The sequence below is a fragment of the Streptomyces sp. MCA2 genome, assembly GCF_023544705.1.
Classification (GTDB): Bacteria; Actinomycetota; Actinomycetes; order Streptomycetales; family Streptomycetaceae; genus Streptomyces; species Streptomyces decoyicus.
Map to the genome: position 1 here is coordinate 172,564 of NZ_JAMJFM010000006.1, position 55,485 is coordinate 228,048.

The 55,485-nt window shown below is 71.3% G+C and carries 39 protein-coding genes (1 of these 39 only partly in view); 25 read left to right on the forward strand and 14 right to left on the reverse strand.

From position 1 onward, the window contains the following. Positions 1-807 carry the 3' portion of a transcriptional regulator gene (locus tag M8I34_RS07235; protein WP_250048440.1) on the forward strand. It extends 531 nt beyond the left edge of the window, so 807 of the gene's 1,338 nt are visible here — the last part of the coding sequence; its start codon lies beyond the left edge, outside the window; it ends in the stop codon at positions 805-807. Positions 808-855: 48 nt separating this feature from the next. Continuing rightward, positions 856-1,386: an NUDIX domain-containing protein gene (locus M8I34_RS07240; RefSeq protein ID WP_250048441.1), complete on the forward strand. Its 531-nt coding sequence runs from the start codon at positions 856-858 to the stop codon at positions 1,384-1,386. A gap of 30 nt (positions 1,387-1,416) precedes the next feature. Here the strand turns inward: M8I34_RS07240 and M8I34_RS07245 are convergent, their stop codons facing one another. Beyond that, a complete protein-coding gene (locus tag M8I34_RS07245) occupies positions 1,417-1,674 on the reverse strand; it encodes a hypothetical protein (protein WP_030083123.1) in 258 nt (85 codons plus the stop codon). 514 nt (positions 1,675-2,188) lie between these two features. Between M8I34_RS07245 and M8I34_RS07250 the strand changes: the two genes are divergently transcribed. Continuing rightward, complete coding sequence (locus M8I34_RS07250; protein ID WP_250048442.1) at positions 2,189-2,695, forward strand: DinB family protein; 507 nt, start codon at positions 2,189-2,191, stop codon at positions 2,693-2,695. Positions 2,696-2,823: 128 nt separating this feature from the next. On the opposite strand, the gene M8I34_RS07255 is transcribed toward M8I34_RS07250, so the two are convergent. The 4 genes from M8I34_RS07255 to M8I34_RS07270 all read right to left on the reverse strand — a co-directional run bounded on the left by M8I34_RS07255 (position 2,824) and on the right by M8I34_RS07270 (position 9,223). Further along, a complete protein-coding gene (locus tag M8I34_RS07255) occupies positions 2,824-4,305 on the reverse strand; it encodes a condensation domain-containing protein (protein ID WP_250048443.1) in 1,482 nt (493 codons plus the stop codon). Further along, positions 4,302-7,541 (reverse strand): amino acid adenylation domain-containing protein, encoded by a 3,240-nt coding sequence (locus M8I34_RS07260; protein WP_250048444.1) that lies wholly within the window; start codon positions 7,539-7,541, stop codon positions 4,302-4,304. Before M8I34_RS07260 ends, M8I34_RS07255 begins: the two co-directional genes overlap by 4 nt. A gap of 107 nt (positions 7,542-7,648) precedes the next feature. Beyond that, a complete protein-coding gene (gntD, locus tag M8I34_RS07265; RefSeq protein WP_250048445.1) occupies positions 7,649-8,734 on the reverse strand; it encodes a guanitoxin biosynthesis L-enduracididine beta-hydroxylase GntD in 1,086 nt (361 codons plus the stop codon). Positions 8,735-8,803: 69 nt separating this feature from the next. After that, a complete protein-coding gene (locus M8I34_RS07270; protein WP_250048446.1) occupies positions 8,804-9,223 on the reverse strand; it encodes an ACT domain-containing protein in 420 nt (139 codons plus the stop codon). A gap of 221 nt (positions 9,224-9,444) precedes the next feature. On the opposite strand from M8I34_RS07270, the gene M8I34_RS07275 reads away from it, so the two are divergent. From M8I34_RS07275 to M8I34_RS07285, 3 genes are all read left to right on the forward strand, one after another. Then, the gene (locus M8I34_RS07275) at positions 9,445-10,758 is read left to right on the forward strand and encodes an MFS transporter (protein ID WP_250048447.1); all 1,314 of its coding nucleotides are present in this window, start codon (positions 9,445-9,447) and stop codon (positions 10,756-10,758) included. After that, on the forward strand, positions 10,755-13,121 hold the full coding sequence (locus M8I34_RS07280; RefSeq protein ID WP_250048448.1) for a M20/M25/M40 family metallo-hydrolase: 2,367 nt from the start codon (positions 10,755-10,757) through the stop codon (positions 13,119-13,121). The genes M8I34_RS07275 and M8I34_RS07280 overlap by 4 nt, the downstream gene beginning before the upstream one ends. Positions 13,122-13,238: 117 nt before the next feature. Continuing rightward, positions 13,239-13,418 (forward strand): MbtH family NRPS accessory protein, encoded by a 180-nt coding sequence (locus tag M8I34_RS07285; RefSeq protein ID WP_250048449.1) that lies wholly within the window; start codon positions 13,239-13,241, stop codon positions 13,416-13,418. Positions 13,419-13,497: 79 nt separating this feature from the next. Here M8I34_RS07285 and M8I34_RS07290 read toward each other — a convergent pair whose 3' ends face one another. Beyond that, positions 13,498-14,226: a hypothetical protein gene (locus M8I34_RS07290; RefSeq protein WP_250048450.1), complete on the reverse strand. Its 729-nt coding sequence runs from the start codon at positions 14,224-14,226 to the stop codon at positions 13,498-13,500. A gap of 354 nt (positions 14,227-14,580) precedes the next feature. Here M8I34_RS07290 and M8I34_RS07295 point away from each other — a divergent pair, with 354 nt between their 5' ends. The 6 genes from M8I34_RS07295 (at position 14,581) to M8I34_RS07320 (ending at position 25,250) form a co-directional block, all read left to right on the forward strand. Beyond that, positions 14,581-15,300, forward strand: coding sequence for a 4'-phosphopantetheinyl transferase superfamily protein (locus tag M8I34_RS07295; protein ID WP_250048451.1), 720 nt, complete (start codon positions 14,581-14,583; stop codon positions 15,298-15,300). A gap of 128 nt (positions 15,301-15,428) precedes the next feature. Next, positions 15,429-16,223 (forward strand): thioesterase II family protein, encoded by a 795-nt coding sequence (locus M8I34_RS07300; protein WP_250048452.1) that lies wholly within the window; start codon positions 15,429-15,431, stop codon positions 16,221-16,223. A 98-nt stretch (positions 16,224-16,321) separates the two neighbouring features. Beyond that, complete coding sequence (locus M8I34_RS07305; protein WP_250048453.1) at positions 16,322-20,917, forward strand: condensation domain-containing protein; 4,596 nt, start codon at positions 16,322-16,324, stop codon at positions 20,915-20,917. A 5-nt stretch (positions 20,918-20,922) separates the two neighbouring features. Then, positions 20,923-23,229, forward strand: a complete 2,307-nt coding sequence (locus tag M8I34_RS07310; RefSeq protein WP_250048480.1) for a non-ribosomal peptide synthetase — start codon at positions 20,923-20,925, stop codon at positions 23,227-23,229. A gap of 876 nt (positions 23,230-24,105) precedes the next feature. After that, complete coding sequence (locus M8I34_RS41845; RefSeq protein ID WP_374210868.1) at positions 24,106-24,531, forward strand: cytochrome P450; 426 nt, start codon at positions 24,106-24,108, stop codon at positions 24,529-24,531. Next, positions 24,528-25,250, forward strand: coding sequence for a thioesterase domain-containing protein (locus M8I34_RS07320; protein WP_250048455.1), 723 nt, complete (start codon positions 24,528-24,530; stop codon positions 25,248-25,250). The genes M8I34_RS41845 and M8I34_RS07320 overlap by 4 nt, the downstream gene beginning before the upstream one ends. Positions 25,251-25,544: 294 nt before the next feature. Here the strand turns inward: M8I34_RS07320 and M8I34_RS07325 are convergent, their stop codons facing one another. From M8I34_RS07325 to M8I34_RS07335, 3 genes are all read right to left on the reverse strand, one after another. Then, positions 25,545-30,692 (reverse strand): non-ribosomal peptide synthetase, encoded by a 5,148-nt coding sequence (locus M8I34_RS07325; RefSeq protein ID WP_250048456.1) that lies wholly within the window; start codon positions 30,690-30,692, stop codon positions 25,545-25,547. Positions 30,693-30,985: 293 nt separating this feature from the next. Next, the gene (locus M8I34_RS07330; RefSeq protein ID WP_250048457.1) at positions 30,986-34,441 is read right to left on the reverse strand and encodes an amino acid adenylation domain-containing protein; all 3,456 of its coding nucleotides are present in this window, start codon (positions 34,439-34,441) and stop codon (positions 30,986-30,988) included. Between the two features lie 50 nt (positions 34,442-34,491). Beyond that, on the reverse strand, positions 34,492-35,256 hold the full coding sequence (locus M8I34_RS07335) for a thioesterase II family protein (protein WP_250048458.1): 765 nt from the start codon (positions 35,254-35,256) through the stop codon (positions 34,492-34,494). A 651-nt stretch (positions 35,257-35,907) separates the two neighbouring features. Between M8I34_RS07335 and M8I34_RS07340 the strand changes: the two genes are divergently transcribed. From M8I34_RS07340 to M8I34_RS07370, 7 genes are all read left to right on the forward strand, one after another. Next, positions 35,908-36,855 carry a chlorinating enzyme gene (locus tag M8I34_RS07340; RefSeq protein ID WP_250048459.1) on the forward strand — a complete coding sequence of 316 codons (948 nt, stop codon included), beginning with the start codon at positions 35,908-35,910 and terminating at the stop codon, positions 36,853-36,855. Between the two features lie 107 nt (positions 36,856-36,962). After that, positions 36,963-37,232: an acyl carrier protein gene (locus tag M8I34_RS07345; RefSeq protein ID WP_250048460.1), complete on the forward strand. Its 270-nt coding sequence runs from the start codon at positions 36,963-36,965 to the stop codon at positions 37,230-37,232. A gap of 5 nt (positions 37,233-37,237) precedes the next feature. Continuing rightward, complete coding sequence (locus M8I34_RS07350; protein ID WP_250048461.1) at positions 37,238-38,017, forward strand: thioesterase II family protein; 780 nt, start codon at positions 37,238-37,240, stop codon at positions 38,015-38,017. Further along, the gene (locus M8I34_RS07355; protein WP_250048462.1) at positions 37,992-39,578 is read left to right on the forward strand and encodes an amino acid adenylation domain-containing protein; all 1,587 of its coding nucleotides are present in this window, start codon (positions 37,992-37,994) and stop codon (positions 39,576-39,578) included. Before M8I34_RS07350 ends, M8I34_RS07355 begins: the two co-directional genes overlap by 26 nt. Beyond that, positions 39,575-40,048 (forward strand): YbaK/EbsC family protein, encoded by a 474-nt coding sequence (locus tag M8I34_RS07360; RefSeq protein ID WP_250048463.1) that lies wholly within the window; start codon positions 39,575-39,577, stop codon positions 40,046-40,048. The genes M8I34_RS07355 and M8I34_RS07360 overlap by 4 nt, the downstream gene beginning before the upstream one ends. After that, positions 40,045-41,214, forward strand: a complete 1,170-nt coding sequence (locus M8I34_RS07365) for an acyl-CoA dehydrogenase family protein (RefSeq protein WP_250048464.1) — start codon at positions 40,045-40,047, stop codon at positions 41,212-41,214. The genes M8I34_RS07360 and M8I34_RS07365 overlap by 4 nt, the downstream gene beginning before the upstream one ends. Positions 41,215-41,277: 63 nt before the next feature. Next, positions 41,278-42,738 carry a cation:proton antiporter gene (locus M8I34_RS07370; RefSeq protein WP_250048465.1) on the forward strand — a complete coding sequence of 487 codons (1,461 nt, stop codon included), beginning with the start codon at positions 41,278-41,280 and terminating at the stop codon, positions 42,736-42,738. Positions 42,739-42,843: 105 nt separating this feature from the next. On the opposite strand, the gene M8I34_RS07375 is transcribed toward M8I34_RS07370, so the two are convergent. The 3 genes from M8I34_RS07375 to M8I34_RS07385 all read right to left on the reverse strand — a co-directional run bounded on the left by M8I34_RS07375 (position 42,844) and on the right by M8I34_RS07385 (position 48,491). After that, positions 42,844-45,621 (reverse strand): LuxR family transcriptional regulator, encoded by a 2,778-nt coding sequence (locus M8I34_RS07375; RefSeq protein WP_250048466.1) that lies wholly within the window; start codon positions 45,619-45,621, stop codon positions 42,844-42,846. 46 nt (positions 45,622-45,667) lie between these two features. Next, positions 45,668-45,931 (reverse strand): MbtH family NRPS accessory protein, encoded by a 264-nt coding sequence (locus tag M8I34_RS07380; RefSeq protein WP_250048467.1) that lies wholly within the window; start codon positions 45,929-45,931, stop codon positions 45,668-45,670. 1,702 nt (positions 45,932-47,633) lie between these two features. Beyond that, positions 47,634-48,491: a 3-hydroxybutyryl-CoA dehydrogenase gene (locus M8I34_RS07385; RefSeq protein ID WP_244415890.1), complete on the reverse strand. Its 858-nt coding sequence runs from the start codon at positions 48,489-48,491 to the stop codon at positions 47,634-47,636. A 159-nt stretch (positions 48,492-48,650) separates the two neighbouring features. On the opposite strand from M8I34_RS07385, the gene M8I34_RS07390 reads away from it, so the two are divergent. Next, positions 48,651-49,877 carry a glycoside hydrolase family 10 protein gene (locus M8I34_RS07390; RefSeq protein WP_250048468.1) on the forward strand — a complete coding sequence of 409 codons (1,227 nt, stop codon included), beginning with the start codon at positions 48,651-48,653 and terminating at the stop codon, positions 49,875-49,877. 115 nt (positions 49,878-49,992) lie between these two features. Here the strand turns inward: M8I34_RS07390 and M8I34_RS07395 are convergent, their stop codons facing one another. After that, positions 49,993-50,202, reverse strand: a complete 210-nt coding sequence (locus M8I34_RS07395; protein ID WP_244415892.1) for a DUF1918 domain-containing protein — start codon at positions 50,200-50,202, stop codon at positions 49,993-49,995. A gap of 204 nt (positions 50,203-50,406) precedes the next feature. Next, entirely contained in the window at positions 50,407-51,402 is a 996-nt protein-coding gene (locus M8I34_RS07400) for a DMT family transporter (RefSeq protein WP_250048469.1), read from the reverse strand. On the opposite strand from M8I34_RS07400, the gene M8I34_RS07405 reads away from it, so the two are divergent. The 5 genes from M8I34_RS07405 to M8I34_RS07425 all read left to right on the forward strand — a co-directional run bounded on the left by M8I34_RS07405 (position 51,401) and on the right by M8I34_RS07425 (position 55,439). Then, the gene (locus M8I34_RS07405) at positions 51,401-52,906 is read left to right on the forward strand and encodes a PLP-dependent aminotransferase family protein (protein WP_250048470.1); all 1,506 of its coding nucleotides are present in this window, start codon (positions 51,401-51,403) and stop codon (positions 52,904-52,906) included. The two genes, M8I34_RS07400 and M8I34_RS07405, sit on opposite strands and share 2 nt — an antisense overlap. Before the next feature lie 114 nt (positions 52,907-53,020). Further along, complete coding sequence (locus M8I34_RS07410) at positions 53,021-53,473, forward strand: GNAT family N-acetyltransferase (protein WP_244415895.1); 453 nt, start codon at positions 53,021-53,023, stop codon at positions 53,471-53,473. A gap of 43 nt (positions 53,474-53,516) precedes the next feature. After that, complete coding sequence (locus tag M8I34_RS07415) at positions 53,517-54,083, forward strand: histidine phosphatase family protein (RefSeq protein WP_250048471.1); 567 nt, start codon at positions 53,517-53,519, stop codon at positions 54,081-54,083. A gap of 310 nt (positions 54,084-54,393) precedes the next feature. Beyond that, complete coding sequence (locus M8I34_RS07420; RefSeq protein ID WP_250048472.1) at positions 54,394-55,071, forward strand: putative Ig domain-containing protein; 678 nt, start codon at positions 54,394-54,396, stop codon at positions 55,069-55,071. Positions 55,072-55,076: 5 nt separating this feature from the next. Then, a complete protein-coding gene (locus tag M8I34_RS07425) occupies positions 55,077-55,439 on the forward strand; it encodes a hypothetical protein (protein ID WP_030987136.1) in 363 nt (120 codons plus the stop codon). The last annotated feature ends 46 nt before the right edge of the window (positions 55,440-55,485 follow it).

A 55,485-nucleotide genomic window follows, 5' to 3' on the forward strand; every position in this document is an offset into this window, starting at 1 on the left:
CGCATCGTGGGATTCCTCAACGCCGAGGCGGCGCCGCTGCTGCGGGGCAGCTACAGCGATGCGACGGGACGTCAGCTCCACCGGGCGACCGGCGGGCTGGTCGCGGTCGCGGGCATCTGCGCGTACGACTCGGACTCTCTCGGGCTGGCCCAGCGCTACTTCCATCAGGCGTTACGGCTGGCCAAGGCCAGCGGGGACCGCAGCCTGGGCGCGTATGTCATCGCGCTGCTGGTCAACCAGTCCCTCTTCGTACGGGAATACCGCCAGGCCGTCGCCTTCGCGGAGGCGGCGCTGCGGGCCGCGGGCCCGCAGATCACCCCGGCGCTCTCCGCGGACCTCTACGCGATGCAGGCCAAGTCCTACGCCCGGCTCGGCGACGGCGCGGGCGCGCTGTCGTGCATCCGGCGTGCGGAGGCGGCCGCGGAGCGCATCCGGCCCGGCCTGGAGCCCGCCGAGACGGGCTATGTCCAGCCCGGCCTGGTGAACGTACAAGTGGCGGAGGCGCTACTCAGCCTCGGTGACCTGCGGGCCGCCAGGGAGCAGGCGGACGCCGCCGTCGACACCCCCGCACACGACCGCGGCCGGGTCCACCGGCTGGCCATGCTCACCCATATCGAGCTGCGCCAAGGCGATGCGGACCGGGCCGTGGCCAATGCCGCGCAGATGACGGAGCAGGCTCGCGGCATGGAGTCGCAACGGCTGCGGGACCGGCTGCGGGCGGTGCGCGAGCATCTGGCGGAGACCGGGAGCTCCGCGACGGACGAGGCTGCCGATCTCATCGACGAGGTGCTGCGCGTTCCCCTCTGACCGGGCTCGTGTCACCTTGCCGGCTCCTCAGCGGAAGGTGGCAGTTACGTGCGTTGGAACAATCTCAGCGAAAAGCCCGTCTATGCGAATCCCTGGTTCCGGGTCAATCTGGCCGATGTGGAACTGCCCGACGGCCGGCACCTGGATCACTATCTGATCCGGATGCGTCCCGTCGCCGTGGCCACAGTGGTCAATGAGGCCAATGAGGTGCTGCTGTTGTGGCGGCACCGGTTCATCACCGACACCTGGGGCTGGGAGCTGGCCGCCGGTGTCGTCGAGGACGGCGAGGACATCGCGGCGGCGGCCGCCCGGGAGCTGGAGGAGGAGACCGGGTGGCGCCCGGGGCCCCTCCACCATCTCCTGACGGTGGAGCCCTCCAACGGCCTCACCGATGCCCGGCATCACCTCTACTGGTCCGAGGAGGGCGAGTACACCGGCCCGCCCCAGGACAGCTTCGAATCCGAGCGACGGGAGTGGGTGTCACTGAAGCTGGTGCCCGACATGGTGGCGCGAGGGGAGGTGCCGGCCGCCAACATGGCCGCCGGGCTGCTGATGCTGCATCATCTCCGGCTGGGCTGACCGGATCCGGCCGGTGACCGCGGCCCGCGGTCACCGGCCCATGGCCTGCCACAGTGCCACCACCAGCGCCGCGAGCCCCGTGAGTGCGGCGAGGGACGGCAGTGGCCAGCGGGTGCTCTCCAGTCGTGTGACGCGGGCCTGTAGTTCGTCCGCGTCACGCTCCTTCTGCTCGGAGCGCTGGGCGAGCAGCGCGAGTTGGCCGTCGACCCGGGCGGTGCGGACGTCCAGGAGACGTCTCAGCTCCGCTAAGTCGGCGGTGACCAGATCGGGTTCGGGGTGGGCGGTCACGGTCCGCTCCTCATTCCTTCAGTCAGTGACGTCGTGTCCGTACGGGCATCAGTCAACTGCGCTGCGGCGAGGGACGGGAGCGTGTGCGGTGGGGATATGCGGGTCTGCGGCGCACACCCCGTGTGAAGTGACGGGGAGTGACGGCAGGCGGTCATTCGTACGGGGTGTGAAGGGCGCACTCCGAACGGGGCGCTTCACACGCTCCCGTACGCGCCCGCGCGGGGGTTGACTCGGGAGTGCCACGGGGGCCGACGCCGGCGGACGGGCGCCCGCCGGCCCGGGGTCCGCCCGCCGGTTTTCCCCCGAGCGGCGGGCGGACGGCCCCGGACCCGGTACGAGTGGACCCGGACCCGCCCCTTCCGGATCTGATGGAAACTCAAAGTCCGCTCGGCGAGGTTCAGTTGTGGGTTCTGGCCGCCGACGCACCCGCTCCCGGAACGGGCCAGGTGAAGACGGACGGTTTCCTCGGTGAATACCTCGACACTCCGCGTGATGATCGGGGATGCTTGGGGCGATGACCAGAATCGACAACACACCTGCCGCGTGGGACGAGCGCACCCAGCTCACCACGTTCCTCGACTACGCACGTGACAGCGCCCGCGCCAAGTGCGAGGGCATCTCCGCGGAGAACGCCCGCAAGTCGCTGCTGCCGGGCTCACCGCTGATGACCGTGAGCGGACTGATCAACCATCTCCGCTGGGTCGAGTACTACTGGTTCCAGGTGGTCTTCCTCGGCGAGGAGATCCAGGGTCCCTGGACCGAAGAGGACCCCGACCGCGAGATGCGGATCGCCGTCGACTTCCCGCTCACGCAGCTGCTCGACGAATACGCCGGACAGAGCGACGGCTACCGCGAACTGGTCGCCGGGAACAGCCTGGACAGCCAGGCCAAGCGGGCTGTCCGCGACGGCGTCCACGTCGACCTGCGCTGGATCCTCCACCACCTCATCGAGGAGACGGCCCGCCACAACGGCCACATGGACATCCTGCGCGAGATGCTCGACGGTACGACCGGCGACTAGGGCGACCGAGGGGGACAGGCCATGATGCCGCCTCGGCGCCACGAGGCGTCCTGGCGGCGGGAGCCGGGGGGAGCGGGCACCACGCCCGCTCCCCCCGAAGAGCAACCCGGCCCGGGCCGGCCGTCTCCTCAGGAATCCCCTCGCTCCTCCTGGCCCGTGGCGCGGGAGGGCGGGACCCGCAGCCCCGGAGCGTTGGCCCGGCCCTGGGCGTCGAAGAGCTTGAAGTCCGCTCCGGCCGCGATCCGTTCCAGCAGGTCCCGGTAGTCGGCGGCGATGTCCCGCACGCGCGCGGGAGTGAACGCGTCGGTCCGGTAGGTCACGATGACATGGGTGCCGGCGGTGCCGTGGGTGACCCGGAGCGTGAAGTCCCGCTCCGCCCGCCGCCACGGGGGATCGTTGATCATTTCAATCCGCAGGGCGTCGATGTCCTGCGGCGGGAGTGCCGGGTTGCTCTCCTCGGTGAAGAGCGAGCGCAGCAGGGGGTGCGGGTCGGCCGTGGGGTCGTGGCCGAGCTCCGTCATGATTTCACCGACCGGCAGTTCGTGGTGCTCGAAGTCGGCCGCGGTCCGGTCGCGGATGCGGCCCAGAACCTCCGTGAAGGTGGGGTCGCCGGACAGGTCCGTGCGCAGTACCAGATAGTTCATGAACGCGCCTGCCAGATGGTCGATCTCCGGCCGGTCCCGGTAGGTGTACGGAGAAGCGACCGCGCCGTCGCGAACCCCGGTGTACCAGGACAGCAGGGTGTGGCAGGCGGCCAGCGTCACCATGAACAGCGTCGCATGGTGGGTGCTGCCCAGGTGCCGCAGTGCCTGTACCGTCTCGGCGGCCAGCGGGAGTTGGTAGGTGCACCCCCGCGAATCGGGCGTCGGCCGGGGCCCGGCATCCGTCGGCGGCAGCACCCCCGTCGCCCCCTCCAGCGCCGGGAGCCAGTAGTCCAGCAGCCGCTGACGGGACGCGCTCAGTCGCTGGTTCTGCCAGACGGCCACGTCCGCGACCTGGACCCGCAGTGGAGGCAGGGGAGAGGGGAGGCCGGCGGCGAAGGCGAAGTAGCACGCCGTCAGCTCCGCGATGATGATCTCCATCGTGCGGCCGTCGCTGATGATGTGATGCACCACGAGGACGAGGTGGTGTTCCTGTGGGCCCAGCCGCAGCACCCGCAGACGTACCAGCGGGCCCTCGCGAAGGTCGAACGGCTCGTCGAAGACCGTGGCCATCGCGGCCTCGGCCCCGTCCGGGGTCACTTCGGTGACCGGTACGGAGACGGGGGCCGCGGGCTGTACGGCTTGCACGAGATCGCCGTGCTCATCGGTTCCGAAGAGCGTGCGCAGCGCTTCGTGCCGTTCGGTCACGGCGGTGAAGGCCTGCTCCAGTGCGGCGAGGTCCAGCGGGCCGTGCAGGCGGACGCCGCCGAGGGTCACCCAGGTGCTGCCGCTCGGGGAGGCGTGGTGGAGGCGCCACATCAGTCGCTGGCTGGGGGAGAGAGGGAACGTGCCCCCGCTTTCGGGCCGGGGCAGCCGCGGGATGCCGGTGGCCTTCCTCTTGGCCCGACGGGCCAGCAGGGCGGCCTCCAGTCCGGCCCGGGCGGCCAGGTCCGGTGGCGTCGATGTCATGCCGATTCCTCTTCCGCGTCCGTCCCGTCCGGGGCCTGCGCTCCGTCCTCGGCGAGCAGCAGCTCGAAGACGTACTGCCCCACCGCGGCCACGGTGGGCTCGATCGTGAACAGCACCCGCAGGGGAACCTGCACGCCGAGCTCCTCGCTCACCTCGGTGAGCATCCGTACGGCGATCAGTGAATGGCCGCCCAGGTCGAAGAAGTTGTCGTGGATACCGACCCGCTCGACGCCCAGTGTGGTGGACCAGATCCGCGCGAGCTCTTCTTCCACGGGCGTGCGGGGAGCGGTGTACTGGGTGGACACGGAGACTTCGGGGACCTCGGGCAGGGCGCCGCGGTCCACCTTTTCGTTCGCCGTCAGCGGCAGCTCCGGCAGCGGGACGTAATGGCTGGGGATCATCCATTCGGGCAGCTTGCCGGCGAGAAACGCACGCAGCTGACCGGGGTCCACCACGCTGCCCTCGGCGGGCACGACAAAGGCCACCAGCCGCAGGGCGTTCACGGTGTCGGGCCGGGCCACCACGGCGCATCCGGAGAGCCCGGGGTGCCGGGTGAGCACGGCTTCGACCTCTCCCGGCTCCACCCGGTAGCCCCGGATCTTGACCTGCTGATCGGCCCGCCCGACGAATTGCAGGGTGCCGTCCATGCGGCGGCACACCACGTCTCCCGTCCGGTAGAGGCGGGCGCCGGGTGCCGTCGCGTACGGGTCGGGCACGAAGCGTTCGGCGGTCAGCCCGGGGCGCGCGTGGTAGCCGCGGGCCAGGGACGGGCCGCCCAGGTACAGCTCGCCGGCCACTCCCGCGGGGACGGGCTCCAGCCATTCGTCGAGGACGTACGCGCGGCAGTGCGGCAGCGGATGTCCGAGCGGCACGACGGCATCCACGACTCCGTCGTAGTCGACCGGTGCCACGATGGACGTACAGGCGGCCTCGGTGACGCCGTAGACCTGCCACAGCCGCCCCGGCCACCCCTGCCACGGCAGCAGATGGCCCAGCGCGGGAGCCGCCTCGCTCCCGAAGAGCAGGGTGCGCAAGGTAGGCGGAAGCGCGGCGCGTTCGGCGTCGGTGATGGCGTTCAGCCGGGACGGGGTCGTCGACAGCACGGTTGCGTCCGTCTCCCGTACCAGGTCCCACAGCTCCGCGACGGCTATCGGCGGCTTGCCGTCGGGCAGCGCGACCGATCCGCCCGCCAGCAGGTGGGGGAACACCTCCTCCGCGACCACGTCGAAGCCCAGCGGCGCCAGTTGCAGGGCCCGGTCCTCGCTGGTGAACCCGAGGGTGCCGGCCATCGCGCGGGCGAAACAGGCGACTCCGGCGTGGGTGTTCATCGCACCCTTGGGCTGCCCGGTCGAGCCGGACGTATAGATGAGGTAGGCGAGGTGATGCGCCGTGGTCCTGTCCGGCGGCGGGCCCAGGTGCGATGACGGTCCGGCGGCTGCGGCGAGGACCGGCTCGCGGTCGCGTACGCCGGGCCGGGCGGCGTACTCGTCCGTGGTCACGATGTAGGACACCCCGGAGTCGGACAGCATGTATTCCAGGCGTTCGGCCGGATAGTCGGGGTCGAGCGGTAGGTAGTAGCCGCCGGCCTTGAGCACACCGAGGTAGGCCGTGATCAGCTCGGGAGAGCGGGGCAGGAGGACGGCGACCGGTGTGTCGAGGTCGACGCCGCGCTCCCGCAGCTGCCAGGCGAGACGGTTCGCCGCGCTGTCCAGCTCCGCGTAGCTGAGCGTGCGGCTGCCGCAGAGCACGGCAGTCGCCTCCGGTGTGGCCGCCGCTTGCCGGGCGAACTCCCGGTGCACACAGTCGGGTTGCGCGGGGGTGACCGGTGTGGCCGGGTGGTGGGCGGCACCGGCCAGGAGCTCCTCGCGCTCGTCGTCCTCCAGCAGCCGCAGCCGGGAGAGCGGGGTTTCCGCGTTCGCGCCGATCGCGCCGAGCAGCGTCACGAAGTGACGGGCCATCCGCTCGATGGTGGCGGAGTCGAAGAGGTCGGTGCTGTACTCAAGGGTGGCGTGGCAGACCTCCGGGCCCGGGATGATCTCCAAGGACAGATCGAACTTGGCGGTGCGCGTGGCCACGGGCACCGCCTCGAAGGTCAGACCGCCGGCCGACCAGCCTTCCTGCGGCAGGTTTTGCAGCGACAGCATCACCTGGGCCAGCGGGCCGCCCAGGCCCGCGTAGCGCTGCGGCTTGAGCTCTTCCACCAGCTTCTCGTACGGCAGATCCTGGTGTGCGTAGGCGCCGAGGCACACCTCCCGGCAGCGGGCGAGGAGTTCGGTGAAGGACGGATCGCCGGAGCTGTCCACCCGCAGGGGCAGCGTATTGACGAAGAACCCGATGAGGCCGGCCAGTTCGGAGCGGTCGCGTCCGGCCACCGGTGAGGCGACCGAGATGTCATGGCTGCCGGAGTAGCGGGAGAGCAGCACGTTGAAGGCCGCGAGGAAGGTCATGAACGGCGTCACCTCGTGCTCGCGCGCGAGCCGGTCCAGACGGGTGACGAGCGCCGTGGGGATGGTGAACGCGTGCAGCGCTCCGGCCGAGGAGGGCTCGGCGGGGCGCGGCCGGTCGGCGGGCAGCTGGAGCGGTTCGAGGCCGGTCAGCTGCGCGCGCCAGTAGTCGGCCAGTCGTGACAGCGTCTCGCCCCGCAGCGTCTCGCGCTGCCAGACCGCGTAGTCGACGTACTGGAGGGGGAGGGGCTCCAACTGTGCCTGTGAGCCGCCCACGTGGGCCTCGTAGCAGAGCGAGAGTTCCCGCAGGAGGATGCCGGTCGACCAGCCGTCGGTCACGATGTGATGCATGGTCAGGACGGCGATGTGCTCCTCGGCGGACTGCCTCAGCAGCCGCATGCGCACCAGCGGCCCGGCAGTCAGCGAGAAGGGCCGCTCGACCTCGGCCTGGATGAGTTCGCCGACGTCCCGGCCCGCGATCTCGTCGACCGGAAGCTCCACGTGCAGTTCCGGCAGGACGACTTGCAGGGGCTCCACTCCGTCGAAGTGGAAGACCGTGCGCAGTGATTCGTGCCGCTCGATGACACTGCCGAGTGCCTGGCGCAGTGCGGAATGGTTCAGTTCCCCTCCGATGCGCACGGCTGCGAGCACGTGGTACGTGGGCTGCCCGGGGTCCGTCTGATCCAGCAGCCACATGCTCTGCTGGCTGAAGGAGGTGTCGGCCATGAAGGAGTCGCCGTCGGTCATCTCGTCGTCCGTTTCCGCAGGTCCGGGCTTCGGTACGGTGTCCATCGTCTTCCTTGCCGCGTTCGGCTCCGTCCGGCGTCCGGACGGGAGCAGGACAGGACGGCTGTGGCCCGTGCGCCGCTGGACCGGCGCACGGGCCACAGCTCCGGGCCTCAGACCAGGGCTCGCCCGTGCGAGCCGTAGCGGCGGTCCTCGGAGTCCCGCAGGTTCGCCGTGACGTTGATACGCCGCAGCCAGCGGTCCGTGCCGTCATAGCGGGCCTTGAACGGCTTACGCCCGTGCACCGCACGCTTGTTGTCGATGATCAGCAGATCGCCGGGGGTGGCCACGACGTCCCGGAGCCGGTTGTCGATCGCGTCGATGACGAGGTCCAGTGCCTTCTCGGCTGCCGGGTCGTTCAGGGACCGCTTCATGAAGGCCGGGTCGAGCCGTACGAAGGGGGCCTCCCGCCTCCCGCTGAAGATCGAGGTGGGCCGGGGACTGCTGTTCATCTCGGCGATCTGCTGGTAGGCCTTGTCGGCCCATGCGGTGGCATCGACACCGGTGGTCGTCTCGTTGAAGGCCGCGGTGTGCGACTCGTCCGGGAGGATGATGAACCGCTCCTCGAACAGGATGCGGCGGGTGGCCTCGTCCAGTTCGAGGTCCTGCACCGGCGCGAACGTGGTGGGTACGTTGTCGGGGTTGCGCAGGCAGAACAGCATGATCCAGTCGGCGCGCATCGGGTGGAACGCGTCCTCGTTGTGCCATTCCAGGTTCACCGTCGAACTCGAACCCAGCTGGGATTCCTCGTGGCCGTGCACCGGGAAGACATCCAGCACCAGCCGGCCGCGCTGCTGGGTCAGATAGGAGACCGGGTCACCCATCAGGGAGCCCGCCAGAAGCAGTACGGCCGCCGCCCGGTCGGTCTCGCGGCTCTTCGGCTCGTCCGTGTAGCTCATCGGTGTCGGGCCCAGCGTGTCCTCGTCGACCGGCAGTCCGGAAACCACCAGACCGCCGTACGGCCGGCCGGTGAGCCGGAACTCCGTCAGGTGACGGCGCACCCGTTCGGGCATGTCGTGGGCCCGCACCGACAGCCGGTCGAGCCGCTCGTCGAGGGGACGCTGCGGGTCCTCGTCGAGAAGGTCATCGGTGAGCTGACGGACCACTGCGCTCTCGTCACGGGTCAGCTCCAGGCACGGCACGCCATCGGCTGCTCGTATGCCAAGGCCTTCGGCGTCTTCGACATCCGCCAATCCCACGGTCAACCTCCTCTGTGAACAGCCTGAGCCAGGCTGTCTGGCTACGAGGCTGGCAGCCGTCCGCGGGCATCAGGCAGTCGGGGACTCCCCTGACAGCTCGTCGTCCACCTCGTGGCCGGCGGCGCGCAGCGCGGCGAAGGCGTCGGCGCGGCGGGCCCGCGGCACCAGGACCAGATCACTGTGGAAGGTGGAGTGGACGAAGACGGGTACGCCGGTGGCGGCGAGCGGTGCGATCACGGCCGTCAGCATGCCCGGCACATCCAGTCCGTGGGCCGTGTCGCCGTACAGACCGGTCCACCGTTCCCGGGGTCCGGGGCCGCCCTCTCCTGCCGCTGTCTCGGGCGGGGCCTCGCGCACCACGGTGAGCCCCTCGGGCGCGCGGACCATGGCCCACCAGGAGGAGTCGGCGGCCGGCTGCCCGGAGGGGAGGTGTTCGACGGTGAATTCGAGGGGCAGGACGCGGAGTCGCTGTGCCGGAGAGGTGATCACGAGGTCACGCTAATGCCGGACTCCACGGGGCGGAATGCGTCAAGGGCATCCCCTGAAACGGCTGTTGGCCACTCGTACGGGAGCGTGCGCGGACGGTCACGGTGCTCGCCGGCCGGTCCGTGATCCGCCGGTGGCATGAGGGATTCCCCCGACTCCTGTCGGGTGCGCTTCGTTGCCACGATCGGGGTGCGCTTCTCGGCCTCAGGAAGGAGGCACCCGAGGTGGCTGAACCGACCAATGCCGCAGCGTCGCGGCGCCGCTTCGGGACCGGATTTCGGCAACTGTGGTCCGCGACCTCGATGTCCGGGCTCGGGGACGGCATCCGGATCTTCGCGCTCTCCGTGTACGCCGCCACCGTCAGCAGCGACCCCTTCGCCGTCTCGCTGGTCTCGGTGGCGGGCCAGCTCCCCTGGGTTCTTGTCGGCCCGCTCTCCGGCACGCTGATCGACCATCTCGACCGCTGGCGGATGCTGTGGATCTGCGATGTGGCCAGGGCCGTCGTGCTGGGCTGCTTCGTGGCGGTGATTCTCGCGGACCGGGTCGGGATAGCCGCACTGGCGGTCACGGCGTTCCTGCTGAGCTCCATCGAGACGATGGCGGACAACCTGTCCCAGGCCGTCGTGCCCGATGTGGCCGGCTCCAGATCGCTGGACGCGGCCAACAGCACCCTGCTGACCGGGCGGTTGGTCACCATGGAGTTTCTCGGTGCTCCCGTGGGCACGGCGCTGTTCGCCGCGGCCCATGTCCTGCCCTTCAGCCTGGCGACGGTCTGCTTCGCGCTCTCCGCCCTGCTGATCTTCGGGGTACGCGGGACCGGCACCCGGACGCCCGGGCAGGGCCGCCCCCTGGGCCCGCGCACGCTCGCGGTCCAGACGGGCGAAGGCATCGCCTGGCTGTGGCGGCACCGCCTGCTGCGCACGGTCTGCCTGATGGCGGGGGTACTCAACTTCGCGGTGCTCGCCGTGATGGGCATTGCCGTGCTCTACGCCTTGCGCGTGCTGCACGTCAGCGAGACGGAGTACGGCCTGCTCCTGCTGGTGATTGCGGGCGGCGGACTGCTGGGCCTCGCCCTCGCGCCCCGGCTCGTTGCGAGGAGGGGGCGCGGCGCGGTGCTCCAGCTCTCCTTCGCTCTGTGCCCGTTGGCCTTCGCGCTCGGCGGGGCGGCCGTGCACCCGCTGGCCGCAGCGTGCGCCTTCGCCTTCGTGGGAGTCAGCGTCGCGCTGGTCAACGTGGTCACCACCACGCTGCGCCAGGAGCTCATCCCGCCGGGCCGGTTCGGCAGCATCAACGGCGCGTACCGACTGGTCATCAACGGGCTGGCGCCACTGGGCGGCCTCACCGGCGGCCTGATCGCCGGCCACTTCGGCCTGCGCGCCCCGTTCTTCCTCGCGGCTGCCCTGCTCGCCGCGGTCACGCTCCTCTCGCTGCCCCTGCTGTCGAACCGCAGCATCGGGCGGCTGACCGGGCAGGACGACGCGTCACGGCACGAGGGCACCGGGAACCCGACCACCAGCACAGGAATGGCTGAGCAGTGACCCTTCGCGAGATCGCGACCCCCGATCCGTCCACCCGGCCACCGGCCGCGTCGCCCGCGGTGCGGCGGCGCCTCCCGGGCCTGCTGCTGCTCACCGTCGTCGCCCTGATCGCCGTGACGGCGACCGTGACCGGCACGGTCAGCCTCCCCGACCCGCTGCCCGCCGACGCGCCCGCGAAGGAGTTCTCGGCCGCCCGGGCGTACGGGCACGTCGAGGAGATCGCCCGCGCGCCCCACCCCATCGGGTCCGCCTCGCACGACCGGGTCCGTGACCGGTTGATGCATGAACTGACCGGCCTGGGACTCGTACCCAGGACCAAGGAGTCGGTCGGTGTCGACCGCACTCCCGGCCACGCCATGGCCGCCCGGGTGCAGAACATCCAGGCCACCGTGCGGGGTACGGCCCCGACCGGTCGCGTACTGGTCGTGGCCCACTACGACTCCGTGGAGAACGGCCCCGGCGCCACCGACGACGCACACGGCGTCGCCGTCCTGCTGGAGACCATCCGGGCGCTGCGCGCGGGGCCCGCGCCGCGCAACGACATCACCTTCCTGTTCTCCGACGGGGAGGAGGCCGGTCTGATGGGGGCCCGCGCGTTCGCCGCCTCCGGCGGCCCGGGCGGCGCGGACCGGACCGTCGTGCTCAACCTGGAGGCCAGGGGCACGTCCGGACGCACGGTGATGTTCGAGACGGGTGCGCACAACGGCGCGCTCGTACCGGCGCTCGGTGACCACGTCCCGGTCACCACCTCGCTCGCGTACGAGGTGTACCGGCTGCTGCCCAACGCCACCGACTTCACGGTCTTCCGCGAGGCGGGCCTGACCGGGATGAACTTCGCCAACATCGGCACGTCGGCGAATTACGACACCCCCCAGGACAACCTTGCCAACTCCAGCCGCGCCACGCTTCAGGACAAGGGCTCCACGGTGCTGGCCGCCACCCGGCAGCTCGCCGCCGCCGCCGACATTCCCGCGATCGCACGGAGTGCGGACGCCACCTACTTCTCACTCGGCGGCCTGCTGCTGCGCTACCCGGGCGGCCTCGTCCTGCCCCTGGCCGGTCTTTCGGTCGCAGCGCTCGCCGCTGCCCTGTACGTCGCGGTGCGCCGCCGGGCCGTCAGGGGCCGCTCGGTGGCGGTCGCGGCCACGACCGTCGTGGTGCCGCTGCTCGCGGCGGCCGCCGTCGGCTGGACGGGCTGGCAGCTCATGACGTTCTTCCGTCCGCACTACACGGGCTTCGTCTTCGGGGACCCGTACCGGCCGGCGCTCACCGCGCTCGGCCTGGCGGTGCTCACCGCGGTGGCGGTCTGGATCTGGGCCTCGGTGCTGCGGCGCCGGCGCGGGGCCCTGGAACTGGGCGCGGCGCTCACCTGCTGGCTGACCGCACTGGCCGTACTCACCGCCGTCCTGGTGCCCGGCGCCTCCTACCTCTTCGTGTGGCCCGCGCTGGCCGGTTCGGCGGGCCTGGTGCTCGCGGCCCGGCTGCCGGACGGCTCGGCCTGGCGGGACGCGCTGTCGGCGCTGGCAGCGGTGCCCGGGGCCGCGCTGCTGGTCCCCATAGCGGCGCTGTTCTTCGACGCGTTGGGACTGGTCCTGGCGATGGTGCCGCTCCTCGTGGTGGCCCTCTTCGTGGCCCCGCTCGTGGCGCCGTTCGCCGGCCGCCTCCGCGGCCGGGCCCTCGTCGTATGGACGTCCGTGGCGGCGCTGGTCGGGGCTGCCGGGTGCGTGGCGGGGGTGGCGCGGGACGGAGTGGACAGCCGGCACCCGGCGCACGTGAGCCTGCTGTACGTGGTCGACGGTGACCGGAACAAGGCCCGCTGGGTGAGTTCCGGGTACGGCGACCACCCCTGGCTCGAACGGTACGTGGGCGCCGGCACGACGCCGGTGGCGGTGAAGTTCCCCTACTTGAAGGAACCTGACGACTGGCGCACGGGCCCCGCGCCGCTGGCCGACGCTCCGGCGCCGGAGCTGAAGGTGCTGTCCACCCGGGCCGGCAGCGGATCGAGGGACGTCGTGGTGCGCCTCGGATCCGCCGGCACGGCCAGTCAGCTGATGCTCTACGCCGACACGACGGGCAGCTCCGGCGTCCAGGGCCTGACTGTGGGCGGTGACAAGCTGCCCGGAGGCAGGAACCGGCCCGGTGTGAAGGGGCGTTGGGGGTGGGGCTTCACCTACGCCGCGCCACCGGCCGAGGGCGTCGAACTGACACTGAGGGTCAAAGGCGACGGGCCGCTGCGTCTGCGTCTGCTGGCGAAGTCCCCCGGGTTCCCGGCCGGAGCGCTGAGCGGGAAGCGCCCCGCGACTGTCACCTGGGCCTCCTGGGATGCCGGATTCACCCTCGTCTCCCGGCAGTTCACCCTCTGATGTCCGTACGGCACATGCTGCTGCCACTCCAGCGGCCCCCGCCGGGGAGACGGTCAACCGCCGTACACCATGTCCAAAAAAGATGCCTTATTAAGGTGCACCAACGGGAGGTTCGTCATGGCAGGAGCGCAGGAGTACCACGTCGTCGTCAACATCGAGGAGCAGTACTCGATCTGGCGGGCGGGGCGCGAGATCCCGGCCGGCTGGCGGGAGGAGGGATTCAGCGGTTCCAAGGAGGACTGCCTGGCCCACATCGACAGCACATGGACCGATATGCGTCCGGCCAGCGCCCGCTGACCGATGAGCCGCGGTACCACTGAGGGCCTGTCCTCCGCCCGGACCGGGGCGGGGGACAGGCCCTCAGTGGCGGCCCTGGTCAGACGCTCGCGTCGATGGCGATCCACAGCGCCGAGGCATGCGCGAGCAGCCGGCCCTCGGCCGCGTCGTAGAGCGCGGTGAGATTCGTCGTCGTGCGCTCCTCGGTGCGCTCCAGCTTGGCGACCACCACGTACTCGCCTCCTGCCGACGGGAGTTCGGTGATCCGGGCGGACATCCGGCCCAGCAGCCGGGGGCGCCGCACCGGATCGGTCGTCCAGCCGCCGGGGCAGTCCAGGGCGCTCCACACGATCTCAGGGAGTACCGCACCCCGTTCGTCGGCCAGTTCGGGCCCGGGGGACCACAGGCAGGCGACCGTGTCCGGCCTGCCCTCGACCGCACCCGGCCGCAGGGCCAGACCGCCCTCGGCCCGCTCCGGGCCGCAGACGAAGCACGTGGGGAAGGGATGCCCGACGTCGGTGAAGGAGTCCTGCGCCGCCTTTGCCGCCGCCGCCGAAACCGGCTCCACCACGGGCAGGGGACCACTTCCCGCCGTGACCGAGGCGACCACGTCCTCACCGTGCCAGGCGTGCCCGCGTTTTCCGGCCGGCCGGTAGGTGAGCGGGGTGTCCAGCGGGACCGGCAGGTGCAGTGACACCGCGACAGGGGAGTCCAGCAGGCCTCCGGCCGTCGCCAGCTCGGCCAGCCTGCCGCACGCGTAGCCGCCATTGGCGCTGGTGGGAGGCCCGTTGAAGGTGCCGGCGACGGAAAAGGTGGATATCGCGGTCAAGGAGGCTCCTCGGCGGGGCGACGGATCGTGCCAGCGACCCTAGATCGTCCGGATGCCTGCCGCCCGGCTCGCCGGCCGCCCGGATGTCAGGAGTGTTCCCGACTGTCAGCGCGGTCCGTGTACTTGCCAGTCTTTGCCGGTGCCCACGGTTGTGACTCCGCAGCGCCCTCGGACGACAAGGGCGCCGACGCACCAGATGCGCCCCGTGGCGGGGAGCCGGCCCGGTCCGCTCGCCGATCGGCAGCGGACCCCGGACCCCGTCACCCTCCGCTGCCCGGCCGACGGCGAGGTGCCGGCAGGCCGGCAGACTTGCGCTCGGCCCGGCGGTCCGGCCGCCTCGGTCCGAGGCGTGCGGTGACCGCTGCCGGGCGTGTCCACGATCCGGCCCCGGTGCTGTCCGTCCTCCCCGGCCTGCCGCCCGACGCCGTCCACGTGTGGTGCCTGGACCTCGACGACGTGGTGCTGCCGGACGGCGGAGACTGCCTGGACGCGCAGGAACGACAGCGCACCGCCCGGCTGCACCACGCGGCCGGCCGGCGGCGCCACCGGGCGGCGCACTGCACGCTGCGGCACCTCCTCGCCGGCTGCACGGGCGAGGAACCGGCCACGCTGCGGGTCGAGCGCCGCTGTCCGCGCTGCGGGTCGTCGCCGCACGGCAAGCCCGTATGGAGCGACGGAGCGGGCCGGACCGCGTTCGACGTCAGCCTGAGCCACAGCGAACACCTGGCCATGGTGGCCGTCGCAAGGGCGCCGCTGTCGGTGGGCATCGACGTGGAACGCGTCCGTACCGGCATCCGATGGGCCACCGTGCTCCGCGACCCGGGCGCCGAGCGGCTGTCCGACGAGGACGGCACCCGGATGTGGACCCGCCACGAAGCGGTGGGCAAAGCGGCGGGGACCGGTATGGCGGAGCTGCCGCGCCTGGGCGGGACACGGCCCGACGGGTGGACCGCGGCGTCGGTCCCCGCACTGCGCGGCGGCTGGTCCGTACGGGACCTCGCCGCGCCCCCGGGCTTCGCCGCCGCCCTCGCGGTCGGCGCACCACCCGCGCACCGCACGGTGACGGTGCCCTGAATCCGTACGCCACTGGCTCAGGACCACCTGTCAGGAACTCCCCTGACTGCAACTCCCGGCCGCTGGCGCGAAGCTGGAATCCGGTGTCCGGCGCGGCCGGATCCGCTGTGATGTGAAGGGGACTTCCGATGACATGGCTGCGCGACTGGTCGCACAGGGGGCACGTCGCCCTGCGCGTGCTCTGCCTCCCGGGCGCCGGCACCGCGGCCCACACGTTCCGGCGATGGTCCCGGTTGCTGCCCGCGGAGATCGGGGTGGTCGGGGTGGAACTGCCCGGCCGCGGGAGCCGTATCGACGAGCCCCCGGTGCACTCGCTGGAGGAGATCCTGCGGCCGCTGAGCGAGGAGGTGGCCGAGCTGGCCGACCGCCCGCTGGTGGTCTTCGGCCACAGCATGGGGGCCACCGTCGGTGCCGAGCTGTGCCGCACCCTCGGCCGCGAGCGCGGCTTCACCCCCGACCTGCTGATCGCGGCGGCCTGTGAGCCTCCGCGTCTGACCCCGCACAAGGACTACGGCCGTTGGCTCACCGAGCAGGGGGCCCTCGACTTCCTGCGGCACGTGGGCGCCACCCCGCCCGAACTGCTCGCCGATGAGGAGTACATGCGGATGCTGCTCCCGGCACTGCGCGCGGACCTGACGGTCCTGGCGACCCGGCCGCCTGCCGAGGACAGGCCGCTGGGCTGCCCGGTGCGGGTCTACCTGGGGAGCTCGGACCCGGGCGTATGCCCGGACCGGGCCGCGCACTGGCGCGCGGAGAGCAACGGTGATTTCGCCGTCCGCACCTTTGCCTCCGGGCACTTCTTCCTCCAGGACCAGATGTCCGAGGTGCTGGCAGGGCTGCTCGCCGATGTGCGGGCCACCCTCGGCGCCGTCGCGCCTCCCGCGCCGGCTCACCGTCCCGAGTTCCGCGCACGGCCACTGTGAGGGGCGCGCGTACGCCCCCTCCCGCGAGCGCACCCACGGCCGTCACGGCCCTTGCACCAGCCACCCCCACCGACCCGTCACCGAAGAGTGAGGCGCCCATGCGACCGGCAACGCTGACAGCCGAACAGAGGGAACTGCTCGACCGTCTGATGGGCCGACAGGCACCTGCCGTCGCGGACAACCGCATCACCTCGTACGGCGGCGACCGCGGTGCCATGCCGCTGTCCTCCGCCCAGCAGCGCATCTGGTTCTTCCACCAGCTCCAGCCCGAGGCGACCCTCTACAACGTCGCGGGAACCGCCCGGCTGCGCGGCCGGCTCGACGTGGAACTCCTGCACCGCTGCCTCGGCGAGATCGTCGAGCGGCACGAGGTGCTGCGCACCACCTATGGGCAGACCGACGGCGTACCCGTACAGACCGTCCGCCCCTTCACCGGCATCGAACTGCCCCTGATCGACCTGACGGACCTGTCCGCCGAAGCGCGGGAGGCCGAGGCGCGGGTCCGCTGCCAGGCCGAGACCGACCGGCCCTTCGACCTCGCACGTGACCTGATGCTGCGGCCCGTCCTGCTGCGGCTGTCCGCGGACGAGCATCTGCTCCTGATCTGCCAGCACCACATCGCCACCGACGGCTGGTCGCTCAACGTCCTGATCCGCGAGCTGGGCGAGCGCTACCGCGCGCATCTGTGCGGCGACACCCCGGATCTTCCCGAACTTCCCTTCCAGTACGGTGACTTCGCCGCATGGCAGCGCGACTGGCTGGGCGGGCCGGCGGTGCGGAGCCAGCTCGACTACTGGCGCGAGCAGCTCGCCGAAACCCGGCTCGTGGACATCGCCACCGGCCTGCCCCGGCCGGCCGAACTGAGCTGGAAGGGCGGCACGCTCCAGTACCGGATCGCCCCGGAGACCGTCCGCCGGATCACCGACCTCGCCGAGGCCGAGCGCGCCACCCCGTACATGGCGCTGATCGCGGCCCAGTCGGTGGTGCTCTCACGCTGGAGCGGCCAGGACGACATCGTCATCGGCTGTGCCGTCGCCGGGCGCCGGCACGTCGAACTCCAACACCTCGTGGGCTGCTTCGTCAACGAGGTCGCCCTGCGCATGGACACCTCCGGGGCGCCGACCTACCGCGACCTGGTCCGGCAGGCCCGGGAGGTGTGCCTGGGCGCGTACGACCACCAGGACGTACCCTTCGAGCGCATCGTCGAGACCGTGGTCCCGGAACGTGACACGCTCGCCAGGGTGCCTCTCGTCCGCCATCAGCTCGGCTTCCACAACGAGCCGCACTCGCGTGTCGAGATGCCCGGACTGACCTTCTCCGTCGAACCTCTGAGCACCCATACCGCGCGCTTCGACCTTGAGGTGGACCTGTCGCCCGACAGCGACGGCGGCATCAGCGGCACGGTGTACTTCTCCACCGACGTCTTCACCGAGGACATCGTGCTCCGCATGCTCGACTCGCTGCGCACGGTCCTCGACGGGGCAGGCCGGGAGCCGGACGTGCCCGTCACCGGCCTGCCGGTCCTCGGTGAGCGCGAGTCGGCACTGCTCAGCGACGACGGTGACCGGCGCCCGGTGCGGCCGGACCCGTCTGCCACCGTCCCGGCGCTCATCGAGGAACAGGCACGGCTGCGTCCCGCCGCGCCCGCCGTCCGCCACCACGGCGGCGGCCTCACCTTCCGCGAGCTGGACGAACGCGCCAACCGGCTCGCCTGGTGGCTGAAAGACCTGGGGGTGACCCCGGGCCAGCCCGTTGCGGTGTGCATGCAGCCCTCCGCCCACCTTGTGGTCTCCCTGCTCGCCGTGCTCAAGGCCGGCGGTCTGGCCGTCCCCCTCAACCCCGGCCACCCGGTCGCCGACATCAACGAAGTCCTGCTGGACTGCTCCACCGGACTGGTCCTTCTCGACGGCGCGGCGCCGGACGGGCTGGACTTCATGGTCAGCCCGGTCGATGTCAGCAGTGATCTGGCGCGCCGGCCCGCCGACGGCCCGGCGGCCGTCCCGGCGCCGGACCAGGGCGCCTTCGTCAACTACCGGCACACGCCGGACGCCACCCCGCGCGGCCTGGTCAACACCCATGCCGGCGTCGCCCACCGGCTCCGCTGGGCCGCGGCCACCTATCTGCACGGGGATGGTGCGGACGGCGCCGAGCACACCGTGCTGTCCACCGGAGCCGGATTCGACCTCTCGCCGTGGGAGCTCCTGTGGGCCCCGGCGGCCGGAGCGTGTGTGGCCATCGCCGGCAGCGACGAGCCCGCCGCACCGGCCGGGACCCCGTCCCTCGAAGCGGTCACCGTCCTGCGGTGCACCCCCTCGGAACTCGCCGTGCTGCTCGACGCCGACAAGGTGCCCGCCACCCTGCGCCAGGTGGTCCTGCGCGACGAGCGCCCCTGGCCCGCACTCACCGCCCGGCTGCACACGGCCGCCCCCGGCTGCCGGGTCCACCTCCAGTACGGCCCGGCCCACGCGGCGCTGGACATCATCGCCCAGCCGTTCGGGGCCGAGCGCTGCCCCGCAGCCCTCACCGCGGCGGTCGGCTCGCCCGAGCCCGGCGCCACCTTGCGCATCCTGGACGAGACGGGCCTGCCGGTACCGATCGGCGTGCCCGGTGAACTCTGGCTGGGCGACGTCCCGCTGCCCGAGGGCTACCTCGGCAGGCCGCACGAGCACCGCGCGCTGCTGGCCGACGACCCGCTGCGCGAAGACGGCGCCCGCCTCCTGCGCACCCACCAGCGGGTGCGCCGCCTTCCCGACGGCACCCTGGACCCGCTGGGCGAGGAAATCCGGGTACGCACCCACTGTGTCGAGCAGAGTGAGGTCGAGGCGGCGCTGCACGGCGCCTCCGGTATCGAGCGGGCCGTGCTCAGCGCACGACCGGGCGACGAGGATCCCAGCCTGATCGCCCACCTGTCCCTGCGTATGGACGACGACGCCGACAGCGGCACCACGGACCGCCTGCGGTTCGCGGAGATCTACTCCACGCGTGCGGCCGAGGACGATCCGACGCTCAACGTGGGCGGCTGGAACAGTCCGCACACCGGCGAGTACCTCACCGCCGCCGAAATGCGCGAATGGGCCGACACCACCTTCCGGCGGATCCTCGCGCTCGAGCCGTCCGATGTTCTCGAGATCGGCTGCAAGACCGGCGGGCTGCTGTTCCGGCTGGCGCCACGCTGCGCCTCGTACACCGGTACGGACCTCTCCGCCCACGCGCTGCACCACATCCGCGATCACCGCGACTGGCTCGCCAGCAAGGTCGACGACGTCGAGCTCCTGGAGCGGGCCGCCGACGACTACGACGGACTCACCGCAGGCGGCTTCGACACCGTCGTCCTCAACTCGGTGATCCAGCACTTCCCGAATGCGCGGTACCTGGAGCGGGTCCTGGACGGAGCCTTGCGGATGCTGCGCCCCGGCGGCCACATCTACCTCGGTTCCGTACGCAGCCTGCCGCTGCTGGGCGCCCTGCACCTGCCCGGACAGCTGGACCTCCGCCAGGCCACCGATCCCGCCGGTCAGCTGAGTCAGGCGGTGGCCGCCCGCGTCGGCCAGGAGGAGGAACTGGCGCTGGACCCCCGCTACTTCACCGAACTGGCCGGGCGGCTGCCCGGGATCGGTGAGGTGTATCTGCTCCCCAGGCTCGGACGCCACCGCAACGAACTGGGGGCGTACCGCTACGACGTGGTGCTGCGGGCCGGCGAGCCGGTGAGCCCCGGCAGCGCGGACCTCACCCTCGACTGGCAGGCGGACGGCCTGACCCTCGACGCCGTGACCGGGTCCCTGCGGGAGCGGGCCCCCCGGCGGATGCTGCTCGCGGCCGTGCCGGACAGCCGTGTCCACGCCCGGCTGCGTGCCTGTGCGGACCTGATGGCGGGACGTACTGCCACCGTCTCCGACACCTCCGCGGCCCTCACGCCCCGCCGCTCGGAGCCCGGTGGGGCGGTCGATCCGCAGCTGTTCGCGGCACTGGCCGAGAAGGCCGGCTACACCGCACTGGTGCAGTGCGCCGAGAACGCGGCCGACGGCACCGTGGAGGTGCTGTTCACCCGCGCGGAGGCCACCGGCTCCGCGCGGACGGCCCCCGCCGATCCGCTGCCGGCCGGCTTCGGCAGCCGGGTGACGGCCGGCACCGGGCCGGCCCCGCACGGCACCTTGCACAACGACCCGCTGAGCCTCACCCGCGAGCGGGCCGTGGTCAGCAGAATGCGCCAGCACCTGCAACAGCGGCTGCCCGCCCACGCGGTACCCGAGCACGTCCTGGTGGTTCCCCACTTCCCCCTCGACCGGGCGGGCGTGACTGACTCCGCGGCCCTCCCGGGCCCCGACCTCGCGGCCGCCGCGGCCGAGGCGCACCGGGAACCGTCCACCGAGACCGAGAGCCGGCTCACAGTCATGTGGTCGGCGGCACTCGGCGTGGACCGGGTCGGCGTCCACGACGACTTCTTCGCTCTCGGCGGGCACTCGCTGCTCGGCTCCGAGGTTATGGACACCGTGCGCCAGGAGTACAAGGTCGACGTACCGCTCGGCCTGCTCTTCGAGTCGCCGACCATCGCAGCCGTCGCGGCGTACGTGGACGAGCAACTGGCCCGGCCCAGCGAGGCCGTGGCCCCCATCCAGCGCGTCGACCGGTCCGCCTTGCGCAGTCGCCGTGCTGCGGCCCCGGTCGCGTCCACCCCCTCCAAGGAGGACTCGTGACATCAATGACCCAATCGCCGGAGCGCGGGGCGAGTGGCCCGCCGGGCGAAGCGTCCGCCCTGAGGCCCGCGTCCGCCGTGGCCTGTGTGGTGGCGGTCCTGCACCGGTGCACGCTTGAGGACACCGTACGGGTCGCCTACCGGGACGCCCACACCGAAGGCGTGCTGTCGTTCGACCTGTCCCAGGACCCGACGCCGGCCGCTCTGAGCGCCGTGGCGGAGGCGGACCTGGCGGCCCTGGAGCAGGACCGGGACGGTGCGGAAGCGGACCCGTCAGTGGTGGCCGATGTCCGGTTCGTCTGGGACACCGACCCCGGGGGAACAGCGCCTGGGCTGACCGTCGAGGCGGGTCCCGCCCTGTTGCGGGCGACGGCCGGCGCCGGGCGGTACACCGCCGAGGACGCCGAGCGGATCACCGGTCTGCTGCGCACCGCGCACCGTGCCGCGTCCGCCGACGGCGCCGTGCCGCTGTCGGTTCTCCCACTGGCCACCGCCGACGACCTGGCCCTGGTGGGCGCCCAGGCCGGTACGGGCCGCGCCCCGGTGCCCGCGCGGCCGCTGCATGTGATGGTTCAGGAGCAGGCGGAACGTACTCCGGAAGCGGTCGCCGTCAGCTGTGCCGGGGCGGAGCTGAGCTACCGCGATCTCGCCGCCGGTGCCGACCGGCTCGCCCTTCGTCTGCAAAAGGAGGGCGTGGGCCGCGACCGGGTCGTCGGCGTCCTCGCCGAGCGCTCGCCCGACCTCGTCGTCGCGCTGCTGGCCATCCTCAAGTGCGGGGCCGCCTATGCCGCGTTCGAGCCGGACCTCCCGGCCCGGCGGCTGGGCGAGCTGCTGGCCGACGCCGGTGCCGGCCATGTGCTGGCACAGGACCGGTTCGCCGCCTCGGTGCCGGCCGGCGTCACCGTGCTGCCGCTGACCCCGGACGGGCAGGAGACCCCGGTGTCGCCGGTCGGCGTCGACGTGGCGCCCACCGCGGTGGCGTACGTCAGCTTCACCTCCGGATCGACCGGCACCCCCAAGGGCGTCCGCGTTCCGCACGCCGCGGTCTCCCGGCTCGTCGTCGAGCCCGACTGGGCCGACTTCGGTCCGTCGGACGTCTTCCTCCAGCTCGCTCCGGTGGCCTTCGACGCCTCGACGCTCGAACTGTGGGCGCCGCTGGTCAACGGGGGGCGGCTGGTCGTCCACCCGCCGGGCTCGCTCGCCACCGAGCAGCTCGCCGCCACGCTCGTCGACGAGAAGGTGAACGTCGCCTGGATGACCGCGGGCCTCTTCCACCAAATGGTCAATCAGCACCTGGACGCCTTCGCGGGTCTGCGCCATGTGGTGGCCGGCGGCGACGTGGTCTCCGCGACGCACGTGAGGCGGCTGCTGACCGCCCACCCGGGGCTGGTGTTCACCAACGGCTACGGGCCCACGGAGAACACCACCTTCACCACCTGCTGGACCTCCGCCGAGCCCCCGGCCGGAAACTTCATCCCGCTGGGGAAGCCCATCAGCGGCACCCGCGCCCTGGTGCTGGACCCCGAGCTGCGGCCGGTTCCGGTCGGTGTGCCCGGCGAGCTGTACGCGGGCGGCGAGGGGCTGGCCCACGGATATGCGGGCCGGCCGGGTGCCACCGCGGAGCGCTTCGTGCCCGATCCGTTCGCACGCGAACCCGGTGCGCGCCTGTACCGCACCGGTGACCTCGTATCCCGCAGGCCCGACGGCACCTTGGAGTTCCTGGGCCGGGCCGACCGGCAGATCAAGGTGCAGGGCTACCGCGTCGAGCCGGGCGAGATCGAGGCCGTACTCGACCGGCACGAGGACGTGCGCCAGGCCGTCGTCGTGGCCCAGAGCGACGGCGCCGTCGGCAAGCGGCTGCTCGCCTACATCACCGCGGAGCGGCCCGACGACGACAGCCCGGCCGCACTGGGACAGCGGCTGCGGGAGTGGCTGCGGGGCGAACTGCCCGGCTACATGGTCCCCTGGGCGATCCTCACGCTGCCCGAGCTGCCCTTGAACCGGAACGGCAAGGTGGACCGGGCGGCCCTGCCCACCGCCCGCCGGGCCGCCCGGCCGCTCGCCACCGAGTACACGGCCGCGCGCACCGCCACCGAGAGCGCCGTGGCCGAGGAGTGGGCCGATCTGCTGGCCATCGAACCGGTGGGCATGGACGACGACTTCTTCGAACTGGGCGGCCACTCGCTCATCGCGGCCGACCTTCTGGGACGCCTCCAGGACCGCTTCGGCGTGGAGCTGTCCGCGCGCACGCTCTACCTGCGCCCCACCGTCGCCGAACTGGCTGAAGAGCTCGACAGCCTGACATCCGCCTGAATTGCCGTTGAGACAGGGAGACCACCCGAAGTGAAGCTCAGCCAGTCGGTGCCGCCGGAGCAGATCGACCTCGATTCCGTCGATCTGACCGATTCCGTCCTGTACGGGGAGGGCGACCCGCACTCCATCTGGAACGCCATGCGGCAGCGCGACCCGGTGCGCTGGCAGCAGGTCGACGACACCCTGGGGTTCTGGTCGGTGACCAAGTTCGAGGACGCCGACCTCGTGCTGCGCGACCACACGCTGTTCACCTCCCAGCGCGGCACCATGCTCTTCCTGCTGGGCAAGGACGACCCGGCGCGCGGCCGGCAGATGGCCGCCACCGACCCGCCCCGGCACACCCGGATGCGGGCCCCCATGCAGCGGGCCCTGACGAACAAGCAGGTGGAGAAGTACCGGGAGGCGGTCACCGGCGAGGTGCGCCGGCTCCTCGAACCCGCCCTGAGCGAAGAGCCTTTCGACTTCGCCGAGTCGATGATGACGCTGCCGATGACCGCTGCCGGCACGATGATGGGCCTGCCGCGTGAGGACTGGACCCGGCTGACCCAGCTGACGACGATGTCGATAGCCCCGGACGACCCGGAGTTCGCGGGGCCCGGCAGCGCCGAAGAGACGCTCAAGGCCGCCCACCGGGAGCTGTTCGCCTACTTCCACGACATTCTGCGCGACCGGCGCAACAACCTCGGCGACGACCTCATCAGCCTGCTGCTCGGCATGGAGATCGACGGCCGGAGCCTGGAGACCGGTGCGATCCTCTCGAACTGCTACAGCCTGATCCTCGGCGCCAACGTCACCACTCCGTTCGTCCCGACCGGGGCGATGGCCGAGATCGTCGGCACCCCGCTACTGCACGAATGGCGCACGGATCCCAAGCTGATGAACACCGGGGTGGACGAAGCGCTGCGCTGGTCCTCGCCGACCAACCACTTCATGCGGTACGCGTTGCAGGACATCGAGCTGCGCGGCAAGAAGATCCGGGCGGGCGATGCCGTCGTGGTCTGGCTGGGCTCGGCCAACCGCGACGAGGAGGTCTTCGCGAACCCCTTCACCTTCGACATCCGCCGCAAGCCCAACCGGCACATGGCCTTCGGCAGCGGCCCGCACTACTGCGTGGGCCACACCGTGGCCCGGATGAGCATGAAGATCCTGTTCACCGAGCTCTTCGAGAGCTTCGAGGACTTCGAGCTCGTGGGTGAGGTGGAGCACCTGCACTCCAACTTCGTCGCCGGCATCAAGCACATGCCGATGGTGGCCAAGGTCCGTGCGGGAGCCGCCCGTTCGCACACGGGGCTGGTCAAGTGAGCGCCTCGAAGTGGTTCCTGCGCGAGCCGTCGCCCGAGAGCGCCACGCGCCTGTTCTGTCTGCCCTACTCCGGGTGCGGGGCGAGCATGTACCGCAAGTGGCCCCGGTTCCTGGGCGACATGGAGATCGTCCCGGTGCAGCCCCCCGGCCGGGAGAACCGCTTCCGCGAGGAGCCCTACGGGACGTACGAGGCCCTGGCTGATGATCTCGTCGAGGTGCTGCACCCGTACCTGGACCGCCCGTTCGGGCTCTTCGGCCACTGCGGCTCCGCGCTGCCCGGCTACGAGACCGCCGTCCGGCTGATGGAGAAGGGGTATCCCACCCCGGACCGGCTGTTCGTCTCCTCCCAGGTCGCTCCGCACCGTGGTCCGCACGGCCGCTTCCTGGAGATGTCCGATGCCGAGCTGGCCGACGAGGTCCACACCCTGATCGTGCAGCTGGGCGGCAAACCGCGCCCCGACCTGGTCGATCTGAGCCTGGAGATCCTGCGGGCGGACGTGGAGACCAACAAGCGCTACCACCCGGACGAGCCCGTCCGCCTGCCCTGCCCCATCACCGCGCTGGGGTGGGACCAGGACGCGGAGGTCGACCACCGGCTGATGGATTCCTGGGCGGATTGCGGGGAGACCACCTTCCGGGTCCTGGAAGGACCGCACTACCGGTTCATGGAGGCCCCGGACGACCTGATGGACGCCTTCCTCGCGGATCTGAGCGCCTGACGGGAGAGGGCTGCGCTCGCGCGGCGCCCGCCTTGACGGCGGGTGCCGCAGCAGGCGTGCCGGGTGCCGGTCGCGGCGGGCACTCGTGGGTCGTGGAGCGGTGACGAAGAAGCCCTGCCGGTGAGGTCCCGGCAGGGCTTCTGCTCGTGAGTGCTGTGCGGGCTGCCGCGCAAGGGGGCCCGGCCGCGGTGGAGGCCGCCCCGCGCGGCAAGACCCTGGCGGACGCGGCGGGCGCGGCCGACGGGGGAGGGCCGCCCGGACCGCGCCGCCCTCACCGCGGCTGCGCCGTGCCCGTTACGGCATGCCCTCACCACCCGGCTCCTTGGCGAGCAACTCGGCGACCTCGTCGTCCGAGAGCCCGGACAGCCACCCGAGTACGTCGTCGACCTCACCGTCGCCCGCTTCGGCAAGCTGCCTGCTCTGCACCAGGGCCGCCAACCGCTCGATCGTCAGCGTGCCGCTGAGCAGCTCACCGGCGGACAGGGTGACTCCGAACGCATAGCGCACACGCATCGCGACCCGGGTAGCCATGAGTGAGTGACCACCGAGCTGGAAGAAGTCGGCGGTGACTGACAGCTCCGGCACCCCCAGCACCTCGCTCCAGATCCGGGCCATCTTGCCCTCCACGGGGTTGCGCGGCGAGACCGCCTGCTCGGACGCGGCCGGCCGTGGGGCCGGATCCGGTAGCGCCGAGCGGTCGAGCTTGCCGTGCGGACTCACCGGGAATTCCGACAGGACGGTCACCGTGTCCGGGACCAGGCCCGCCGGCACCACCTGCTCCAGATGGGCGCGCAGCGTGCCGGGGGAGGGGAACTCCGTGCCCGCGGGCACGACCCAGGCCAGCAGCCGCAGCCGGCCCGAGGTGTCGGGCCTTGCCTCCACGACCGAGGCGCGCACGAGCGGGTGCCGGTTCAGCACCACCTCGATCTCGCCGGGCTCCACCCGCTGGCCGCGGATCTTGAGCTGCCGGTCGAGCCGGCCCAGGTACTCGAACGTCCCGTCAGGGCGCATCCGCGCGCGGTCACCGGTCCGGTACAAGCGTGTGCCGGAGCCGTAGGGGTCGGGCACGAACCGGTCGGCGGTCAGGGCGGGGCGGCCGAGATAGCCACGCGCCGGAGCGACCCCGCCGATGTGGAGCTCGCCCGGGGCCAGCGGCGGGGCGATCCCGCCCGATGAGTCGAGAACGTAGAGACGGGTGCCCGCGATCGCGCGGCCGATGGGGACGCGGCTCAGGACTGTCTCCGCGGGACCGATCTCCTGGGCAGCTGCCTCGATCGCGGCTTCCGTCGGCCCGTACAGATTGTGCAGCCGGACACCGGGCAGCACCTCGGCGAAGCGCTCGGCCAGCGCCGGGGCCAGCTCCTCGCCGACGGACCCGACCTGACGCAGCGTCCGTGCGGCGTGCACGGCGTCGGGCTCCTCGAGGAAGATCTGGAGCATCGACGGGACGAAGTGGCAGATGGTGACGGAGTGCCGGGCGATCAGATGGGCGAGGTAAGAGGTGTCACGGTGTCCGTCCGGCCGGGCGAGGACCACCGTGGCCCCGGCCACGAGCGGCGCCAGCATCTCCAGGGTGGCCACGTCGAAGCTCGCCGGGGTCTTGAGCAGCACCGCCTCCCCGGCGTCCAGCCCGAGGGTGCGCTGGTACCACACGAGCTGGTTCGCCAGGGCGTCGTGAGTCGTCATCACGCCCTTGGGCTCGCCGGTCGAGCCCGAGGTGAACAGCACGTTGGCGAGGTGTCCCGGCAGCACCTCCGCATCCGTGAACAGGCCGGTGCCGGTCTCCTCGGGACCGACCAGCACGGTGCCCTCGGGAGGCGTGAGCCCGGGCGCGGACCCGATGAGTATCCGGGCGCGCGCGATGCCGATCTGCCGGGTGAGGCGGGCCAGTGGGTGAGAGGTGTCGAGGGGCAGGTAGGCGCCACCGGCGAGGAGAACGGCGTAGATCGCGATGACCAGCTCGGGCGAGCGCGGCAGGCACACGGCGACCGGCTGGTCCGGGGTCACCCCGAGTTCGCGCAGCCGGGCCGCCAGGCCCCGTGCCCGCGCGTCGAGATCGCCATAGCTGAGCGAACCGCCGTCCCATGCCACGGCCGTTGCCTCAGGGGCCGATCGTGCGACGCGCTCGACGAGCTGGTGGACCAGCATGCCGCCGTGCGCCGCCGGGCCGCCGTCCGCGACGGTTCGCGCGATCCGCTCCGCCTCGGCGGGAGCCAGCGTCGGCAGGTCGGCGACAGAGGCGGACGGATCGGTGAGCGCCGCGTCGAGCAGGACGGGCAGCCCGGACAGCAGGGCAGTGATGGTCTGCTCCTCGAACAGGTCGACCGCGTAGACGGCGTGGCCCGTCAGCGAGCCGTCGGAGGTCGGAACGAGGTGGAGAGCCAGCTCGAACTGCGCTCCTGGAGAGGGGAGTTCGAAGGGCTCGGCGCGCACACCTCGTGCCTCCCAGGGGTTGATCGGGAGGTTCTGGAGCGCGAGAAGCGCGCGTACCAGCGGAGCGCGGCCGTCGGCCGGCCGCTCGGTGGTGGCACGCACGATCTCGTCGAACGGCGGCCGCTCAGGGTCGTAGGCCGCGAGACGCTGGGCCCGCACATCGTCGATGACGGCGCCGAAACCGGCCGAACCGGTCCGCACGCGCAGCGGCAGGATGTCGGCGAGCATGCCGATGGCGGTCTCGGTGCCGGGCTGGTCCCGGCCCGCGGCCACGGTGCCGACCACCAGGTCGTCCTGGCCGCTCCACCGGCCGAGGAGCGCGCCGAAGGCCGCCAGCAGCACCATGAAGGGGGTGGCCCCCCGTTCCGCGGCAACCGTTTGCAGCCTGACGACCAGATCCGCGGGGATCCGTACGGGCAGGGACGCGCCGTGCCAGGTCGGCGTGGCCGGAACGGGACGGTCGGTGTGGAGCTCCAGGGCCGGTGCCCCGTCGAGCCGCTCGCGCCACGAGGCGAGGCTCTTCTCGGTCCACGGCACAAGGGGAGGGATCGCCGACGGTCTGGGCTCGACCGTCCCGCCGTCCCGGTAGGCGTCGCCGAGCCGCTGGAGCAGCAGGCCCATCGACCAGCCGTCGAGCACGGCGTGGTGCGCGGCGATGCCCAGCACCCACTCCTGCGGGCTCCGCTGGAGCAGCAGCAGGCGTACCAGCGGTCCGGTGCCGAGATCGAACGGCTCGGCGGCCAGCGCCCGCAGCTCTTCCGCCACGCGGTCCTCGCCGTGCGCCGACAGGTTGCGGAACGGCAGCCGGAACACCTCGACGGTGGGCAGGACGGACAGGCCCAGCGTGTCGTCCGGTCCTCGCCGGAACACCGAGCGCAGGAGCGGGACTTCGTCGAAGAGCCCGGTGAGGCACCGCTCCAGCAGCGCCCGGTCGAGCGGTCCGTGCAGCCGGAGCCCGCCGACGACGTGATAGGCGTCGCCCGCGCCCATCTGGTCGAGCAGCCACATCCGCTCCTGCTCGGGGGTGACCACGGCGGGCCCCGGCTGGGCGGTGACGGGCGGCCGTGCGGGTTCGTGCGCCGGAAGGGCGGCGAGGTCCAGCGGCGTGAGGCCGTCCAGGAACCGGGCGAGCGGGACGTCCACGCCGCGCGTGTCGAAGAGCGCCGCCTTGAGCCGGACGGCACGCAGCGAGTCGAGCCCCTGGCTGACCAGCGGTGCGTCCGCGACGAGTGCGGCGGGGTCGGTGTCCAGAGCCGCTGCGACGAGCTCGGTCAGCTCGGCAGGGACCGTCGTGGCCGGCCCGGTCCGCTCGGCTGCCGCCACCGGTTCGAGCGTTCCGGCGAGCCAGCGCGCGCGGCACTCCGCCCGCCGCACCTTGCCGCTGCTGGTGCGCGGGATCTTGCCGACCCGGACGAGCACGACGTCCGCGAGCGCGATCCCGTGCTCGGCCATCACGGCCTCGCGTACGGCCCTGACGACGAGGGGCCCGTCCTCGTTCCGGAACGTCCTGACCACCTCGTGCACGAGCACGACCTGCTCCGACGCCCCGTTGTCGACCGCGATGGCCGCGCTGCGGCCCGGGTGCAGGAGCGGGTGGGCCCGCTCAGCCGTCATTTCGAGGTCCGGCGGGTAGAGGTTACGGCCACGGACGATGATCAGGTCCTTGATCCGGCCGGTCACATACAGTTCCGCTTCGTGCCGGAAGCCCAGGTCCCCGGTGCGCAGGAAGACGCGTCCGGGGTGGCCCTCGGCCACGGCCCCGAAGGCGGCGGCCGTCTGCTCGGGACGGTTCCAGTAGCCGCGGGCGACGGTCGGGCCGCTGACCCAGACCTCGCCCACGGCGCCCGGGGGCAGCGGCTCGCCCGTGGCGGGATCGACGATCAGCGTGAGGTCCTCGTGGTGTGCCCAGCCGCAGCCGGTCAGCTCGGCGGCGGGCTCACCGGGTGCGGCCATGCCCGCCCGGCCCTCGTCCAGATCCGGTCGCCGCACGCGCAGGACGGCGGGCTCGGCCGCCGGATCGGCCCTGCCGGTGACGAACAGGGTGGCCTCGGCGAGGCCGTAGCACGGGTAGAACGCCGAGCGGCGGAAGCCCGCGGTGCGGAAGGCCTCGGCGAACGCGTCCATCGTGGCACGGCGCACCGGCTCGGCGCCGACGAGCGCGTGCCGCAGCGCCGACAGGTCGAGCTCCTCGCGCTCCTCGGGCTTGGTGCGGCGCAGTGCCTCGGCGTAGGCGAAGTCGGGGGCGGCGGTGATGGTCGCCCGGGTGCGGCTGAGTGCCCGCAGCCAGCGCAGCGGCTGGTGGAGAAAGGTCAGCGGGGACAGCAGCGTGCAGGGGAAGCCCGTGTGGACGGGTTGCAGGATGCCGCCGATCAGCCCCATGTCGTGGTAGGGCGGGAGCCAGCTGACGCCGCGGCTGTTCTCGTCCAGCCGGAGGGAGCGCCCGATCGTCTCCGAGTTGTGCACGAGGTTGGCGTGGCTGAGCATGACGCCTTTCGGCGTCCCCGTGGAGCCCGATGTGTACTGGAGGAACGCCAGGTCGTCCGGGGACAGTTCGGGCTCCTGCCAGTCCTCCGGCGCCGTGGCCGCGTCGTCGGTGGTCGCCCACTCGAGGGAGGAGCCCAGATCGAGCCGGTTGCCGCGGTCATCGATCGCGGCGAGCGTGGCGGTGTCGACCAGGGCCAGCATGGCACCGGAGTCGGCGGCGATGGCCCGCACCCGCTCCAGGCCATGGGTGCCGAGCGGCGGGTAGACCGGGACGGCGATCGTTCCGGAGTACAGGCAGCCGAAGAACGCCGTCACGTAGTCGGGGCCGGGCTGGTGCAGGAGCAGGACCCGGTCGCCCCGGCTGGCGCGCTGCTGGATCTGCGCGGCGACCGCTCTGGCGCCCCGGTCGAGTGCGGCGTAGTCCAGCGTGCGGATCTCTGTCTCCGAGACCTCGAACTCCAGTGCCGGACGATGAGGAGTGGCCTCGGCCCGCCGGCGGAGAATCTCGATGAAGGTGGGGCCCATGTGAACTCCTCGAACGAAGGTCGGTCAACGGTGGCGGAGCAAGGGGTCACGGAAGCGGCCGGCGCCGAAGCGCACGGCCTCCACGGCGCCCGCTCGTCGTCGGCGTGCACCGCGTCCTGGTGGCGGCTGCCCGCGGGGAGCAGCATCGGTGGTACCGCGTGCGCACCGCACCAGGGTCAGCGCCATCGGCAAGCACGCCCTGGGGCCCGGACGTTTTGGCCAGGAGGTGCGGCAAGCAAGGACTCTGATCGGGCGTCATGCCTGCGGGGCGGAGCACGGCCACGTCGGATGGATCACTCGGCGAGCCTCCTGGTCACCTGATCCGCATCCATGCCGCTCACCTGGAGGATCAGCTCCGCCGTCCGGTCGACGTCCGTCCCCGCTTCGGCCGCGGCCGAGCGGAGCCGGCCGGCCAGCGCCTGCACCGTGCCCGCGGCCAGGAAGCTGCGGATCGAGAGGTCCACCCGGAACAGGTCACGGATCTGGGAGACCGCCTGCGTCACGAGCAACGAGTGCCCGCCGAGGTCGAAGAAGTCGTCGGTCGACCCCACCTGGTCCAGTTCGAGCACCTCGGCCCAGATCCCGGCGAGCACCCGCTCCAGTGGCGTCGTGGGCTCGACGTAGGCGCCGGACAGTTCGGGCCGGTTCGCGGCAGGGTCGGGCAGTGCGGACCGGTCGACCTTGCCGCTCGGCTGTAGCGGGAATTCCTCCATGAGCACGAACGCCGAGGGCACCATGTGGCCGGGCAGCCGGTCGAGCAGGTACCGCCGCAGCTCACCGACGCTCGGCGGCAACGGGCCCTGCGTGGTGAGGTAGGCGACCAGGCGCTGCTCGGTGCCCGTACCCCGCATGAGCACCATGCTGCGCTTGACGTCCTCATGGGAGGTCAGCGCGGCCTCGATCTCGCCCGGCTCGATCCGCAGGCCGCGCAGCTTCACCTGGTGGTCGAGCCTGCCCAGGAACTCCAGCTCGCCCGAGGAACGCCAGCGCGCGGCGTCGCCGGTGCGGTAGAGCCGCCCGGAGGAGTCGCGGCCGAACGGGTCGGGCGTGAACCGCTGCGCCGACAGGCCCGGCCGCTGCCAGTAACCACGCCGCACACCCGCGCCGCCGATGAAGAGCTCGCCGCGGACGCCGACGGGGACGGGTTCACCGTGCGCGTCGAGGACGTAGAGGCGTTGGTTGGGCAGCGGGCGGCCCCACGGGATGATGCCGGGGACCGGTTCGGGCCGCCGCACGAGGTGGTAGGTCGAGCAGTACGAGACCTCCGTCATGCCCGCGAGGTTGTAGAGCCGCAGATCCGGCAGCAGTTCGCCGAGCCGCCCGGCGAGCCCCGGTTCCATCCGGTCGCCACCGAGGACGGCCATCCGCAGCGCGGTGCCGTCGAGACCCGGGCCGCCGTGCACGTGGTTGACGAGCAATTCGAGCAGGGCCGGCGCCGAACTCCAGGTGGTGACCCGGGCGTCGATGAGGAGTTGGCGCAGCCGTATGGGGTCGGTGACCTCAAGATCTGCGGGCGGGACGACCACACATGCGCCCGCGAGGAGGCTTCCGAGGATCTCGTACACCGACATGTCGTAGTTGAGACTGGAGATCGCCAGCATCCGGTCCGTCGGCTTGAGGCCGAGCGTCCGGTTCAGCCCGGCGAGCGTGTTCACCACACCGCCGTGCTCGTTGGCCGAGCCCTTCGGCAGACCGGTGGAGCCCGAGGTGTAGATGACATAGGCCAGGGTGCGCGGGTGCGCCAGCTCGGGCAGTGGCTCCGCCGTCCCCTCGACGCCGAGGTCGTCCACGAGCACCAGATCGGGAGTGAGGCCGGCACCGGCTCCGTTGTCCTCTCCCACGTTCAGCCGGCCGGTGGCGGCCACGGCGCGCTCGGTGATGACGATCGAGACGCCCGAGTCGCGGACCATCAGGTCGATCCGGTTCTGCGGATAGCCGGGGTCGAGCGGCAGGTACGCGGCGCCCGCTTTGAGGATGCCGAGCAGAGCGACCACCATGTCGGCCGAACGGGACAGGCAGACGCCGATGAGCTGCTCCGGTCCCGCACCGAGGGAACGCAGCCGGTGCGCGAGCAGGCCGGCGCGCTCGGTCAGTTCCCGGTAGGTGAGCTCGGTGGTGCCGCACGCGACCGCTGTGGCGTCCGGCCTGGCCCTCGCCTGTTCCTCGATGAGGGTGTGCAGGAGGCCGGCGGTGTCCGCGGCGCTCGCGTCGCCGTCCCCGGACAGCTCCCCGACGAGATGCGCGCGCTCGTCCGCCGACACCAGTGGCAGCCGGTCGACGAGCTGATCGGGTTCGGCCAGTGCGGCCTCCAGCACCCGGACGAACGCGTCGGCGATCCTGCCCGCGGTGGCCGCTTCGAAGAGGTCGGTGCTGAACTCGACCCGGCTGCGCAGCCGGCCGTCCGGCTCCGGGACCAGATCGAGGACGAGATCGAACTTGCTGGCATCCTGGTTCGTCGCCAGGTCCAGTTCCTCTACGTCGAGCCCGGCCAAGGCGGGCGCCTGTCCCGGCACATCGCGCAGTGCGAGCATCACCTGCACCAGCGGCACAGGACCCAGCGAGCGGTCCGGCCGCAGCGCCTGGACGAGCTTGCCGAAGGGGACGTCCTGATGGGCGTACGCCTCGGTACAGGTCTGCTTCACCTCGGCGAGCAGCGCCGCGAAGGACGTCGCGCCCGGCACGTCCACGCGCAGTGGCAGGGTGTTGACGAAGAACCCGGCCAGCGGCTCCAGTTCGGGGTGGGAGCGCCCGGCCAGCGGTGAACCGATCACCACATCCTGCTCGCCGCTCCACCGTGCGAGCACGACCGCGAACGCCGCCACCAGGACCATGTACGGGGTCGTCCGGTGTTCCTCGGCGAAGTCCGCCACCTCCTTCCACAGTTGCGGGGGGAAGTCGAACGGTGCCGACGCGCCCCGCCAGGTGCGCTCCGCCGTGGGGGCGCCGTCCGCGGGCAGCTCCAGCACGGGGGTGCCGTCGAGGCGTTCTCGCCAGTAGGCGAGCTGGTCGTCCAGCGGGCCGGTGGCGAGCCAGTCCCGCTGCCAGACGGCGTAGTCGGCGTACTGCGTCTCGAGCTCGGGCAGCGGAGAGGGCGCACCCCGCCGGAAGGCGTCGTAGAGCGCGCCGAGCTCATGCAGCAGGACGCCGAGCGACCAGCCGTCGGCGGCGATGTGATGGAGACCGAGCACGAGCACATGATGCTCGTCGGACAGCCGCAACAGCCGGGCGCGCACCATGAGGTCGCACGTCAGGTCGAAGGGCGTGGTCGTTTCGGCCCGGAGCGCGGCGGAGACCTCGTCCTCGCTCGTCACGTCCAGCACGGCGAGCGGAACCGGCCGGGGCCGGCCGATACGCTGCTCAGGCCGGCCGCCCTCGTCGGGGAAGGTGGTGCGGAGCACCTCGTGCCGACGCACGATCTCGTCCAGGGCACCGCTGAGGGCCTGTCGGTCCAGTTGGCCGCGAAGGCGCAGCGCTCCGGGCATCACATAGGCCGTCGATTCCGGGTCCGCCTGTGCGAGGAACCAGAGCCGCTCCTGTGCGTAGGAGAGCGGGAAGCGCGGCTCGGCGCCCTCGCGCGGCAGCCGCCGTGGTGTGAGCGCCGCCGCCTTGCGGCGGGCAAGTTCCAGGGTGAGCAGCGCCTTGCGCTCCTCCGACAGCCCCTTCAGGGGGAGTTGGCCCGCCCCTCCGGCTGTCTCTCTCGACGTGCTGCGGTCCGCGTCACCTTCGTGCGCTTCGGATATATCCGCCATGACCATGCCCATTCCTCCTGTTCGGCCTCACCCTCGTGCGCCTGACTCGCTCATCCGGATCGCAGGAGCCGGCCTCCGACCGCCGCGTCCGCGTCTTCGGCCAGTGCGGCCAGGACCGGTCCGGTGGATTCCTGAACGAAGAAGTGACCGCCGGGGAAGCTGCGGGACAGCTGTTTGCCCGTCGTGAGCGTGGCCCAGCAGCGCTCCGACGCGGGCCCGTCGACCGACAGGTCCTGCTCGCCGAGGTAGACGTGCAGCGGACAGCCGAGCGGCGGTTGTGCGCGCTCCGTCCTGCCTGCGACGAGTCGGAGATCGGCGCGCAGCGCCGGCAGCATCTCGGCGAGAAACTCCCGGCTGGTGAGCAACTCCTCGGATGTACCGCCGAGACCGCGGAGCCAGGTCACCAGTTCCTCGTCCGAGGCGTCGGGAGAGGCCTCCGGCACCCGCTGTCGTTCGGGCGGCTCACTCGCGGCGGCGACCAGGGCAACTGGCTTCCATCCGCGCCGAGTACGCAGCTCGTAGGCCAGGTCGAGCGCGAGAACCGCACCCATGCTGTGCCCGAAGAGCATCACCGGCCGCTCCAGCAGCGGTGTCACGGCATCAGCGAGTTCCGCGACGGCGCTCTCGAGGTTCGTGGCCGCGGGCTCGGCCAGCCGACTGCCGTGGCCGGGCAGTTCGAGCGCGGCCACGCCAAGGCCCTCAGGCAGCAGCCCGGCCCAGTCCTTGAACAGTCGCGCACTGCCGCCTCCGGGCGGCAGACAGAGCAGCCACATCCGGACCTCGTCCGGCTTCGACCACACGCGTAGCGCGTTCATGCACCACCACACTGTTCCCGTCGAGTCAAACGATCTCTGCGAAGTCGGTTTGAGGCTCGCAGCCCGTACGGGTGTCGGCCAGTCGGGGAGTTCCCTTACCCGGTGAAGGCCGGCAACTCCTCGGACACGGCGCCGTTCCGTGCCAGACTGCGAGGCGTGCCGGCGGTGGAGGCGAAGGGGTGATGGTGACCATGGGGTGCGACTAGGACTCGGACGACCGGCCCGCCAGGGCACTCCGCCCCGCCCGCGACCCGGCCGCGCACGGCACGACGACGGCCGGCCCCGCTCGACGGCGAGGGCGCTCGGCTCTCCTACCGTCGTGCCCGCACCGCGTCCCCCTACGTCCGATGACGTCCCGCGCCACGGCCGAACGCGGCCCCGGCGCAGACAGTTTCCGAGCCGGCGCCCGGAGAGTAACGGCCGCCCCGCTTCCCGTCTTCACCATCTTCTCTCCGCCGGCGGTACCAAGTACCCGGCACCGGCGATTTCCACCATTCCATTCACCCGGTCCGCCTGGTGTGATGGAATGCATCCGGCCCGATCCCTGGAGCCGGCGCGGCGCGCCAGTGCAAGAATCCGGGATCGAGGTCACCCTCCCGGGTCTCCATCTTTTCGGCTCTGTCTCAGTGTGTGTTCAGCGAAAGGTGCGAAATGGAACGGCAGGATCTGAACTTCTCGCTCACGGCCGAGGAGATCGAGAAATTCCATCAGAACGGGTTCATAGGTCCCTTCGATCTGTACGAGCCCGAAGAGATGGAGAAGAATCTTCGCGCGCTGCGTCCCAAGCTACTGAACACCAAGAAGGCCATCTATAAGCAGGACAAGGCCGTTTCGGGTAACACGAACCTGGCCAACTACGACCGGCATCTCGATGTGGACTTCCTGGCGGAGCACATCGCCAGGCCCGAGATCGTCGACCGGGTCTCCAGCCTGCTGGGTCCGGACGTCCTGTGCTGGCGCAGCGAGTTCTTCCCCAAGTACCCTGGTGACGAGGGTACGGACTGGCACCAGGCCGACAACTTCTCGAACGTCGCCGGCTCCAAGCACCCGCAGATCGTCTGGCCGGAGGACGCCGAATTCGGTGGCACCATCACCGTGTGGTCCGCCTTCACCGAAGCGTCGCTGGAAAACGGCTGCCTCCAGTTCATCCCGGGTTCGCACAAGACGATGAACTACGACGAGTCAAAGACGATGACGTACGATGTCGACTCCATCAACAAGAAGGAAAAGGACGGCGTACGCCGCGGGTTCTTCGGCTATGACTACCGCCAGCTCCAGAAGGACCCCAACTGGAGCCCGGACGAGTCGAAGGCCGAGTCCCAGGTGATGCGGCAGGGACAGTTCATCATCTTCTGGTCCACGCTGATGCATGCGTCTCACCCGCACAGCGGCCTCACCGACCAGATGCGGCTTGGATTCGCCGGCCGCTATCTTCCGACCTCCGTGCAGGTCTATCCGCACTCCGATTCCCTCCAGGAATTCGGCGGTGCCGCGAGCCTCGACAAGTTCGGCAATGTGCTCGTCTCCGGCAAGGATGAGTTCCAGCACAACCGGTTCGTCGAGACCACGGTCAACGGGTACCGCTTCCCGCGACGCTAGGCCGTGCCCGGCCGGCGGACACGCAGCAAGGCATGCCCGCCACCCGGTCACTGCCCGGCACGCGCAAGGCCACAGTGCCCACGCCTGAGAGGAGACTACGCAGCGCCATGAGTGCTTTTGACAATCACGACGAGATCGAGAACTGGGTGGTGGAGGTCTGCAAGGGCCTCGGCCTGCCGGTCACCGGCACCGACAGCGACTTCTTCGAAGCCGGCGGCACCTCGCTGACCGCGATGAGGCTGATCGGCAAGGCGGAAGAGACCTACGGCGAGGACGCCCTTCCCCCCGACGACCTGTACGCCGAGAGCAGCCTGCGTGAGATCGCGGCGTCGATCCGGCGCAACGGTTCCCTCGCGGGCGCGGTCGGCGAGAGCTAAGCGCCATGGTGCGGCCTGACAGCGACAGATGGCTGGTGCGCCTCAGGGCGGCGTCCGCCACGCCGGGCGTCCGGTTGATCTGTTTCCCCTACGCGGGCGGCAGCCCTGATCTCATCAGGGCCTGGGCGGACGGTCTCAGCGCTCATGTGGAATTGCTCGCTGTCAGGCTGCCCGGCAAGGGACCGAGACTGGCCGAGGGCCCGTATACCGAGTGGGAACCGCTGATCGCGGACACCTACGCGGCCCTGGCCCCCTGTCTGAACGAGCCCCACGCCTTCTACGGCCACAGCTTCGGGGCCCGACTGGCCTACGAACTGGCTCACGTGGCCGGCGCCGAGCACGGTGACCTCACCCGCCACCTCTTCGTCTCCGGATCCCGCAGCCCCCGTCACCCTCAACACCGGCCGTATATGCACGAGTTAACGGAGGACGGCTTTCTGGACGCCCTGCGAGGCATGGGCGGCACCCCGGCCGAAGTCCTGGACGACAAAGTGCTGATGAGGCTCTTCCTGCCGACCATCCGCGCCGAGATCCGGCTGGCGGAGTTGTGGGGTGACCGGCACGGCAAGGCCGTGAACGTCCCGGTCACGGCCTTGTACGGGCAGGACGACCCGATCGACGGGCGCGAGGCCATGCGTGACTGGAAGCACTTCACCGAGCGGGACTGCGAACTGCTCGGCACCGCGGGCGGGCACTTCTTCCTCGAAACGCACCGCCGGCCCTTGCTGGATGTGATCAACGCCCGATTGGAGGACCCGAATGGAGAGCCTCGCCACTACAGCTGAGGCGCTGTCGGTCCACCAGGAGATCAACCGCACCTCCGTTCCCTTTCCCGACGAGGCCGGCGTCAATGAACTCTTCGAGGACTGTGCGGCCCGGCACGTCGACGCGGTGGCCGTTGTCCACCGCGACCGGAAGCTGACGTACGGCGAACTCAATGAACTCGCCAATGGTCTCGCGGACGTGCTGCGGACTCGGGGCGTGCTCCCGGGGGACACCGTAGGGGTGTGCGTCGAGCGGTCCCCGGAACTGATCGTCGGCCTGCTCGCGGTGCTCAAATGCGGCGCGGCCTATCTGCCTTTCGACGCCTCATGGCCCGATGAACGGCTACGGACCCTGTTCGGCGACGCCCGCTGCCGCAGGGTGCTCACCGACCGGAACGAGGCTCTGTCCGCGCGCTTTCCCGAGTGCGAGGTCGTCCCGGCCGTGTACGCCGAGCCGCCGCGCGGCCGGACGAACCCGGTCGTGCCCGTCCGCTCTCACGATGTCGCGTACATCAACTTCACTTCGGGTTCCACCGGTAAACCCAAGGGTGTCCCGATCCAGCACCACGCCATAGCGCGGCTGGTGTTCGGTGCCGTCTACGCACGCCTTGACGCGCACGCCAGGCTGTTGCAGCTGGCGCCGGTCTCCTTCGACGCGGCGACCTTCGAGATCTGGGGTGCGCTGCTCCACGGCGGGACCTGTGTGCTGTACCCGGGGAAGAACCTGCGCCTGTCCGAGCTGAAGCGGGTACTGGACGAGCACCGTGTCACCGTGCTGTTCCTGACCACGGCCCTGTTCAACACGGTCGTGATCGAGGCACCGGAAACCCTCGGCGGCCTCGACACCCTTCTCACCGGCGGTGAGGAGCACTCGCTCAAGCACATGGCGAAGGCTCTCCAGCACTACGGCCGGGACCGGCTGGTCAGCGTGTACGGCCCCACCGAATGTACGACCTTCGCCACCTTCCACCCTGTCAGGGAACTGCGCCCGGAGGATCCGGCGCTCCCCATCGGGCGACCGATACAGAACACCCGCCTGTACGTGGTGGACGGCGAGAAGTTGTGTGCGCCGGGTGAGACCGGCGAGGTACTGCTGGCCGGTGCCGGCCTTTCGCCCGGGTACCTGGGCATGCCGGGCATCACGCGCCAGCGGTTCATCGACCGCGATGTGGCCGGGCGGCCCGAGCGCCTCTACCGCACCGGTGACCGTGCCTATCTGCGCGCCGACGGAGACCTGGTCTTCCAAGGGCGGCAGGACGACCAGGTGAAGATCAGCGGGTTCCGCATCGAACTCGGCGAAGTGGCCCACCACATCAGGTCCCATCCCACGGTGAAGCAGAGCTATGTGATGGCCACCGAGCTCGCGACGGGGGAGAAGGCCCTCGTCGCCTTCGTCGTGCCGCACGGCGAGGACCTCACGCCCGAGGGGCTGCGGACACATCTGCGAACCCGGCTGCCCGGGTACATGGTCCCCTCCGCGATCCATCTCCGTGCTTCGCTGCCGCTGACGGCGACCGGCAAGGTCGACCGTCGCGTGCTGCTCTCCTCTCGCCCCGGAACAACAGGAGTTACACCGCTATGACTCTCAGCAAGCGGGCGCAGCAGTTTCAGGACGCCCTCCACCGGCGCGGTCTGGATCTGACCGTGGTCGAACTGCCCGACTCGCCCCGCACCGCCGCGGACGCAGCCAGTGCTCTGGGCTGTGGGACGGCACAGATCGTCAAGTCGCTGGTGTTCCGCAAGGAGCCAACGGGCGAGCCGGTGATGGTGCTCGCCAGTGGCCCGAACCGGGTGAACGAGAAGACCATCGCGGCACGGGTGGGCGGGAGGATCGGCAAGGCGGACGCGGAGTTCGTCAAGCAGACCACCGGATACGCCATCGGAGGCGTGCCGCCGGTGTGCCACCGCGAGCCGCTGACGGTGCTGGTCGACGAGGATCTGCTGGCCTTCGAGGAGACCTGGGCCGCCGCCGGCACACCCCACGCGGTCTTCAAGATCTCAGGAAGGATCACGGAGATCCTGGACCACCACACCGTGGTCTCCGTCAAGTGAGCCGGCCGGACGGAGAGACCGCCATACCGGACCCGTACGGCTTCGCCGGACACCGCGAGTTCAGGGAGCGCACGCGGCACCTTCTCGCGCAGTCGGTGCTGCCCCATGCCCAGGAGTGGGAACGGAGCGCGCGCATCCCGGCCGAGGCGTGGCGGACGCTGGGCAAGCAGGGCCTGCTGGCCTTCGGGCACAGCGGGGAGGACTTTCTGCGCAGTGCGGTCTTCCTGGAGGAGCTGGGCCGCACCGGGTACGCCGGTATCCGGGCGGCCGTCGGGGTGCACGCCTATATGGCCGCGTCCTATCTGGAGCTGTTCGGCACCGCTGAACAGAAGGAGACCTATCTGCCGCCGATCCGCAGCGGGGAGTGCGTCGTTGCGTTGGCGATCAGTGAGGACGAGGCAGGTTCGGATCTGAGCAGACTGCGTACCCAGGCCCTGCCGGCCGACGAGTCGGGCCGTTACCTCACCGGCTGCAAACACCCGGTGACGAACGGCACCCAGGCGGACCTGTTCGTCACGCTGGTCAGGACGCGCCAGGCCACGTCGAGCAGAGGTCTGACGGGGGCCAGCCTGGTCCTCGTCGACGGCCACAGCCCCGGTGTGACCCGCCGGCCCGAGCCGGGGCTCGGCATGCGCAGCGCGGATGTGTGCCGCGTCGGCTTCGATCGCGTCCCGTTGAGCGACGACCAGTTCCTGGGCCGTCCGGGCCGGGCCCTGATGTACCTGATGCGGGCCTTGGAGTTCGAGCGGTTGGTCGCCGGGATCCTCGCCGTCGGCGGCGTGCACTCCTGCCTTGCGCTGCTCGGCGCATTCGTCCGTGAGCACCGGGTGGGAGACGCCCCGCTCGCCGCGAAGCAGGCGGTCAAGCACCGACTGGCGGATCTGGTGGCGGAGTTCGAGCTGGTACGCCACTACGCCTACCGGGCGGCGTGGCGCCACAGCAGAGGTGACCTCGACAGCCAGACCGCCTCGATTCTCAAGCTGAAGGCGACGGAACTGGCCGTCGAGACGGCGCAGGTCTGTGTCCAGTACCACGGCGCGCGGGGCTATACCGAGGGTTCGGCGGCGGCCCGCCACTATCGCGACGCCATGGCGGGGACCCTCGCCGCGGGCGCCAGCGAGCTGATGCGCGACATGATCTTTGAGGGCATGTCGTACGAACTCTGAAAGGCCGCCCGAACCCTCGGCTGGACCATTCGCACGGGAAGACTTACAGGGGTAGGGGGAGTTATGGCGCGGTTGCCCGGTTCGGACGAGGAGCAGAAGCAGCGTCCCTGGGGGGCCTTGGTGGTGGGGGGCGTCTTGCCGCTCGCGGTGATCGGAATGATCGCCACCGTGGTCCTGGGGGGCCGGCCCCAAGGCGCCTCGGGCGCGACGAGCGGTCATGGACTCGACGTCTCCGGACACTTCCTGCTCGCCGCGGCGGTGATTCTTGCCGCGGCTCGCCTGGGAGGCCTCCTGGCCGAGTGGCTGCGCCAGCCCCGGGTCGTAGGGGAGATCTGCGCGGGTCTGGCTCTGGGGCCCTCACTGTTCGGCAGGTTCGCCCCGGACGCGGCCGGCTGGCTGTTTCCGCAGTCGGCGCAGCAGCTGCTGAACGGGCTGGCCCAACTGGGCCTCGTGCTCTTCATGTTCGGGGTGGGCCGGGAACTGTCGGGGATGCGTCTTCGCGGAGCGGCGATGCAGGCCCTGCTGATCAGCCAGGCGTCGATGCTGGTGCCCTTCGCCCTGGGCACAACGGCGGCGGTCCTGCTCCTCGACTACGCCGCGCACGGGGTGCATCCCCTCGCCTTCGTGCTCTTCGTGGGCTGCGCCCTGAGCATCACGGCCTTTCCCGTACTGGCTCGCATCCTTGCCGACCTGGGAATCATGCGCACCCCGGCCGGGCGGCTCAGTCTCTTCGCGTCGGCGCTGGGCGACGGCGGAAGCTGGCTGATCCTCGCGGCGATCCTGGCCGGCGCCCACGGTTCGAGTCCGGTGGGAGTGCTGGTCAACGCCCTGGCCGCGATCGTGATAGCGCTGTTCTACCTCGGTCCGCTGCGCCGGCTCCTCGTCAAATGGCCCACGATGGAGAAGGACAAGGACGGCAGTACCACCATGGTGCTCCTGGTCGTACTGGTCACCGGAACGGCCGCGCTGACCGCGAGCATAGGACTGCATCAACTGATCGGCGCACTGCTGGTCGGCGTGGCCTGGCCCAAGGGGAACCGCACGGCTGTGGTGGCCGCCGAACGTCTGGTGAGCACCGCGGCGTCCGTGCTGCTGCCGTTCTTCTTCTTCGGGTTCGGCCTCACCCTCGATCTCGGTGCGCTGCGGTGGGGTGCCTCGTCGCTGGTCACCTTGGCGGGGCTGCTCGCTCTGGCCGTCCTCGGCAAGGTGCTCGGGCCCGCTCTGGTGTCCCGTATGACGGGGATGCCCTGGCGGCCCGCTTTCACGCTCGGGGTGCTGCTCAACGCCCGCGGTCTGACCGAACTCGTGGTCCTTCAGATCGGCTACCAGGCGGGGATCATCGACCGGCGGCTCCTGGCGATCCTCACGCTGGTGGCGCTGATCACCACCGCGATGACGACTCCCATGCTCAACATGTTCGGCCTGAAACCCGATCCGGCCTCCGACGCGAAGGAGACCGCCGAAGGGCCGGAGCGCACCGTGGAGCTGGAACCGACGGGTGCCGTCTCCACCGAGCGGGGCTGACCGCCGGGTGGGGGCGGCCGCGTCGCCCCGCGAAGGGCGGACCACGTGCGGTGCGAACCCGGGAGGGCAGCGCTGCCGCTGCGCTCCCGGGTTCCCGGTCAGGCGCTACGCGATCCGGTTCCGGCCGCTCCGCAGTGTCTGGCGGCCGGGGAACTGCGTATCGGTGATCCTGGTCGCCCGGCCGATCGACGTAGCGACCTGCGCGCGCGAACCGACCTTGAGCTTCTTGAAGATCCGGCCGAGGTGGGTCTCCACCGTCTTGTGGCTGAGTTCGAGCGCGCGGGCGATTTGCTGATTGGTGTAGCCGTCGCTGACCAGCACCGAGATCTCCCGCTCCCGGCCACTCAGCCGGGCCAGTCTGGCGTCGGCCGACTGACCGCCCCCGTTCGCGGCCTGGCTGACCGTGTGTTCCAGATAGCCGTGTGCCCCGCACTCGTCCAGCAGCAGCCGTGCTTCGTTGAACTGGCTGCGAGCCACCGCGGAGTCGACGACGTTCCAGGCCGCCGCAGCCGCCAGGTGTGCGCGGGCCACGTCGAGAGTCCGCCCCGCTCTGGTCAGTGTCACGACCGCGCTGGAGGCGAAGGCGGCCGCCTTGAGCGGATCGGCGCTGCGGTGGTGGTGCGCGCGGGCCAGGAGCGCCAGTCCCGTGGCACCCGGCAGTTGCAGTCGGCCGGCGGCCTCTTCCGCCGCCGTCGCCCACCGCCCCGCCTCGGCGTCCGACCCACTGCGCTCCGACTCCAGCCGGGCCAGGACCTCACCGACGGCCGGGACCAGCGCGACGATCGGGAACGTGGCGGCGCGCCGCACGATCCCCATGGACAGGAGCCCCTTGCACAGTTCCTGGTCATGGGTGTCGAACGTCGTCTCGAGCAGCGACAGCCGCACCCGGTCCGCCCAGGGTTCCCGCCACGCCTCCGCCTGCTCCGCGGCCCTGCGTGCCGTGTCCCACGCAGTCGCCTGGTCACCGCTGACCCACGTCGCCCGGGCGAGCCCGGCACCGGCCTCGGCCAGGAGGCAGGCACCCCCGATCCGGTCGGCGGCGCGTATCGCCTGACGTCCCGACTCGACCGCGAGGTCGATGCGCCCCTGACGCAGGCAGACCTCGGCGAGCCCGGTGGCGAACTGCGGGACCAGATACTCGAGTTCATGCGCCACCGCGATGCCGAGGCCCCGCTCGAAGTGGCGTGCGGCCTCGGCCTCCTGCTCCAGCCGGGCCTGGGCCCTGGCCAGCCAGTACAGAGCGTCGAGCCGTCCGAGGAGGGTGCTGTCGTCCAGGCCGTCGAGCAGGCCGGCCACCTCACGGAGCCGGACGGCGGCCTGCCCGGTGCGGCCCGAGTCCGCTTCCTGGGCACCGAGCAGCGCCCAGGTGTACGCGCGGGCCAACGGGTCGTGCTGAGCGGCGGCCCACCGCACGGCGGTCGACAGCTCGTCGTCGGGCAGGCTGCCCCGCTCCAGCACGGTCGCGAGCCGTGCCAACTCCACCAGCGCGAGGGCCTCGGGTTCGGCGGCCACCTCGGCCCGTACCGTCGTGAGCAGCGACTCGGCGAGGGAGTGCCTGCCCAGCAAGCGCTGGGCCCAGGCCCGCCACTCGGCCGCCTCCGCACGGACGAGGAGCGGTACATCGGCGCCGGGCCGGGAGGTCCGGTCGAGGATGTCGAGGGCCTCCCTCGGCCGTCCCGCGACGACCAGGGCTTTACCCGTGCGGACACGCTGCTCGTAGATCCTGGTCTCGTCGCCGGGGGAGTGGCCGGCTTCGTTCGGCAGCAGTCTCGACCGGACCCGGTCGGCCGCCGGGGTCCGGGACGGCATGGGTTCGAGCGCCGGATAGGTACTCGGCACGGGCATGCGCATGAGCTGGGTCGCGGCGGAATGAGCGGCCAGCCGCCATTCTTCACCGGTGGTGCGGTACACCGTTTCCCGCAGGATGGGATGGCGGAAGCAGTAGGTGTCCGCTGTCCGGCAAAGCCGGATGATGTCCTCGCGCAGGAGTTCTGTCACGGCCCCCACGAGGCGCTCCGTGGGCAGTGCGGCCACGGACTGCATCTCCGGGAGGGTGAATGTGTCGCCCAGAATGGCGGCGGACTGCGCGGCGAGCCAGCCGTCATCGGATACGGCGCGGAATTCGTCCAGGAAGCGGGCGAACGGTGCGAGCGTCAAGTCGCCGGATTCGGTGCCCTCGCAGTTTTCCGGGGAATCCGACAGGGCCAGTAAGAGTCCTGGATTTCCGCCCGCGCGGCTGATGAGGTTCTTGCGTGACGGCCGGACCATGCGCTTCGGTAAGAGGGCGGCGAGCTCCTGCTCGGGCAGGGGGCCGAGCGCGATCCGGTACGATCCGGAAAGGGACGCCAGGAGCCCGCGTAGATGAAGCGGCGACTGCCGGTTCCGGTGGGTGACCGCGATCAACAGCCGGGCACCGGGCGGCCTGCGGACGAGGCTCTCCAGCAGTTCCAGTGAGGCCGGGTCCGCCCAGTGGACGTTGTCCAGTGCCAGCACCAGGCCCTGTGACCCGGCCAGTTCGCGCAGGACCTGACGCAGCGCCGATCCCACCGTGCCCGCCGGGACCGGCACGGAACCGCTCTGGGCCTTCCGGTCGAGGGCGGGGAACACCAGGCCGAGGGCACGCTGGTAGGCGACCGGTACGGACCGGAACACCTCGTCGGCCCGTTCGGACAGCACCTCTTCGAAGGCATCGGCGAAGAGTTGGTAGGGCGACGCGCCCGCAGGGGGGCCCGCCGCGGCGTGGGCGACGGCCCAGCCCCGTTGTCGCGCCGCCCCGAGAATCTGCTGGAGCAACCGGGTCTTGCCGATCCAGGGCTCGCCTTGAATCTCCACGGTGGCCGGCCGGGAATGCTTCGGATCGAGCAGGCATATCACCTCCTCCACCGTCAGCCTGGCTTTTTCGGCTGATGTGTACTGTGGAGATGATCTGCTATACACCATGAACGGCGGTCTCCCTCTGAGGCGCCGTTTCCGTCGTACTCAGAGCAGCTTTGTCGGCCGCCATCGTGCGACGCAGGCTCAAGGGCCGCATGTCGGTCCAGTGCGTCTCTATGTATGCCAAGCACTGCTCTTTGGGGGCCGGCTCCTGCACGGCTCGCCAGCCGGACGGGAGTGTCTTTCCCTCGGGCCAGATGGAGTACTGCTCTTCGGCATTGACCACCACGAGATGGCGCTCTGACCTGTCGGTAGACATACTTCTCCCTACATAGAGCTTTGTGTAACTGCAAGTAAGGGGCGCTCAGTCATTCGTACGGCGAACTCAATCTAACCGAGGCCGCGCCAACTTGGAAGTGCATATTTACGGGTCAGGATCGCGATCATTTCAGCATCGTGTTCGCGGCAGCCGGGCCACCGGAACTCCTGCTTTCACGGCAACAACTTGAAATGGCCCGCCAGTTGAACTGGCAAGCCAGGCGAAAGGCCGAGGTGCACGCCCTCTTAGATCAATCTGACCTGGACAGGAAGCTCCGCATGGGGTTGAACATAGCAATACGATGCGCGCGCAGTGGAAACAAGCGTGGCATTGTGCGTTTCGGCGAGCAGGCGGGCATGACAGGCGGCCAGAACCTCTGACCCGTCCAAGTGCCTGTCCACGCAGTTCGCATAGTGACGGCCGGCGGATATCGAATCGGATAAGCTCGGGTGGACCACTTCCACACCCGCACGGGAGTGCAGGCTTTGCAGCGCGGAACCCGAGCTGGGCCGGTGGTCCTGTGAACAGTCGCTGTCCCAGCACGTCCTCATGCCGCAGGCCACGGCGAATGCGACGGCAGGCGTCTCGACGCGAAGATCCCCATTGCGGACTGATTCCATGAGCGACTGGGCGGCTTCCGTATGCCCCAGGGCCAGCCTGTAGAGGGCGAAGGAGTCAACTACGACAAGATCGCCAATGTCTCCGCACGGCACATTCTTGACTGCCACTAACGCCTCCGCACTAGGTGAGCGCATGGGTTGAGCTGCCTTTTCGGATAGGGCTGTTGTGTAGCGCCCTAGTAAAATCTTCCAACACCGTCGGCGCATGGTTAATGATAAAGAGGTGTCCGCCCGTAAGGCCTCTGCCCCATACTTGAAACCGTCGCCATCCCACCGTGATCCGAAGCATCTCGATGGAAAGCTATCGGGGTATCAGGAATCGGAGGAGGGCATCCTTTATGGGAAGTCTTTGAGGTATCCGTGAGACCCCGGATCCCCGCCAGGCACATCAAGAACGCTTTGTGCCATTTCGTATCCCCGTACCCCCATGCCCCCCGCGCCCCCGCGACAATCCAGTGCGTCATCGCAATTTCAGGATGAACGCAACCGCAATCTTAAGCAGGGCCACCATACGAGGAGTAATCGAACGCGTCAAGGAGTAGCGACCGCCCTTGTTGGCGTAAGTCACTTGGCATTCCCGACGGGGTTGGGCCGGGCGGCGCCTCGATGCGCCGTATGCCGAGATTGTCAATCTATGGAGCAAGTCGACGAGAATGTGAATGTGGTCCAGGTCACATTCGCGCTCTTCGGCGGTCACTCCGCGATTTTTGTCGATTGAATAAGCGCGCTGGGGTCCGATCAGGCCCTTGCTCACTCACCTCTTCGCGCGGCCAGGCGCGGGCTGAGGGCTGATACCGGGTGACTGGCCGCCCCAAGTGGGGTGTCCCGCCCGCTGGTCACGGATGGGGCGACCTTGATGAGGCCGGTGTGATCACGGCGTCAGAGCCGTCGGAGCCTGCGGGGGTCTCATGCCGTGACGGTGTTCCGTGCGGTCCGCATCGACCAGGCGGCGTTGCGTGGCTGAGAGCCTGGCGACCGTCGTGGGAGTCCAGCCGACGGCAGCCCTGCCGCCGGCGCTGCCCCGGGTGAACTCGCCCTGGAGCAGCGCCGGTCGGCGGCGTCGTCGCGCACGCGGGTGCGGGCTAGTACGAGTAGAACCCCGACCCGGACTTCCGCCCCAGCCGGCCCGCGTCGACCATCCGGGCGAGCAGCGGGGGAGCGGCGTACAGCGGCTCCTTGTACTCGTGGTACATCGACTCGGCGACCGAGGCGACGGTGTCCAGGCCGATCAGGTCGGTCAGCTTGAGCGGGCCCATCGGGTGGGCGCAGCCCATCTCCATGCCGTTGTCGATGTCCTCGCGGCTGGCGATGCCCGACTCGAACATCCGGATCGCGGAGAGCAGATACGGGATGAGCAGGGCGTTGACGACGAAGCCCGAGCGGTCCTGGGCGCGGATCGCATGCTTCTCCAGCACGTCCTGCACCAGGGCCTCGGCCCGCTTGATGGTCTCCTCGCCGGTGGTCAGCGCGGGGATCAGCTCGACGAGCTTCTGCACCGGTGCCGGGTTGAAGAAGTGGATCCCGATGACCTGGTCCGGCCGGGAGGTGGCGACCGCCAGCTTCACCAGCGGGATCGACGAGGTGTTGGACGCCAAGATGGCGTCCGGCCGGGTGATCACCTGGTCGAGGACCTGGAAGATCTCGGTCTTGACCTGCTCGTTCTCCACGACGGCCTCGATGACGAGATCGCGGTCGGCGAACTCTCCGAGGTCGGTGGTGAAGCTGAGCCGGTCGAGCGTCGCGTCGCGCTCCTCGGCGGTGATCTTGCCGCGCTCGGCGGCCTTGCCGAGAGAGTTGGTCAAACGGGTGCGACCCAGCTCCAGAGCTTCGCCGGTGGTCTCGGCGACCATGACGTCCAGTCCGGCGCGGGCGCACACCTCGGCGATGCCTGCGCCCATCTGGCCGCAACCGACCACTCCGACGCGTTCGATGTCGGTCACATCGTGCCTTTCGCTGATCTTCAGGACCGGCGGTATGCCGTAAGGGTCCGGCGCCCGCCTCGGCCCCGACGTTACTCCGCGGGGTGCTGTGCTAAGCGTGGCGGGGCGGGCATTCTGAGCCCTCAGGACGGGACGAACCGGACAACCTGGGGACTTTTGATGAGACGTATCACACGCAGGGGTTTTGCCGTCGCCGCGATGGGGGCGGCGTCTTCGCTGCTCACCGCGGGGGCGGCGGCCGCGGACGGGGTGGCGCGGCGCGAGATGCGGGGCATGTGGCTGGCGACCGTCGCCAACCTGGACTGGCCCTCCAGCGCGAAGCTCCCGCCCGCCGAGCAACAGCGCGAACTGCGCGCCCACTTCGACCGGGCCGTCGCCCGCAAGCTCAATGCGGTGTTCTTCCAGGTGCGGCCCACCGCCGATGCCCTGTGGCCCTCCCCGTTCGAGCCGTGGGCGCAGTACCTGACCGGGCAGCAGGGCCGCGACCCGGGCTGGGATCCGCTCGACTTCGCGGTCCGCGAGGCCCACCGGCGCAACCTCGAACTGCACGCCTGGTTCAATCCGTACCGGGTCGCCAACCACACCGACCCCGGACGGCTCACGCCGGACCACCCCGCCCGCCGGAACCCGGGCTGGGTCCTCCCGTACGGCGGCAAGCTCTACTACAACCCCGGGCTGCCGGAGGTCCGGAGCTTCGTCCAGGACGCGATGCTCGACGCGGTGCAGCGCTACCCCGTCGACGGTGTGCACTTCGACGACTACTTCTATCCGTATCCGGCCGCGGGGCAGCGCTTCGACGACGACGCGGCGTTCGAGCGGTACGGCAGCGGCTTCGAGAGCCGGGCCGCCTGGCGCCGGGACAACATCGACCGGCTGGTGTACGAGATGGCGCGCAAGCTCGAGGACGGGGGCCGGCGGGCCGGGCGCCGGGTGCGGTTCGGGGTCAGCCCCTTCGCGGTCTGGCGCAATCGCGGCACCGATCAGCAGGGCTCCCGTACCCAGGCCGGGGTCCAGACCTACGACGATCTGTACGCCGACACCCGTCGCTGGGTGCGCGAGGGGTGGATCGACTACATCGTGCCGCAGGTCTACTGGCCGCTCGGCTTCGCGGCCGCCGACTACGCCGAACTCGTGCCCTGGTGGGCGCGGACCGTCGACGGCACCGGAGTGGACCTCTACATCGGCGAGGCCCTCTACAAGGCGGGCAATACGGAGCCCGCCGCCTGGAAGGATCCGGCCGAGCTCTCCCGCCACCTCACCTTCGCCCGCGGCTATCCGCAGGTGGGCGGCCATGTCTACTTCTCGGCGAAGGAGGTGGCCAAGGACCGGGCGGGCGCCATGGCGCGGGTCGTGCGGGACCACTACTCGGGCGCGGCGCGCACCTAGGGGTCCGCACAGGCGCCGGAGGGGTCCACGCGGGCCGCGACGGCGGTCCGCCGGGGGAGTCCGTCACCGGCCGGGGTCGGTGTGTGCCGGCCGGTGGCGGTGTCTAAGACACGCCCTAGCGGCCGGGGTCGGCGTCGGTGGCCTTGCCGTGCCGGACGACGCAGTCGGGGCCGGGCGACACGATCGCCTCGTGCCCGTCCTCGCCGCGGACGCGGTAGGGCGGGTCGCCGTCCGTTCCCATGACTTCGACGATTTCGACGACCCGGTCGTGATGCCCGACGGTCCTGCCGTGCACCACCAGCCGGTCGCCCCTGTTTGCATGCATCAGGGTCCTCCCCGCCTCGGGGCGGCCGTACGACCGGCAGGCCGACCAGTGCGACGGCCGGCGGTTGAACGGCCAAGGGTTTCCACGGTTCACGGTCCTGGCGTGACCCGCGACGGCGGTACCTGCCGTCGCGGCAATTTTACGTCCGCGGGTCGTGACCGCACCCGGTACGTACGCATTCGTTCCGCTCCGGCGGCCGGGCCGTCATCCACGGGTCCGCTGGGTGACGGCGATGCACGCCAGGACGGCCAGTGCCGCCGCGGGGGCGGCCGGCGGCAGCTGTTCGCCGAGCAGCAGCACGGACCACACCAGCGTCAGCAGCGGCTGGGCGAGCTGCAACTGGCTCGCCTTGGAGATGCCGATCGCGGCCATGCCGCGGTACCAGGCGACCATCCCGAGGAACTGCGAGCCGAACGCCAGCCACAGCAGCCCGCTCACCGCATGCACCGTGAGCCGCAGCGGCTCCGTGGACAGCGCGAGAGCCGCGCCCGCCACCGTCACCGGAAGCGCCAGTACCAGCGCCCAGCCGATCACCTGCCAGCCCGGCATATGGCGGGCGAGGCGGCCGCCCTCGGTGTAGCCGGCCGCGCACACCAGCAGGGCCGCGAACAGCAGCAGATCCCCGCGGCCCGGCGCCCCGCCGCTCTGCTGCACCGCAAAACCGATGACGACGACGGCGCCGACCAGGGAGGCGATCCAGAAGGTACGGGAGGGCCGGGCGCCGGTCCGTACGGCCGAGAAGGCGGCGGTGGTCAGCGGCAGCAGGCCGACGACGACGGCGGCATGCGAGGTGGTGGAGGTCTCCAGCGCGAGGGTCGTCAGGAGCGGGAAGCCGAGGACCACGCCGCCCGCGACCACGGCGATGCCCGCCCAGTGGCGCCGCTCCGGAGGACGTACCCGGAACACGGCCAGCGCGCCGCCGGCCAGCGCGGTGGCCAGCACGCTGCGCAGCATCACGACCGTCCACGGCCCCATGCCCTCCAGCGCCCAGGCGGTCGCGGGGAAGGTGAGCGAGAAGGTGGCGACGCCGAGTGCGGCGAGCAGGGCGCCACGGCTGACGAGGGCGCTGCGGGCGGGAGCGGCGGGCTCCGGGGCGCCCTCGACGGGGTTGCCCGGGGTGCCCTGGACAGGGGCGGCCGGGGCGCCGGGGGTGCTGACCGCTATCGCGACCGAGGCGGTAGCGCTATCGTTGTCTCTCATGCAAGAGCGTAGCAGTGGATCGGAACTGGCCGCAGTCCTCCGTACGGAGCTGAATCGCTACTCTCCAGGAGAGAAGCTGCCGTCGAGCCGTGTTCTCGTGGAGCGCCATCGGGTCAGTCCGGTGACCGTCTCCCGGGCGCTCGCGGAGCTGGCGGCGGAGGGCCTGGTCGTGACCCGGCCGGGCGCGGGGGCCTTCCGGGCCGAGCCGCGCAGTGAGACGCCCCGGCCGCTCGACACCTCCTGGCAGGAGATCGCGCTGAGCGCCGAGCCCGCCGGTGACCAGGTGCCGCGCAGCGTCGACGCCTCGGGAGTCCTCGCCACGCTCGCCACCCCCGCCCCCGGTGTCATCGAACTCATCGGCGGCTATCTGCACCCCGATCTCCAGCCCGAACGCGCCCTGGCCGCCGCACTGGCGCGGGCCGGACGGCGGCCCGGCGCCTGGGCACGGCCCATCGTCGGCGGCGTGCCGGAACTGCGGGCCTGGTTCGCACGGGAGATCGCCGGCCCCGGTGGCCCGCTCGCCGCCAGCGACGTCCTGATCACCGGGGGCGGCCAGAGCGCGCTGACCGCCGCGCTGCGCGCCCTCGCCGCCCCCGGCGCGCCGGTGCTCGTCGAGTCCCCGACCTACCCGGGCATGCTGGCGGTGGCCCGCGCCTCCGGGCTGCGGCCGGTCCCCGTACCGGTGGACGCGGACGGGGTCCGTACGGATCTGCTCGCCGATGCCTTCCGTGCCAGCGGCGCGCGGCTGTTCGTCTGCCAGCCGCTGTTCCAGAACCCGACCGGCGCGGTGCTGGCCGACGGGCGGCGGCGCGAGGTGCTGCGGGTGGCCCGCGCGGCCGGCGCCTTCGTGATCGAGGACGACTTCGCGCGGCTGCTGGCCCACGGCGACGCCCCCGCGCTGCCGCCGACCCTGATCGCGGACGACCGGGACGGCACGGTCGTCCATGTCCGCTCGCTCACCAAGGCCACCTCGCCCAACCTCCGGGTCGGCGCCCTGGCCGCCCACGGCCCGGTTCTCGACCGGCTGCGCGCCATCCAGGTCGTGGACAGCTTCTTCGTGCCGGGCCCGCTCCAGGAAGCCGCCCTGGAACTCGTCGGATCGCCCGCCTGGGCCCGCCATCTACGGCTGATCGCCGGTGAGCTGACCACCCGCCGGAACGCCCTGACCGCGGCCCTGCACCAGCACCTTCCCGCACTCGCCGAGCGGGACGGGGGGCACGGAGCGGCGTACGGCAACGCCCCCGCGCCGGGCGGCCTCTACGTCCCGCCGGGCGGCTACCACCTCTGGCTGCGGCTGCCGGACGGCACCGACGAGGCGGCGCTGACCGGTGCGGCGCTGCGGGCGGGCGTCGCGGTCGCGGCCGGCCGGCCGTACTTCGCCGCCGAGCCGCCGGCCGCGCACCTGCGGCTGAGCTTCGCGGCCGCCGCCGGCACGGCCGAGATCACCGAAGGTGTCCGCAGGCTCCGTGCGGCGTGCGAGGAGGTGGGGGTCGCGGTGGGCTGACGGGCCGGAGGCGGGGGTGCGCGGACCGATCCCCACGAGGCCGGCGGGGCGGCGGCACGGTCCACCCCGGCAATCGGTTCGACGCCGCCCCGGCCCTTCTGCGAACCTCCCGGCATGAACGATCACGCCCTCGACGGCTACGAGATCTCCACCGACCCGGCGCGCCTGGACGCCGACCGGGTCCACCACTGGCTGTCCACCGACTCCTACTGGGCCGTGGACCGGCCCCGGGAGCTCCAGGACCGCGCCGTCGCGGGCTCGCTCAACTTCGGCCTGTACGAGACCGGTTCCGGCCGTCAGGCCGGGTACGCCCGGGTGGTCACCGACCACGCCACCTTCGCCTGGCTCTGCGACGTCTACATCTGCCGCGACGACCGCGGCAGGGGCCTGGGCACCGCCCTGGTCGAGGCCATAGCCGACCATCTGACGCCCTGCGGTCTGAGCCGGCTCACGCTCGCCACCAAAGACGCCCACGGCGTGTACGAGAAGGTCGGCTTTCGCGCCCTGGTGTCCCCGGAACAGTGGATGACCCTCGGGCTGATCGACCCGGGGCCTGTCGAGATCTGATCAACCGGGTCCGCGGGGGCGGCGCGGCTCTTACCATCGGCGGATGAGCGTCCGACTCAAGCTGCTCGCCGCGGGCCGCTCCTCGCTGCTCGGAACGCGGTTCGGTGACGACCGGCCGCTCGACGCCGCAGGGTGGCGCGAGGCCGAGCGGGCCGCGCCCGTCCTGTGCCGGCTCGCCGCCGCCGAACTGCGCTACTGCTCACCGTCCGCCCGCTGCCGGGACACCGGCGAGGTCCTCGGGCTGCGCCCGCTCGCCCAACCGGCGCTGCGCGACTGCGACATGGGGCGCTGGACCGGCCGCACGCTGGGCGAGGTGGCCGCCGACGAACCGCGCGCGGTGGACACCTGGCTGGCCGACCCGCGGTCCGCACCGCACGGCGGGGAGTCACTGCTGGCGTTCATCAGCCGGGTCGGCCGCTGGCTGGACACCCGGCCGGTCGAGGACGCCGACGGGCTGCTCGCGGTCGCCGAGCCCGGTGTCGTCCGCGCCGCCCTGGTCTATGCGCTCCAGGCGCCGCCGCACTCGTACTGGCGGATAGACGTCCAGCCGCTGTCGGTGACCACCCTCACCGGCCGGTCGGGCAAGTGGGACCTCCAGCTGGCGGGGTGACGCGGTGCACGGGTGGTGCCGGGGCCTGTCGTAGGCGGGGACGGCCGGTCCGCTCGCCCCGGCGGCCAGGGTCTTCCCGGCGGCCGCGGTCATGAGGGAGGCCGTGCTGCCGCCGTCGCGGGGTGTGTGCCGGGGCCGGCGGGGGTGTGCACCACCCGGAAAGCCCATCCCGCCCGTTCCGCCGCCCGGGGCGTACGCACCCTTGTGACCTGCGGAGAGAGGCGACGGCGGAGGCCATCCGCGGCAGTTGGCCCCGGGCGCGGCGCACCATCGAGGTGCGCACCGCCGGGCCGGGCGCTTCTCTCGGGTTATGCACATACGCCACATTGCTCTGTACGCGCTGGCGGCCGGCGCCCTGGTGGTGCCCGTCATGCTGTTCGGCGAGGGCGAGGGGGCTGACGCCGCCACCGGGACCGGGACCGAGTCCGCTGCGGACACCGCGCAGACCGTGGTCGTTCAGCCCGACCCGGTGGCACCAGGCGCCGGGTTCTCCGTCTCCGACGGCGGCAGCTGCCAGGGGGACACCGCGGAGGCCACCTTCGACGACGCGGACATCCCCGCGATGCAGCTGTCCGCCCAGAGCGGCGAGATCAGTGGCACCGCGATCGTGCCGGAGGGCACCGCGCCCGGCTCCTACCAGGTCACCCTCACCTGCGGCGGCACCTCCGGAGCCCGGCAGAGCGCCCTGGACCCCGGCCGGGCGGGCGACGAGGAGCAGGGCGGGGCAAGCGGCAAGGCGGACGGCCACGGCCACGGACGTGGCGAAGAGCGCGGTGCGGAATCCGGTGACGGCCGGAAGACCCTCACCGGCACCATGATCGTCTCCGGTGGCGCCGACGAGGTCGTGCCCCAGGGCGGTGCGGACACCGGCGCCGGCGGGGCGGCCGGCACCGGCCGGACGGCCACCACCCTGACCGGTGTGCTGCTGCTGGCCGCGGCAGGCTGGGGAGCTCTCCGCCGCCGGCGCCCCCGCGACACCCGGAGCTGACGGCGGTGACCGCGCATCCGTCACTGCGCGCCCTGGTCATCGGCCTGGTCACGGCCCTCGCCACGGCGGGGGTGCTCGCGCTCGCCGCCGTCCATCTCCGCGCCCGCGAGGCCACCAGCGAGGTCGACGGCGGCACCCACACCGTGCCGCGCACCGAGATCGCCAGAACGCTCAGCGGCCAGCTGACCCTGCCTTTCCGCGGCGGGCCGGAGGCGGTGCGCTGCTCCGGCGACCTCCGGCCCGTGCCGTACGCGGAGGTGCGCTGCACCGCGCACTTCCCTCTCGGTCCGGACCGCCACCTGGCCGTCGAGGTCACCCACGTGCGCCACAACCAGGTCACCTACCGGCGCCACGCCCTGCCCCGCTGAGGCGCGGACCGCTACGGCGCGCCGGGCACGCCCGGCGTACTAGGGC

Excerpts from the sequence above, each read along its gene's own strand:
- M8I34_RS07285 (WP_250048449.1), top strand. The coding sequence starts at position 13,239 with ATGGCAGGAGCGCAGGAGTACCACGTCGTCGTCAACATCGAGGAGCAG.
- M8I34_RS07255 (WP_250048443.1), bottom strand. The coding sequence starts at position 4,305 with ATGACATCGACGCCACCGGACCTGGCCGCCCGGGCCGGACTGGAGGCC.
- M8I34_RS07360 (WP_250048463.1), top strand. The coding sequence starts at position 39,575 with ATGACTCTCAGCAAGCGGGCGCAGCAGTTTCAGGACGCCCTCCACCGG.
- M8I34_RS07415 (WP_250048471.1), top strand. The coding sequence starts at position 53,517 with ATGAGCGTCCGACTCAAGCTGCTCGCCGCGGGCCGCTCCTCGCTGCTC.
- M8I34_RS07305 (WP_250048453.1), top strand. The coding sequence starts at position 16,322 with ATGCGACCGGCAACGCTGACAGCCGAACAGAGGGAACTGCTCGACCGT.
- M8I34_RS07370 (WP_250048465.1), top strand. The coding sequence starts at position 41,278 with ATGGCGCGGTTGCCCGGTTCGGACGAGGAGCAGAAGCAGCGTCCCTGG.
- M8I34_RS07405 (WP_250048470.1), top strand. The coding sequence starts at position 51,401 with ATGCAAGAGCGTAGCAGTGGATCGGAACTGGCCGCAGTCCTCCGTACG.
- M8I34_RS07410 (WP_244415895.1), top strand. The coding sequence starts at position 53,021 with ATGAACGATCACGCCCTCGACGGCTACGAGATCTCCACCGACCCGGCG.
- M8I34_RS41845 (WP_374210868.1), top strand. The coding sequence starts at position 24,106 with ATGAACACCGGGGTGGACGAAGCGCTGCGCTGGTCCTCGCCGACCAAC.
- M8I34_RS07395 (WP_244415892.1), bottom strand. The coding sequence starts at position 50,202 with ATGCATGCAAACAGGGGCGACCGGCTGGTGGTGCACGGCAGGACCGTC.
- M8I34_RS07300 (WP_250048452.1), top strand. The coding sequence starts at position 15,429 with ATGACATGGCTGCGCGACTGGTCGCACAGGGGGCACGTCGCCCTGCGC.
- M8I34_RS07350 (WP_250048461.1), top strand. The coding sequence starts at position 37,238 with ATGGTGCGGCCTGACAGCGACAGATGGCTGGTGCGCCTCAGGGCGGCG.
- M8I34_RS07400 (WP_250048469.1), bottom strand. The coding sequence starts at position 51,402 with ATGAGAGACAACGATAGCGCTACCGCCTCGGTCGCGATAGCGGTCAGC.
- M8I34_RS07310 (WP_250048480.1), top strand. The coding sequence starts at position 20,923 with ATGACCCAATCGCCGGAGCGCGGGGCGAGTGGCCCGCCGGGCGAAGCG.
- M8I34_RS07345 (WP_250048460.1), top strand. The coding sequence starts at position 36,963 with ATGAGTGCTTTTGACAATCACGACGAGATCGAGAACTGGGTGGTGGAG.
- M8I34_RS07260 (WP_250048444.1), bottom strand. The coding sequence starts at position 7,541 with ATGGACACCGTACCGAAGCCCGGACCTGCGGAAACGGACGACGAGATG.
- M8I34_RS07390 (WP_250048468.1), top strand. The coding sequence starts at position 48,651 with ATGAGACGTATCACACGCAGGGGTTTTGCCGTCGCCGCGATGGGGGCG.
- M8I34_RS07355 (WP_250048462.1), top strand. The coding sequence starts at position 37,992 with ATGGAGAGCCTCGCCACTACAGCTGAGGCGCTGTCGGTCCACCAGGAG.
- M8I34_RS07250 (WP_250048442.1), top strand. The coding sequence starts at position 2,189 with ATGACCAGAATCGACAACACACCTGCCGCGTGGGACGAGCGCACCCAG.
- M8I34_RS07330 (WP_250048457.1), bottom strand. The coding sequence starts at position 34,441 with ATGGCGGATATATCCGAAGCGCACGAAGGTGACGCGGACCGCAGCACG.
- M8I34_RS07325 (WP_250048456.1), bottom strand. The coding sequence starts at position 30,692 with ATGGGCCCCACCTTCATCGAGATTCTCCGCCGGCGGGCCGAGGCCACT.
- M8I34_RS07380 (WP_250048467.1), bottom strand. The coding sequence starts at position 45,931 with ATGTCTACCGACAGGTCAGAGCGCCATCTCGTGGTGGTCAATGCCGAA.
- M8I34_RS07335 (WP_250048458.1), bottom strand. The coding sequence starts at position 35,256 with ATGAACGCGCTACGCGTGTGGTCGAAGCCGGACGAGGTCCGGATGTGG.
- M8I34_RS07420 (WP_250048472.1), top strand. The coding sequence starts at position 54,394 with ATGCACATACGCCACATTGCTCTGTACGCGCTGGCGGCCGGCGCCCTG.
- M8I34_RS07340 (WP_250048459.1), top strand. The coding sequence starts at position 35,908 with ATGGAACGGCAGGATCTGAACTTCTCGCTCACGGCCGAGGAGATCGAG.